This is a genomic window from Alitiscatomonas aceti (genome assembly GCF_025567195.1).
GTDB lineage: Bacteria > Bacillota > Clostridia > Lachnospirales > Lachnospiraceae > Alitiscatomonas > Alitiscatomonas aceti.
The window spans coordinates 115343-173013 of record NZ_JAOQJF010000002.1 but is presented as its reverse complement, the minus strand read 5'-3'; the positions used below and the strand labels follow the sequence as shown (position 1 = coordinate 173013).

Below are 57671 nucleotides of genomic sequence, written 5' to 3'. Positions count from 1 at the left end.
GCGTAAAGGGCCGCCGTTTCCATTTCCGCAGCCAGGACTCCCACATCCTCATAGCCCACGCCTTCTTTCTTTGCCTTTTCCGGTGCATAGAAGACGTCAGAGGTCAGTACGTTGCCCACATGGTAGGAGAGGCCCCGCTGTTCAGCCTCCAGGGCTGCCTTGATGAGAAGTCCGAAGTCAGCGATGCAGGAATAGCCGTCTGGAAGCCCCAGCTCCTTTACATAACCGGTGCCTGTGCATGCGCCCATGGCCAGCACCAGATCCCGGATATGGGTGGTCTTCTGCATGGCTCCGGCAGTGCCCACACGCACCAGCTTCTTTACGCCATAGAAATTCATCAGCTCGTGGGAATAGATGCCCATGGACGCGCAGCCCATGCCGGTTCCCATGACGGAAATGGGCTTATCCCGGTAAAAGCCGGTGTACCCGAACATGTTTCTGGTAGAATTGAACTGCTTTGCTCCTGCCAGGAAGTTTTCTGCAATGTATTTTGCCCGCAGCGGATCTCCCGGAAGCAGGATGGATGGTGCGATCTCGCCTTCTTTTGCTGAAATGTGAGGGGTTGGAATGTTGTTTGCCATATCAATGGTCCTCCTTTGATGATTATACCCTTGTTTTTGTTCCTTTGCCGTCCCGTTTCGCCATTTTAAGGCGGTTTAAATGGACTTCTTTTTCTTTATAGACTGCCAGCGGCTCATTTTCCGGGAAATAAACGTGTTCAAGGCTGTCGCCGCCTTCCAGCTTCATGCCCCGGACGCCGCGGCTGTTCTTTTTAAGCTCCGGGATCTCGTTTATCATGAACCGGAGGAACATGCCCTCCTTTGTCTGTAATACGATCTCTGTTTCCCCGGAAAGGATCCGGATCTCTGCCGCCTGGTCGCCCTCAGAAAGCTTTGTGGCGGCCACCATGCGGTTGGCCGTGAGGAACTCCCCGCCCGGAACGATCTTCAGCATAGCTGCCCTTGTGGCAAACAGAAGCTTCTTTCCAGGAAGCTCTGACGCGGGCATGGTCAGAAGGATCCGCTCCTTCGCGCCCTCGAATCTGCTGATATTATCCAGGGGCACTCCCTTATCCTTCAGTTTTCCCGCCGGTACGTCGGCGGCCTTCACCTGATACATGGATCCGGTGTCTGTAAAGAAGCAGATCCTGTCGTCGGTCATAACAGGAACCGTTTCCACATGCTCCGCCTGGACGGTCTCCGGATTCCTCTCATAAACGGTCTTTTCCAGAAGCTTGCAGTAGCCGAACCGGTCCATGGCAAAGATCATTTCCCGGGCCGCCTCCTTTTCCTCCTGGAATACGATCTCTTCCCCGTCCTCGATCGCGGTCCTCCGCTCCACAGAGAACTCCTCCCGGATCCGGTCCAGATCCTCTTTGATGACCGCATCCATGTTTTTCTGGCTGGACAGGATATGGCGGTATTCCCGGATCCTTTTTAAGGTTTCCTTATACGCCTTCTGTAAAGCCAGGATCTCCAGGCCGATGAGCTTATATAGCCGCATTTCCAGGATCGCGGACGCCTGGCGCTCTGTGAAGCAGAGCTTTTTCGCGTCCTCCTCAAAGCCCGGGGAGCGGAATTTAATATTGGCGGTATTCCCTGTCATCAGGCATTCTTTGGCATCCTTTAAGTTCCTGGAACCCCGGAGGATGGCGATGATCACATCGATCACGTCGCAGGCCCCGATGAGGCCCTCCTGGACCTCCTTTTTATCCAGCTCCTTCTCCAGAAGAACGTTATATTTTTTCGTCATGTTCTTATACTGGAATTCCAGGAACGTGTTCAGGATCTGCTTTAGGTTCATGGTCTCCGGCCGGCCGTCATCGATGGCCAGCATGTTGACGCCGTAAGTATCCTCCAGCTTCGTCTTCTTATATAAGATATTCCGTATCTTATTGACATCCGCGTCTTTTTTAAGCTCCAGGACGATGCGGATCCCTTCCTTGCTGGACTGGTTGGAGATATCCACCACATCCGGCAGCTTCCGGCTCTCCACCAGCTCCGCCACATCCGACAGGAACTTATTGATCCCTGCGCCGATCATGGTATAAGGAATCTCGGTGATCACCAGCTTATCCCGGTCCGCCTTCCTGCGGCCCAGCTCCACCTCCACCTTTCCGCGGAGGCGGATCTTTCCCGTGCCTGTCTCGTAAATGGACAGGAGATCCTTTTTGTTGGCGATGATGCCGCCGGTGGGGAAGTCTGGTCCGGGAAGATACTCCATCAGATCCTCCACCGTCATCAGCCGGTTGTCAATGTAGGCCTTCACCGCATCGGCCACTTCTCCCAGGTTGTGGGGCGGGATGCTGGTGCTCATGCCCACGGCGATGCCCTCGGCTCCGTTGATCAGAAGGTTGGGGACCCGTACCGGCAGCACCTCCGGCTCCTTTTCCGTCTCGTCATAGTTGGAGACGAAGTCCACGGTTTTGTCCAGATCCTTTAAATAAACTTCCTCTGCAAATTTTTTCAGCCGGGCTTCCGTATAACGCATGGCGGCGGCCCCGTCTCCCTCGATGGAGCCAAAATTTCCATGGCCGTCCACCAGGGCCATTCCCTTTTTAAAATCCTGGGACATGACCACCAGGGTCTCATAGATGGAGCTGTCGCCGTGGGGGTGGTATTTACCCATGGTGTCTCCCACGATACGCGCCGATTTCCGGTGGGGCTTATCGTGATCCAGATGGAGCTCGCTCATGTCGTAAAGCACGCGCCGCTGCACCGGTTTTAAGCCGTCCCTGGCATCGGGGATGGCTCTGGCAGTGATGACGCTCATGGAATAATCCAGGTAGCTTTTCTGCATCTCCTCGGAATATTCAGTCCTTAATATTTTTTCAGCCATTGTCAGGCTCTCCTTCTTTCCTGTTTTCCATTTCTCCGCATGGGACCACCTGTTCCTTCCGGTCCCTCATGCCGTTCTGCCCTGCCCTTTAGGCGTCGATCTCCGCCTCATCGGCGTGGTCGTAGATGAATTTTTTCCTGGGAGGAACGTCGCTTCCCATTAAAAGCTCTGTCACCTCGCTGGCCATCCGGGCATCCTCGATCTCTACCCGTTTAAGCACCCGGTTTTCCGGGTTTAAAGTCGTTTCCCAGAGCTGGTCCGCATCCATTTCACCGAGGCCCTTGTACCGCTGGAGGGTAAAATCCCCGGAATGGGTCCTTTTATATTCCTCCAGGGCCTTGTCGTCATAGAGGTACCGCTCCTCTCCCCGTTTGGGGACCACTTTATAAAGAGGCGGCATGGCGATATAAACGTGGCCGTCGTAGATCAGCTCCGGCATGAACCGGTACAGGAAGGTGAGCAGAAGCGTGTCGATATGGCTTCCGTCCACGTCCGCATCGGTCATCAGGACGATCTTATCATATTTTAATTTGGTGATGTCAAAATCGTTGCCGTAGCCCTCGGAAAAACCGCAGCCAAAAGCGTTGATCATGGTCTTGATCTCCGCATTGGCAAGAACTTTATCCATAGAGGCCTTTTCCACGTTTAAGATCTTTCCCCGGATGGGCAGGATCGCCTGGTACTGGCGGTTCCGGCCCATTTTTGCCGATCCTCCGGCAGAATCTCCCTCGACGATGAAGATCTCGCATCTGGACGGATCCCGGCTCTCGCAGTTGGCCAGCTTTCCGTTGCTGTCAAAGGAAAACCTGGATTTTGACAGCATATTGGTCCTGGCCTTTTCCTCTGCCTTCCGGATCTTTGCCGATTTTTCCGCGCAGGCAATGATGGATTTCAGAACCTCCAGATTCCGGTCGAAGAAAAGCTGCAGTTCCTCGCCGCAGATGGAAAATACGGCCTTTGTAGCGTCTGCGCTGGCCAGCTTCGTCTTTGTCTGGCCCTCGAAGATGGGATCCGGGTGCTTCACTGCCACCACTGCCGTCATTCCATTCCTGGTATCGGCCCCGGTGAAGTTTGTGTCCTTTTCCTTAAGGATCCCCAGCTCCCTTGCGTATGTATTGATCAGGTTCGTAAACCGGGTCTTAAAGCCCACCAGGTGGGTGCCGCCTTCCTGGGTGAAGATGTTGTTGCAGAAGCCCAGAACGTTCTCTTCAAAGGCGTCCACGAACTGGAAGGCCGCCTCCACCTCGATATTTTCAACGGTTCCCTTAAAATATACTGGCTCATGGACCGCTTCTTTCCCGCCGTTCAGCTCCCTTACATAGGCCACGATGCCGTCGGGCTCAGAAAATACCAGGCTTTCCTCCTCGCCTGGGCGGCGGTTTTCGTAGCGGATCGTCAGACGGGGATTTAAATAGGCAGATTCATGGAGACGGCTTTTGAGCCAGTCGGCCTTGAAGCGCGTTTTTTCAAAGATCACGGGATCCGGGAGAAAGTTGATCTCCGTTCCCGTTTCCTTTGTGCGGCCCAGGACAGGCAGAAGTCCGTCCTTTAACTCCACTGTGGGGATCCCCTTTTCGTATGCGTCAAAATGGATATATCCGTCCCTGTATACCTTAATGGACAGCCGCTCCGACAGCGCGTTCACCACCGATGAGCCCACCCCGTGGAGACCGCCGCTGGTCTTATAGGAATCATTATCAAATTTACCTCCCGCATGGAGCGTGGAAAGCACCACACGCTCGGCGGAAACGCCTTTTTTATGTAAGCCCACCGGGATTCCGCGGCCGTTGTCCCTTACGGTACAGGAGCCGTCGGCCTCCAGAGCCACCAGGACCTCCGTACAGTATCCCGCCAGGTGTTCGTCCACTGCGTTGTCTACGATCTCATATATTAAATGGTTTAAGCCTTTTGTGCCAACGCTTCCAATATACATGCCTGGCCGCTTCCTGACGGCTTCCAGGCCCTCTAAAACTGTGATACTGTCAGCATTATACTGTACTTTCGCCATGAAATACCTCCAAAATTCTTATGGCACGGCCGTCATATCCCGCGCCGTTTCCTGTGATCCATAAAACATAGTCCCACCCATTATACACTCACCCGGAGAGATTTTGCAAGGCTTTTAGCGAATCCATGTTCGATTTATTGTATCCGCCCAGCCGCGCATCTTTTTGCCTGCCCGCAGCGGACAAGAAGCGCCGGGCGTCTGCATGGATGGTTTTCTTTATGGAATGGATAAGGATTTGTATATTGATTTTTTCCCTTTTTCTGTTATATTAATACTTGGTCTTATTTTTAACAAAAAAGGAGAGTTACTATGAACAAACTTCTTGACCTCTTCCTTACCTTTGCCCGCATCGGCGGCCTGACCTTTGGCGGAGGCTACGCCATGCTCCCGATGCTCCAGAGAGAAGTCGTGGAAAAGCGCGGCTGGGCTTCGGAGGAGGAGCTGATGGACTACTACGCCATCGGACAGTGTACTCCGGGTATCATCGCCGTGAATACGGCCACCTTCGTGGGCCAGAGGACCGCCGGTATCGCCGGAGGCATCATCGCCACCCTGGGCGTGGTATTCCCGTCCCTGATCATCATTACGGTCATTGCCGCCTTCATCCAGAACTTTTCTGATCTGGCTATCGTCCAGAACGCCTTCGCCGGCATCCGTGTCTGCGTCTGTGTCCTGATCTTCAATGCGGTGGTAAAGCTCTGGAAAAAATCGGTCATCGACAAGCCGACCCTGGCAGTCTTTCTTGCCGTTTTTGCCGGCTCTGCATTCTTAAACCTGTCTCCGATCCTTTTCGTGATCCTGGCCGCTGTGGCTGGCATCCTTTTAAAGAATAAGGAGGTACAGGCAAAATGATGATCTATTTACAGCTTTTCTTTGAATTTTTCAAAGCCGGGCTTTTTGCCATCGGCGGAGGAATGGCGACGCTTCCCTTCCTCTACGATATTTCCGACAAGACCGGCTGGTTTACATACGGACAGCTTGCCGACATGGTGGCCATCTCCGAGTCCACCCCTGGCCCCATCGGCGTCAATATGGCCACCTATGTGGGCTTTACCACAGCTGGTATTCCTGGTTCTGTGATCGCCACTTTGGGACTCATCACTCCGTCCATCATCATTATCCTGATTATCGCAGGCTTTTTAAAGGCCTTCAAGGATAATAAATACGTCCAGCACGCCTTTTACGGTCTGCGCCCGGCATCCACCGGCCTCATTGCCGCCGCCGGATTTTCCGTATTCGCGCTGATCATGTTCCATAAAGACGCTTATGCGGCGTCTGGAAATATCCTGGATCTGGTGAGCATTCCCAACCTGGTCCTTCTGGCAGTGCTTTACTATTTTACCGCTGTCTGCAAAAAGACCAAGGGACTTCATCCGGTGGTTTTCATCGCCGCATCCGCTGTCATTGGTATTATCTTCCAGTTTGGCGGCGTGTAAGCCTGCTTCCGGCTCCTAAAGCCGTTCTGCCGCAGGCAGGTACTCATAAAAGCCGCAGGCAGGTACTCATAAAAGCCGCAGGCCTGGCCCGGAGATATCTTCTCCGCCAGAGCCTGCGGCTCTTTTTTCTTTCGCTTTTTATTTCGTATTCTGTATGGAGTTCTGCTCCTCAGTCAGGTTCAGAAGATCTCCGATGACAGCGGCGTCCACAATGGCGATCATACTGGAGCCTTCCATCTGGAGATACCGTTTTTCACCCATAACATCCACGAAATTCCCCACATAGACCGTCAGGGACTCTGTGTTCCCGCCGTTGGAAAATTCCACATCCAGCGTCATCCTCTGATCCTCTGTAAGACCCGCGGAGGTCAGCTCCGGTCCGGTTGCATGGAAGGAGGCGAACTCCTGGGGCTTTAAGGCTGTCATTCCAGCTGCGATCCGGGTCATGGCCTCTGTATCCGCCGTCTTATAGGAAACGGTCTTTCCATCTACAACAGTCACGGCCTTTATAAGATCTCCGGCCGAAGCCGTAAGATCCAGGCTGTCCCGGACCACCAGGCTGTCATAATCAAAGACCAGGGCATCCAGAGCCTCTGGCTTTATGGTGTATATATTTTCACTTCCCTCAATGGTCATATAATAGTTTCCGTCCGGATCTGCATCGCCAATGAAAAGATATTTTTCTCCCTTTTCTCCGTCTGTGATATAAACGGAGTGATCCGCGTCATCCAGACCGTACTGGTCCAGATCCCCTGCGTTCTCCACCTCTGATACGGCACGAAGATTTAAAAATACATCCGCCATGGCCTGGAACCGCTCCTGGTCAATGGGGATCTCCTTATCTGTGGCGTCCTGCCAGACACCGTCCTCCATCTTAAACAGCATTTCCGCCTCCGGGCTGCTGTAACAGAAGTCAATGGGCTTTTCCAGAGCCAGGACCGGGATCTCCGCTCCGGTCATATCCGCTACGAAAGACTCGTCCCGCAGTTCCTTAAATTCCGTCTGGGGAGCCTCCGAAAAAGAAGCCTTTCCTCCGGAACAGCCTGCCAACATCAGTCCCAGAGCCATCACCACGGCTCCCGATACGATCTTTTTCTGTCTCATATTTTTTTCATCCTTCCATATTTAAAATTCGATCATGCCTGACCAGTATATCACAGCTTTGTGTCATCTCTGTGAATCCTCCAGACATTGTACCCCTCCGGGGGAAATATGTGAACCCCCATTGTCTAAAGCCAATGGGCCTCCTGTTTCATCGACCTCGTGACCTGCCATCTCCACAGGCGTAAATTCGGACAATTCCTGCCCTATATTGCACGTCTCCCCTCAAAAAGAGCCCGACGCCTACTCGGCGTCAGACTCCATATCTCTCATACAAAAGCATCCAATTACCGCCAGCCCGAATCCCAGGGCTCCGCATATATACGATATGTGGGAAACCGACGGCACTGTCATTCCCAGAAGAATGATCCCCAGTCCAAGGATCTGGTATTTTACTCCTCGCATGAAAGCCCTCCTCTCCATCTATCTCAACTGTGGATTTCTTTCTGCTTAAAGTATACTACAATCCGCTGTCTGATAATATAGATATTTTCGAAATAATTTCTTACGATTCTATTGCTTCGGATCCAGCTTAAGGCCAGCCAGGGCTTTGGCAAAGGCGTTGTTCACCGGCTCCTCCGCTTCCTTCCTCTGCTGATTCATGTACCGGGCCACATCTCTTTTGGACACGCCTGCCCCCTCCTTCTTCCTCCGTTCCTGGAAGGCGGAAAGCTTCTCCTTATGACCGCAGGAGCAGACGAAGATCTGTCCGTCGCCCTTTCCCCGCAGTTCCATCCGTTTATGGCACACGGGGCATCTGGCGTTGGAGGTCCTGGAGACCGTTTCCCGGTATCCGCACTCCCGGTCCTGGCAGACCAGCATCTCGCTGTTCTTTCCTTTCACCAGCAGCAGGTTTTTTCCGCACCTGGGGCATTTTTTACTTGTCATGTTGTCATGGCGGAATTTCCCCTCTCCCCGGCGGATCTCTCCGGTCAGCTCCTCCGAATAGCTGCGGATCTCAGACATGAACGCGGTCCTGGAAAGCTCTCCCCTGGCGATCCGGGAGAGCTTCATTTCCCAGTCTGCCGTCAGCTCCGGCTTTTTTAAGTCCTCCGGCACCAGCTCCAGAAGCTGCCGGGCCTTGGAGGTCAGAAGGATGTCCTTCCCCTTCTTCTCCAGAAGGAAGCTGGAAAACAGCTTTTCGATGATATCCGCCCGGGTCGCCACAGTACCCAGGCCTCCGGTCTCCCCCAGAGTCCTTGCCATGGCCTTATCCTGGGACTCCATATACGCCACCGGATTTTCCATGGCAGAAAGCAGGGTGGCCTCGTTGAAGTGAGCCGGGGGCTTGGTTTTTCCTTCGGTCATGGCAAAGGAAATTCCCTGGAGCACGTCTCCCTCCTTAAGGTCCGGAAGGATCTGGCCTGCTGCAGAGCTTCCATCTCCTCCGGCATCCTCTGAATCCGCCTCTATGCCTCCATCCAGATTTTCATAAACAGCCTTCCATCCGGCTGTCTTTATGACGTTTCCGTGGGCCGTGAACAGCTCCTCACCGGCTCTTACGGTGATCTCCGTCTGCTCATATTCACAGGGCGGGTACAGGACTGCCAGGAAGCGGCGTACCACCAGGTCATAGATCCGCCGCTCGTCGATGGTCATATGGGTCAGATCCACAAACTGCTCTGTGGGGATGATGGCGTGATGGTCCGATACCTTCTTATCGTCCACAAAGGAGGGCTTTGCAGGCAGCGGCTGGTTTATGAGCCGTCCCGCCAGGACCCGGTACGGGCCCACGGAGCATGCCTTTAACCGTTCCTTTAAGGTGGGGACGATGTCCGAGCTCAGATACCTGGAGTCTGTCCTGGGGTACGTTAAGACCTTATGGTTTTCATAAAGCCTCTGCATGATGTTTAAGGTCTCCTTGGCAGAGTAATCGAACCGGCGGCTGGCCTCCCGCTGGAGCTCCGTCAGGTCGTAAAGCAGGGGCGCCATGGTCTTTTTCGGCGTTTTCTTCACCCGCTCCACCACAGCCTGCTTCCCGGAGAGCTCCTTAAGGATATTCTCGATCCTCTCCTTCTGGAAGGAGCTTCCGCTGCCGCTCTTTTTGTCCTTCCAGGCCAGGGTGAGGCTGCCTGCCCGGCCGCGGATCCCGTAATAGGGCTTTGGCACAAAGCGGCGGATCTCCTCCTCCCGGCTGGCGATCATGGCCAGCGTCGGCGTCTGGACGCGGCCGCAGGAAAGCTGGGCATTGTATTTGCATGTCAGCGCCCGGGTGGCGTTGATCCCCACCAGCCAGTCGGCTTCCGCCCGGCACATGGCGGCATCATAAAGGGGCTCATACTCCCTTCCGTCCTTCAGATGGGCAAAGCCCTCCCGGATGGCCTTATCGGTGACCGAGGAGATCCAGAGACGTTTTAAAGGCTTTCTGGCCCCGGCCTTCTTAAGGATCAGCCTGGCCACCAGCTCCCCCTCCCGGCCTGCGTCGGTGGCGATGATGATCCCGCCCACATCCTTCCTGTGGATCTGCTCCTTTACGGCATTATACTGCTTTGCCGTCTGCCGGATCACCTCCAGTCTGAAGGTCTCAGGCATCATGGGAAGATCCTCCAGCTTCCATTCCTTATATTTTTTGTCGTAGTCCTCCGGGTCTGCCAGGGTCACCAGATGGCCCAGGCCCCAGGTGACGATATATTTTTCGCCCTCCATGGCCCCGTTTAGCTGCTTCTGGCATTTTAAGACCCTGGCGATATCCCTGGCCACGGACGGCTTTTCTGCGATCACAAGTTCTTTCATTCTGCGGCTCCCTTACTCTGTCTTCTGGGAAAAGATCTGCCGGAACAGATATTTTCCGCTTTCCGTCCGGAAGATCCTCCGGAACACGTCCTCCCGTGTCTCCGGGAGGGCTCCCTCTTCAAAAAGGTTCACTAAAAAGTCAGCCTCCACCAGGAGCTGGTAATCCATTCCGTCGATGTCCGTATACGTGTGGTGATGGCCCACCAGATAGGATACTCTTTGTATGACGGTTTCCGGCCATCCCTGAGAGGCCAGCAGCTTTTCTGCCTCCGGGGGACCTTCGATCTCCTGGTATTTTCCTGTGTTGCGGCCATATTTTTCTTCCGATCTATGGATCCCGATGTCGTGGACGATGGCCGCGGCCTCCAGGATCTCCTGATCCTCCTTCTTAAGCCGTTCCATCCGGCCCATGAGCCCAGCGTATTCATACACCTTGGTGAGATGCTGGATCCGTCTGGCATCTCCGGCGTCGTACCGGATCATGGCCAGCAGGAGACGGTCTGTTTTTCCCGGCCCATCCGCCGGACATTCCAGCTGCCGGTCGTAAGGCTCCTGCCTTACATGCTCTTCCATGACCTCCTCTGCGTCTACACAGCCCATGGATTCATAAAACCTCTGGGTCTCCACCGCCGAATGGGAGGAGATATAGAGCTTTTCCGCCCCATGGTCCCGGGCCCAGTCCTTTGCCAGTAAAAAAAGCTGCCGTCCGGCCCCATGTCCCCTGAGATCCTCAGATACATGGAGGCTGGTCATATCCCTGTACTGGCCCTGGCTTCCCATGTGTCCGCCTTCCACGGACACAAACCCTTTGAGGATCCCCGGAAGTCCCAGGGCCTCTGCCTGGAACGCCCCGTATACGGCCCCGTTTCCATCTATGGTATCCTTTAGGCACTGCACCAGAAAATCGTATTCCTCCCGGCTCCAGTCATCAATAAAAGGGGCCGGTTCGATCACCCACCGGCCCTCTCTTTTACGGTAACAGTCCTGTACCGTCTGATGTCTTATGAAGTCCTGGAACAGCTCCGGCGTCAGCTCATGCTTTTCAAGTCTCCGATACTGGATCATCCCAAAACACTCCTTTTATTTATCCCAGATATGCTTTAATAAGACGGAAGGTATTCTCCACCCCGTCCACATGGCTTCTCTCATAGCCGTGGGAGGCGAACACGCCCGGTCCGATGAGTCCGTGGCGGATATCGTTTCCGGCCTTTAAGGTAGCCTCCACATCGGAGCCGTAGTGGGGATAAATATCCACGGCAAAATCAATGCCATTTTCCTTTGCCAGACGGATCTGGGTCTTTACCACGTCATAGTTATACGGTCCGCCGCTGTCCTTGGCGCAGATGGATACCTGATGCTCTGTGCAGGAAAGTCCCTGGCCTACACAGCCCATGTCCACAGACCATGCCTCGGTCACGCCCTGGGGCACCGGAGCACAGCCGCCGTGGCCCACCTCTTCATAGATGGTAAAGTGCAGGTAGATCCGGCGCTTTGTGGCCACCTTCTCGTCCTTCAGATATCTGGCATAGCCCATGAGGATGGCGGAGGACAGCTTATCATCCAGGAAACGGCTCTTGATGTAGCCCTTTTCCGTCACACGGAACCGGGGCTCGAAGCAGACATAGTCGCCGGCCATGATCCCCAGGGCCTCGGCGTCGGCCTTCGTCTTTACATCCTCGTCCAGGATCACCTCCATCACATCCCAGGTCCTGGGTGTGGTCCCATAGCTTCCGTTCACATGGACCGACGGGTTGGCAAGCTGGCAGGTTCCCTCATAAATGCCGTTGAATTTTGTGATCACGCGGACGTTCTCCGCCTCAGCGTTGTTGGCCTGCATCCCGCCGATGTTGGTAAGCTTTAAATGGCCGTCTGCCTTGATCTCATGGACCATGGCTCCCAGGGTATCGCAGTGCCCCTCCAGTAAGATGGCGTCATTCTCATCCTCCCCGCCCAGGTCTGCGATGACGCTGCCCTTTCCGGTGCGGTATGCGTGATAGCCCATTTTTCCGAATTCGTCTAACAGATACTGGGTCACGCCCTCTCCATAGCCCGAGGGGCTGTCGATATTGATGAGGTTTTCTGCCTGTTCCAGGATGTAATCCACGTATTTTTTATTGTCCATAGTACCTTCTCCTTTTTTATTTTCTATGTCCCATCATAGCATAAGATCGCTGTTTATGCAATGAAGGTCCAGCCGCTTTTTCAGCTCCGCATGCTCTGGGGCGGAAAGCTCCGGATCAGTCTTAAGGAGCTGTTCCACATCCTCGGAGACCTTCTGTAAGGTCACAGCGTCCGTATAAATATCTGCCAGCTTAAATTCCAGGTCCCCGCTCTGGCGGATCCCGAAAATATCTCCCGGCCCCCTGAGCCTCAGATCCTCAGATGCGATGAAAAAGCCGTCGTTGGATTTATTTAAGACCTCCAGCCTCTGGTTTTTTCCCTTGTCCCCGGAGGCGTTGACCATGATGCAGTAGGACTGGTCCCCGCCCCGGCCCACACGGCCCCTCAGCTGGTGAAGCTGGGCCAGGCCGAACCGCTCGGCGTTTTCGATCATCATGACCGTGGCGTTGGGAACGTTGACCCCCACCTCCACCACCGTTGTGGACACCAGGACCTGGATCTCTCCCCGGGCGAAGGCCTCCATGATCCCGTTTTTTTCCTTTCCCTTCATCCGGCCGTGGAGGTACTCCACCCGGATCCCGGGAAGATTTTCCCGCAGAACCTTTGTATAATCCAGGACATTTTCTGCCTGGATCATCTCGCTTTCCTCCACCATGGGACAGATCACATAGGCCTGACGGCCCTTTTCCACCTCTCCGGCGATGAACTTATACGCCCGGCCCCGGTAGCTGGTATCCACCACACAGTTTTTAATGGGAAGCCGGTTGGCCGGAACCTGGTCGATGACCGAAATGTCCAGATCCCCGTACAGGATGATGGCCAGGGTCCTGGGAATGGGCGTGGCGCTCATGACCATCATATGGGGGAAGCTGCCCTTGCTTCCAAGAAGCTCCCTCTGGGCCACGCCGAACCGGTGCTGTTCGTCAGTGATCACCAGGGCCAACCGGTCATAGACCACCTTTTCCTGGATCAGGGCATGGGTTCCGATGATGATGTCCGCCTCGTGGGAGGCGATCTTTTCATAGGCCAGCCGCTTTTCCTTTGCCGTCATGGAGCCGGTCACCAGCACGGCGCAAAAGGGAACGTCATATTTCCGGAACATAGCCTCCACAGTCTCATAATGCTGCTTGGCCAGCACCTCTGTGGGAGCCATAAGGGCCCCCTGGAAGCCGTTTTCTGCGGCAGAGACCAGCGCCAGGACGGCGATGATGGTCTTTCCGGAGCCCACGTCTCCCTGGATCAGCCGGTTCATGACCTTTCCGCTTTTAAGATCCGCGTAAACCTGCGAAAGAGTCCGCTTCTGGGCCTCTGTGAGCGCGTAAGGAAGGGCAGCCTCCAGGCGGCGGCTTTCTGTATCCTTTTCAAATATAAAGCTGCTCTTTAAGTCCTCCCGGCTCTCCTTAAGGCGGCGGACTGCCAGTAAGAATAAGAAAAATTCATCGTATACCAGCCGCTTTCTGGCAGCCATAAGGTCTGCCTGATCCTCGGGGAAATGGATGTGCTCGATGGCAAAATTATATTCCGCCAGCTCATTGGAAACCCTGAGCCCTGCCGGAAGATAGTCCTTTTCCATGACCCGGAGGCTTAAGGCCTGCTCCATGGCCGAGGTGATGGTCTTATTGCCCAGTCCCCTGGTCTGGCCGTAGACCGGCTGCATCCGCTTTAGAAGTGTTTCATAGACCTCTGGCCGGTACATCTGGGGCTGCTCCATCACCAGGCCGTTTTTTTTCCGGCTCACCTTTCCCCGGAAGATATAGCGGTTTCCAGGCTTTAAGGTGTTTTTCAGATAGGGCATGTGGTACCACACCAGCCGCAGCTTTCCGGTCATGTCGCTGATGGATGCCGTCACCATGGATGCAGAGCCGAAATGATGGCCCGAAGCGCCGTTTTTTAAGCAGCCGTCCACAGCCATGACCGCTCCGTCCTCAAGGGCTCCCATGGGCTTTGGCTCCTCAAAGGTATCGTAGCCCCTGGGATAGTAATGGAGCAGATCGTCCACAGTCCTTACGCCCACCTTTTCAAACAGCTTTGCCGTTTTTTCTCCGATGCCCTTTAAGGTATCCACCGGCTGCATATTATCTGTATTCATATTCCCAACCCTTTAAAAAACGCCGCGTACCGGCCCGTATCCCGGGCCTCCGCGGCGCATATCCATTGGTTCTGTTCCTTTTTATTCCACAGACAGCAGATAGTAGTAGATGGGCTGTCCGCCGTCGTTTAACTCCACTTCACAGTCCGGGAACTGTGCCCGCACCTGCTCTGCCAGCGTTTCCGCCTCGTCCTCCGTCACGTCTGCGCCGTAGTAGATGCTGATCAGCTCCGCATCCTGGTCCGCCATGCGCCGGATGGTCTCCACGGTGGTCTCTGCCACGGATTCTCCCACAGCCAGCATACCGGAATCCCCGATGCCCATGATGTTGCCCTCCCGGATCTCCATGCCGTCAATGGTGGTATTCCGGACCGCATAGGTGATCTGTCCGGTGCGGATCCGTCCCATCTCTTCCGTCATGCTCTCCATATTTTCCTCCGGAGAGGCGTCCGGCATAAAGTTGATCAGGGCTGCGATCCCCTGGGGTACGGTTTTTGAGGGGACCACCAGGATCTTCTTATCCTCCACCAGGCTCTTTGCCTGCTCTGCCGCCAGGATGATATTCTTGTTGTTGGGAAGGATATAGATCACGTCGGCATTGACCTTATCAATGGCGTTTAACATATCCTCGGTGCTGGGATTCATGGTCTGGCCGCCTTCGATCAGATAGTCGGCGCCGATGCCCTTGAAGATCTCTCCTAGGCCCTCGCCGATGGAGACCGCAATAAAGCCGTAGGGCTTTCTGGGCTCCTCTTTCTTCTTCTGTTCTTCCCGTTCAGCCGCAGCCGCCTTTTCTGCGTTCTGGATCAGCCGCTCGTGGTGCTCCTCCCGCATATTGTCGATCTTCATCCGGGAAAGGGAGCCGTAGGTCAGAGCCCTTTCAATGGCAAGGCCCGGGTTATTGGTGTGGACATGGACCTTGACCACATCCTCGTCGGAGACTACTACCACACAGTCCCCCAGGGATTCCAGATAGCCCTTGAAGCTGTTCTCCTCTTTTTCCCCATATTCTTTTTCTACATTAATGATAAACTCCGTACAGTAGCCGAATTTAATATCCGCAGTATCGATCTCTTCCCGTCCGGCTGCCGCAGAACCGGTGTAGCCGCCGGTCTCCACCTGGGCGTCAAAGGGGATCCCCCTTCCTAAAAGGCCGTCCAGGCCGCCCTTCATCACCTGCATAAGGCCCTGGCCGCCGGAGTCCACCACGCCTGCCTGCTTTAACACAGGAAGCATTTCCGGCGTCTGGCTTAAGACGTAATCGCCGTGCTCGATGACCTTCTCAAGGAATTCCACGATATCGTCGGTCTCTGCCGCCAGCTCCACAGCCTTTTCCGCCATGCCCCTGGCAACGGTCAGGATCGTACCCTCTTTGGGCTTCATGACCGCCTTATAGGCCGTCTCCGCAGCTCTTGTGAAGGCGTTGGCAAGGACGGTCACTGTGATCGTATCCTCGCCGGCGATCTCCTTTGTAAAGCCTCTGAAAAGCTGGGATAAGATCACGCCGGAGTTACCGCGGGCCCCGCGCAGGGAGCCGGAAGATAACGCCTTGGCGATGGAGCCCATAGAAGGCTCTGCGATGGCAGCCACTTCCCTGGCAGCGGCCATGATGGTCATTGTCATATTGGTGCCCGTATCCCCGTCCGGGACAGGAAATACATTTAACTCATTAATCCATTCCTTTTTCGCTTCCAGGTTCTTGGCAGCAGAAAGAACTGCTGTCTGGAACAGAGAAGCGTCTGCGGATTTAATTCCCATGGATTACTTCCTCCTTAATCTATCACTCTCACGCCTTCAACGTAAATATTGATCTTTTCCACCGGCATCCCGGTAAATTCTTCTACTTTATATTTGACATTTTCGATCAGGTTGTCAGCAACCGTGGAGATGCTGACGCCATAGGATACGATCACATGGAAATCAATACTGATTGCATTGTCGTTGACTGTGACGTTGATGCCATGGGTCAGGCTTTCCCGCTTTAAAAGCTTCACAAGACCGTCTTTCATGCTGACCGCAGCCATTCCCACGATTCCGAAGCATTCCACAGCAGTCGTTCCGGCATAAAGCGCGATCACGTCCGTATCGATCAGGATCCGGCCCATTTTATTATTAATACATCCCTTCATAGTCCTGCCTCCATTTCCATTAAAATAAACGCCGGCGCCTGGATCCCCTGTAAAAAAACGTAAATCCGTATGCGCAGTCCCGTCGTTATGCGGCTAGTATACCATAACATACTACCACTGTCCATCTCTAAGAAAAATTTTTTCATAAAAATGAAGTATTTTTTTATTTTTCTCTTGCAAATTTCTACACTTTCTGCTATCATACATGTGTTATGGATTTTTGTATAAATCCCAAGAAGTGTTAAGGAGGTGCAATCATGGCAAAATGCGCTATTTGTGAAAAAGCTGCTCACTTTGGTAATGGAGTAAGCCATTCCCATAGAAGATCCAATAAAATTTGGAAAGCTAACGTTAAGTCTGTAAAGGTGAAAGTTAATGGCGGAGCTCAGAAGATGTATGTATGTACTTCTTGCTTAAGATCCGGTCTCGTAGAGAGAGCTTAATACCTCCGAACCAGATAACGACAAAACCAAGGCATGTGAACCGGAATCCGGTCCATATGCCTTTTTTGTTTTGTTCAGAAAGCTTCCCCCCCATGCCAGAAACAGGAATGTAAAAAGCGGCCCGCCGTGTCTCCACAGCTGACCGCTCCTGTTCCTTATCCGCATGCCTCTTTACGGTTCCTGATCCTCCTCGATCAGACGCATGCCCGCCGTCTCGGTCACAGGAAGGGAGAATACGATGGCCCTGGCCTTGGTCTCCAGCCCGGCTTTTTCCATGATGCTCGTCATGATGGCATTTTTTCCTTCCTTCCTGGTCACCATAAAGATCACCTCTTTTTCCTTTGCCAGGGAGACTCCGAAAAACTTCTCAACCTTTTCCGCCCCGGTCCCCTTGGCGTGGATCACGGTCCCGCCCGGCGCATGGGCCGTTCTGGCAGCATCCATTACAAGCTCCGTGTAGCCCTGGTTGGCGATCACCACCAAAAGCTCATACTTTGTATCCTTCAACGTGCTCTCCTCCCCCTTTACGAACCCACGGCCGTCCGTGAGAAACTCAAACTGCTTCTTTCCTCCGATGCTGCTGACGGGAACGATGAACGCGATCCCGCTTCCCGGTATATCGATCTTGATCTGGCGTTCCAGCCCGGTCTTTAACCGCTTCCACCCTTCCCCTGTGACAACAGAAAAGATCACCGCCTTCTCCGCCGCCTCCAGGCCAAAGGCATCCAGGATCTCCGAAGCCGCCGTTCCCCGGCCGTATGTAAGGAGAGTCACCGAAAGACCATACTCCCGGTAAAAATCCAGGAAACGCCGGGCCTGGTTCCGGTCACTGATGGTCGCCATCATATATAATCCGCTCATATAAACCTCATATTCTTTAAAATCCAGACTTTATCCTGCATGGACCTCCAAAGCCCTCTGTTTCCCAGTTACAGCTCGATGACCGCATTGTCATCGATGCCGTCAAAAGCCAGGACGCCAGTTCCGGCAGAAGCCTTCCTCTGCTTCCGTTCTGTGATCCTTGCATAGAGCCCCATGATCTGAATGGTGATCAGGGGCGTCATGGCAACCATGGCCACAACGCCGAAGGCATCCGTTACGATATTTCCTCCCAACGCCGTACAGGCTCCCTGGGCCAGGGGCAGCAGGAAGGCCGCCGTCATGGGTCCCGATGCCACGCCGCCGGAGTCAAAGGCAATGGCCGTGTAGATTTTTGGAACAAAGAAGGAAATTCCAAGGGCCACCGCATAGCCCGGGATCAAAAACCAGAGAATGGAGATTCCTGTGATCACGCGGATCATGGCCAGTCCCAGGGACACGGCCACGCCCACAGAAAGCCCGGCGCCCATGGCTCCGGCCGAGATGGCCCCGTCGGTGATCTCCTCCACCTGCTTATTTAAAACGTATACGGCCGGCTCTGCCTTGACGATGAAATATCCGATGACCATGGCGATGGGCACCAGGATCCATGTAAAACGGAAACCGGCCAGAACCTGGCCCAGATAATTTCCCGCCGGCATGAAGCCCGCGTTGGCACCGGTAAGGAACAGTACCAATCCCAGGTAGGTATAAACAAAGCCCACCAGGATCTTTTTCACCTTCCGTTTCGCCAGTTTTAACAGGAATATCTGAAAAATCATGAAAAACAGGAAGATGGGGAGAAGGGCCATGGCGATCTCCTTCATATATAAAGGGAAGTTCAGAAGGAACATGAGTCCCATTTCCCTGGAATCGCCAAACTCCTGGATCACCGGCGCTGTGTAGGCGGCATTCTGGGGATTGTAGATCATGCCCAGGATCATCACGGCCAGGATCGGCCCCACCGAGCACAGGGCCACCAGGCCGAAGCTGTCGTCGGCCGCATGGCGGTCGCTTCGGATGGCCGATACGCCCACGCCCAGGGCCATGATGAACGGCACGGTCATGGGACCGGTGGTAACGCCGCCGGAATCAAAGGCCACGCTTAAAAAATCCTTTGGCACAAAGGCCGCCAGGACAAATACCACGGCGTAGCAGACCACCAGGAGCGGCGGAAGGGCCATGGAAAACAGCATACGCAGGAGGGCGATCACCAGAAAGGCCCCAACCCCGCAGGCCACCGACAGGATCAGCGTCATATTGGGCACCGCCCGGCACCTGGCCCGCCAGAACCTGGAGATCCGGTTCTGAAATGGTGACGATAAACCCCAGAAGGAATGCCACTGCCACGATCACCGGCAGGTTCCGGCTCCTGGTCAGGCAGGTGCCAATGCGCTCGCCCATGGGCGTCATAGACATTTCCGCGCCCAGGGTAAAGAACATCATGCCCACCAGGATCAGCACTGCTCCCATGAGAAAGCACAGGAGGACGCTGGGAGAAATGGGCGCAATGGTAAAGCAGAGGAGCAGGACGATGCCGATGATGGGAAACACCGCCTGGGCCGCCTCTTTCCACTTTTCTTTTAATTTTTTTCTGATTCCAGACTGTTCACTCAACGTTTTCTTTCCTTTCTTACAGATCCGTTCCGTCTTATGAACAACAGAACAGATTATAACCCAGGATCAGAAGCGAAATGGCAATGACCACCATCACAAAGGATTTGGGGAGGATCAGTACCCAGGTCATGCCGACGCCGGTGCAGAAGATCATAAGGCCGCACAATCGTTTCATACCAGCCTCCATTGGAAAAGACGTTCTGGTACATCATATGCAGCCGGACTTCCTATTTTTCTTCTTTTGCCTCCGCTTCATAACCCGCTTTCATATCCTCCGCCTTTTCCATGGCCTCCGGGGAAATATCCTTTCCGCCCACAAAGCGGTTTACCAGATCCGGCACCATATCCAGAGCCTTTGTCATGGCGTCCTGGTGCCGGATGTTCACAAGCCGGGTCATTCCGTTCTGGATCACCAGGATGGCGCTGGGGGACATCCTGGCTCCCATGCCGCCGCCGGTATTGGCTTTGGAATTCTGGACATAGGAGCCGGCTCCCATGCCGCAGGACACGTCCATCAAGGGTATGATGACGGCATCCTCCACCTTTAACGGCTCTCCCACCACGGTCTTTGTCGTAATAAAATTATCCATACCCTTCAAAAGCGCGTCCACCGTTGAAGGAAACTGATTTTCTGCCATTTCTTACTCCTTTCTCCTGCCTCTTCCCCGCAGCAGCCTGCGGAAATTTTTGTTTAAGAATACACGGCCGGCGGTCCACAGGACTGTGGCTGCGCGGATCCGCCCCCGGATATGGACTTCTCCCTCCAGGATCTTTTCCTCAAATTCCGGGATCAGCGTGAAGCTTCTGGCGTAAACGCCGTAAAAGGGACTGACCGCCGCCAGTACCTGGCCCGTATAGCTGGGATCCTCAAACCCGAACCGCAGGGTTCCCTTAAGGGTCTGTGGAAGCAGATGGCGGATCAGCCGGACGATCTGCCGCCGTACCAGCCGGAAGGTCTTTTTGTTTTCCTCATCCGCGAGGGTCCTCTTAAGCTTCCGGTATTTCATCTTTGCAGAGTGGAACCGCTCTCTCATACGCGCTGCCGCGTTTTTTAACCGTTCCAGGCGGGACGGGCGTTTTTCTGCTTCCTCCATCCCGGTCTGCTGCGGCAGACGATCGGGACTCTCCTCCCCTGCTCCCAGAAGCTCGGCCATATGGACCATTTCCGGCTCCTGGTCCACAGGTATGCCGGCTTCCTCCTGTCCGGCCCCCGGACCGATGACCGGATCCTCCTGGGAACCGCCGGCCCCAGACATCTCCCCCTCCGGCCCGTATGGCGGAAAGCAGTCGTCCATCCCTGCCCAGGGATCCTCATTTCCCGTATCCTCCGTCTCCGGCTCCCTTTCCCAGAGGGTCTCCTGGAACGGCTGGAGCCATAAGATCTTCACCGTCACCACCAGCTTCTCCTCCCAGGAGGCCGTGACCCGGAAGGTACGGAACAGCCAGGAAATACAGGCCTCGCCTCTGGAGATCTTATAAAAGCTTCCATCCGCCCGGTACCGCACCGGAACAAAGAGGGCCAGGAGGACACCCGCCAGGATCAGCCCCAGGACTGCAAGCAGGATGATCCCCAGGATCTTCAGTATGAACAATAACACATGGAGCATTCCAGACTCCCCTACTCTTTCAGATTTCCCAGGAGAAAACCGGCAACGTCAAAGCCTCCGGTCTTCTGGTATACCTGGTTGACGATCCTGGCAGAAAGCCGGACCGCATCGTCGTGGTCGGCGGCGATCCCCAGGATCAGCATATCTTTTTCCTTATAATATGGCTGTGCCAGGGCCATGGCGGGATAAAGGTCCAGAAGGTTTTTCCCATTGGAGGGAAGGGTCAGGATCCAGTATCCTGTTTTTTTCCCTTCTCTCACTGCCTGGATGATGGAATACCGCCGTTTCTTCGCCTCATCCCCCACATACAGCCGTTCATAAAACCGCATCCTAGCCGCAGTATTTCAGGATACAGCGCCGCAGAAGATCCAGGGCCTCCATGGCTGACTGTTCCCGTATTTCTGTTCTGGAGCCGTGGAAATGGCACTCCTCCACCGTCACGTCGCCGTTCAGACAGCAGGCAATATAGACCAGGCCCACGGGCTTTTCATCGGTGCCGCCGTCTGGGCCTGCGATCCCGGTCACTGCCACAGCGGCCTCCGCATCGGCCTCCTCTGCTCCTCCGGCCGCCATTTCCCTGGCCGTGGGCTCACTTACAGCCCCGTATTTTTTCAGCGTATTTTTTCCCACTCCCACCATTTTCCGCTTGGCCTTATTGGAGTAGGTGACGAAGCCCTGGTTAAAGACCTCGGAGGCTCCGGCCACATTGACGATCTTCGACGCAATCATACCGCCGGTGCAGGATTCCACCGTGGTCACTGTCAGCTTGTTTTTCACCAGGAGACGGACCACGGCTTCCTCCATGGTCTCGTTTTCCCTGGTGGTATAGTACATATCTCCCAGGGCTTTTTTTATGGAACGGGATACGGGCCTTAGAAGCTCCTTTGCCCGTTCTTCATCAGTCTCCGCCGTTTCTGCCAGCACATGGACCTCCTTGCCCCGCCGTCTTGTATAGACCGGGACGGTGCTTCCCTGGTTCAGGATCTCCTTTAAGGCGTCTTTTACTTCGGTCTCGCTGACTCCATAGATCTTAAAGATCTGTCCATAGCCCTTTTCTGTTCTGATCATTACATTTTCCCTTCTTTCAGAACATTCACGTTTTTCGCAATATAATCCACCAGAGAGATCACAGTCAGGATCAGGGCGATCCATACCACAGCCGTTGTCACCATGGACAGGGCCGGGATCCCAACGATCAGAAGGACCACTGCGATCATCTGGAAGGTGGTCTTAAACTTTCCCCAGTAGCTGGCGGCAATGACCACCCCGTTGTCGGAGGCCACCAGACGGAAGCCGCTGATGATGAATTCCCGGCTGATGATCACAATGACCATCCAGGCCGGGAGCTCCTTAAGCTCCACCAGGCAGATCAAGGCCGAGCATACCAGCAGCTTATCGGCCAGAGGGTCCATAAATTTTCCAAAGTTGGTCACCAGATTGTATTTCCTTGCGATCTTTCCGTCCAGCATATCGGTTAAGCTGGCAATGATGAAGATCGCCGCGGCCACGTACCGCAGGGTCTGGTTTTCGCCGCCGTTATATAAAAGGGCCAGCACAAAGAACGGGATCATGATCACCCGCAGGATCGTCAGTTTATTCGGTAAATTCATCTTCAACCTCCCCAATCAGATCGTATTCCAGAGCGCCTGTGACCCGGACCCGTACAAAGTCCCCGGACATCAGGGAAAGCCCTGTGTTCACAAAGATCAGCCCGTCCACGCCTGGGCTGTCCATATAGGTGCGGCCCACATAGGCGTTTTCGTCGGCCACCTTTCCCTCGATCATCACTTCCAGAACGTTTCCCTTCATGGACTCGGACTTTTCAAAAGCAATGTCCTGCTGAAGCTCCATGATCTCCGCCCTCCGGTCCTCCTTCACCTCATCGGGTACCTGGTCCTTAAAGGAATAGGCCGGGGTATCCTCCTCCGGAGAGTAAGCGAAGACGCCCAGGCGGTCAAACTCCATATCGTCCACAAACTCCATGAGGGTCTCATGGTCCTCCTCCGTCTCCCCCGGGAAGCCGGAAATAAAGGTGGTTCGCAGAGCGATATCCGGGATCTCCCGGCGGAGCTTTGCCACCAGCTCCCGGATCTCCTTATTGCTGGTCCGCCGTCCCATGCGCTTAAGAATGGCGTCACTGGCGTGCTGGATAGGAATATCCAGATAGTGGCAGACCTTCTCTTCATTCTTTATGGTCTCGATCAGCTCGTCGGTGATCTCCTCGGGATAACAGTACTGGAGACGGATCCACTGGATCCCCGGAATCGAAGAAAGCCGCCTTAAAAGCTCCGGAAGCTTCTTTTCCCCGTACAGGTCCTTTCCGTAAAGGGTGGTCTCCTGGGCCACCAGGATCAGTTCCTTTACCCCCTGGTCCGCCAGCTCCCTGGCCTCCTTTTCCAGCTGCTCTATGGGAACGCTCCTGTATCTTCCCCTTAAATAAGGAATGATGCAGTAGGTGCACCGCTTATCGCAGCCCTCAGCGATCTTTAAAAATGCGTAGTGGCCGCCGGTGGTCACCAGCCGCTTCGTTTCCTTGCCCACCGGTGCGTCGATGTCCTTAAATACCAGTGTTTTTTCACCCTTTAAAGCCTCTCTTATGGCTCCGGCGATCTCCTCATAGGATGTGGTGCCTAAAACGGCATCCACCTCCGGGATCTCCTCGGTAATCTCGTTTTTATACCGCTCCGCCAGGCATCCGGTGACGATCAGGGCCTTCAGACGGCCGCTCTTTTTAAGCTCTGCCATCTCCAGGATGGTGTTGACGCTCTCTTCCTTGGCATCCCCGATGAAGCAGCATGTGTTGACGACGATCACATCGGCATCCGATTCATCGTCCACAAAGCTGTATCCCTCTCCGCCCAGGATCCCGAGCATTTTTTCCGTATCCACCAGGTTTTTATCACAGCCCAGTGATATGAAAAGCAGATTCATTCCAGTTTTTCCTTTCTTTTGAAAAAAAGGGGAAGCCAGCAGTAAATCCCTAGAGCTGTTCTCCCCCCTTTGTTCCTCTTATTCTTCCTTTTCAGCCTCTTCTGCGGCGTCTTTGGCACCGCACTCTGCTTCATCGTTCTCTGTCAGAGAAGCCTCCTCCGGCAGCTCCTCCTCTTCGGGAAGGATCGTCACCTTCTGCTCGTATAATTCCTGTACGGCTGTGGAAAGCGGCTTCTTTCTCGCTGCTCCGGCCACTAAGGGATCGGCTCCGGCGATCAGCTGTCTGGCGCGCTTGGCTGCCGCGATCACGATGGAATAACGGCTCTGGACCACCGGCTGCTCACCCGGCTCCACGCCGCTGTTTACTGCCTCGATCAGGTCTGTATAAGATGGATGTAACATAAAAGGTCTCCTTTCGCGTTCTGCGTTCTTTAACAGCCGCCTTTTCCTCCGGCAGCTGCTCCCTGCTTCTATATATTACCGGCTGAGGCCCGGATCCGCCATGGATCAGAGGCTTTCCGCCAGTTCATGCAGCTCTGTTTTTATCCGGTCCATCAGCGTTCTGCTGTTTCCGGCCTTTAAGTGCTGGGACTGGATCAGATGGTGGAGCTCCTCCACGCACTGGTCCACGGTGTCGTTCACCAGGATGTAATCATAGGACTCCATTTCCTCGGATTCCTCCAGAGCCCGTTTTAAACGGCTGGCGATCACTTCCTCCGTCTCTGTTCCGCGGCTCACCAGCCTCCGCTTCAGCTCTGCGGCTGTGGGCGGCACCACGAAGATCAGGATGGCGTCCGGGTACTGCCTTTTCACATTCAGCGCACCCTGGATCTCGATCTCAAGGATCACGTCCTTCCCCTCGGCCATTTTGGATTCCACATAGGATCTGGGAGTCCCGTAATAATGGTTCACATACCGGGCGTGCTCGATGAGGCGGTCGTTCTGGATCAGCTCCTCAAACTGCCCGTCGGTCATAAAGAAATATTCCCGTCCGTCCTGCTCTCCGGGACGGGGAGCTCTCGTGGTGGCAGAAATGGAAAGCGCATAATTATCGTATTTCTCCAACAGCGCCTTCATGACCGTTCCCTTGCCTGCCCCGGAAAAGCCCGAGACAACGGCCAGCATCCCTTGTCGTTTCATAGTCATCACTCCAGTATTATTCAATGTTCTGAATCTGCTCTCTTACTTTTTCGATCTCTGTCTTTAAAAGGATCCCCTGGTCTGAGATCTCCAGATCATTGGATTTGGACAGGATCGTATTGGATTCCCGGTTCATCTCCTGGGCAATAAAATCCAGCTTCCTCCCCACGCTGCCGCCGGCCAGAAGCTCCTTCTTCATTCCCTCGATATGGCTCCTTAAGCGGACCGTCTCCTCGTCCACACAGATCTTATCGGCAAAGACCGTCACCTCTGTGAGGATCCTGGACTCGTCGATGGTGGAGTTCTGGAGAAGCTCCCGTACCTTGTCTCCCAGCCGCTGCCGGTATTCCTCCAGGATCTTCGGGGAACGCTCCTCGATAAAGTCCACCATAGACAGCATATGGTCCAGCTTTCCGATCAGGTCGTTCTTCAGGTTCTCTCCCTCTCTGAGCCTTGTCTCCACAAAGTTTTCAGCGGCTCCCTTCAGGACCTCCTGAAGCATGGCCCACATGTGCTCCTCGTCCTCCGGCACCTGCTCCATGGTAAGGACCTCCGGGCACCGGGAGAGCATGGAAACGGTCACATCGTCCTCCAGACCGAACTGCTCTGCCATCTTTTCAAAGTTTTTCATATATTCGGCGGCCAGTGTGCTGTTATATTTTAAGGAAACCTGGTCCTCCGTATAATCCTCGTAGGTAATAAACACATCGACCTTGCCCCTCTGGATATAATCCTTTAAGAGGGTCCGCATCGCCGCCTCGAAATAGTTGAATTTCTTGGGCATTTTGATGCTCAGGTCCAGATAGCGGTGGTTCACTGCCTTGATCTCAACAGATATCTTACATTCATCCGTCACAGCCTCGCACCGGCCGAAACCGGTCATGCTTTTTATCATTTTCAACCATGCCTCGCTTTCACATAGATAAAATCATTATAAGGCAAATGGAAAAGGTAGTCAACCAGTTTTGCCCATGAGATACCGCTTCCTATATTTTAACTGCACATAGGTCATGACCTGCTTCCAGCAGACCGGATTGGAAAGGCCGCCGAAGGCTCCCACCACCGGAAGGCCCTGGATAAATTTGGCGGCCAGCATGTCTATGGCAAAGGCGTTTCCCGCCGCCTGGATCTGTGCCTCCAGATCCTCTTCGGATACGGTCAGTTCTTTCTTCTGAACCAGCGTATAGATCAGCCTGTCCACCCGTGCGTTGTTCTCGGCCCACTGCTCCCCCCGGCTGACAGAAGCCTCCAGGAGACATAAGATAAAAAACCGTTCCTCCGGCGTATCATAGGAAAATCCAAAATACAGCGCCGTCTCATAAACACCCCTTAAAAGCATGGCCGTAAATATGGCGATGTCCGGCAGGCCCACGCCTAAAAGCCCCAGCCCCAGGCCCTCCGCCGCGCTGACAGCCTGGTTTTTCAAATTCCTTCTGGCAGCCTCGGTCCGGAGCTTTTTGTACTCCTTCCGGCTTTCCTTTAAATCCAGGGAAAAATCCCGGACCTTAAAATCCTTTTCCAGTTCGTCCCTCCGGTAGGTCTTTTCGATCAGAGGATTCCCCTTTTCAAAAATCGTCCGGAAGGCCATGCAGAACGCCTTCTGAAGGTTTTCCGACATCTTTGGAGGGATCCTGGCCGTCAGCGCCTCCTTCCAGCCGGGCTCTGTACGGGACAAAGCCCTTTGCTCCAGCCGTTTCTCTTCCTTTTCGATTTTCTCCAGCTCCAGGGTCACTGGAGATTTTTTTATGAATTTCATGCTCTCTTCCACCTCCTGCGGCTGTTTTCTACGGATTATAGCAGAAACAGAAGAAAATTAAAACAGGTGTAAGAAAAATGTCAGACTTTTCTTTTGCCCTTCTGGTATAATGAAATCAAAGAAATCCTTGAAAAACCGCTCTGAGGTCCGCTTGATCTCACTGGAAACAAGAAGATACCAGACACGAAACGAAAACAGAAAAGGAGGGGCCTATGAAGCTTAAAAAACGTATATTCCATATCATGACCATTTCTCTCCTCATACTGTCGGCGGTCCTTCTTTCCGCCTGCGGGAAACAGGAGACGGCAGGATCCATGAAACTCACAAAAGCCGAGCTTTCCCACAAGGAAAAAGCGCTGGCAGACCTGCTGGCTCCCGTAGGTTCGTCCCGTTTATTTGACTTCACCGTGAATGAGACCATCCGGCAGGTTACGGTCACCACGTATGAGCTGAAAAACGGACAATGGGACCGGTTCACATCCAACAGCACTCCCCTGTCCGGCAGCCAGGGGCTCTTGTTTCTCGGATTTGAAAATATCCCCGATGGGATCCGGACCGGCATACAGATTAATGAAAAAAACAGCGTGAGCCAATGGGAGCCGTTTGAAAGCGCCGAAGAGTCCTCCGCCCCGTCCGCCTGTGTTACCAGACAGCTGGAGCAGCCTGCGGATATTATCCCGGAAGAAGAGATTCCTGTGATCCTCCAGATCCTGGATTCCGGAGGCACCATAGAGACCCTGGACCTGGACTTTTTCCACGACCCGTCCAGGGCAGAAGGCTATGGATATGACCGGGTCTTTTGTATTACCGTTTCTTTTAGCCAGACGCCTTTAAGATAAACAGGAGGTGGAACTCTATGAAAGGAAGAAATGACCGATTTACGATCTCAATATACCTGCTGCCGCTTTTCCTGGCTGTTTTTCTCACCGCCTGCGAGGTCAGGGACTCTTATATGAACGCTGAGGTGATTTCCGCAGATGAAACGTCCATCACGGTCCGGTCCATAAAGGCCGGAGACTCCCATGCCCCCAGGGGCGTGCTGGAGGCAGAGACCCTGATCCTTGACCTGACCGGCTATGACAGCGTATCCATCCCCGAAGGTCTGGCTCCCGGCGATGGGATCCGTGTCCTCTTTAATCCGGATTCCTTTAAAAAAGGAGAAGTTCCGGAAATCGGGATCGTGTTCCAGATCTACCGTCTGGATGAGGACGGGGAGGTGGTGATAAGCCATGAAGAAATATCCGCATCTGAAAGCAGCAAAGCTCCAGAGCCGGGCCGGCCAGTCAAATGGTTTGACTGTCTCCATGGAGACGAAATGGTCTGGGATGATGTCAGAGAGTATGATCTGGAGGAATTTCCAGAAACCACCTTTCGCTGGAGCGCAGAGCAGCTGGAAGCTGTGAAGGGAAGCGAAATTACCCCTCTCTATAATGGAATGCCCATCTGGAGCGTTTATTTCTGTGATCTCACCGGAGACGGCAAACCAGAGCTTTGCTCCACCTTGAGTATTGGCTCAGGAATCGTCAACGACCAGATCCTGGTCTATGACTATGCGGAAGGCACCGGTTATGATCTTTCGGACCGGGGGAATTTTGATTATGTCCTTACTGTACAGGAGGATTCTCTTATTGCTGAAAAAAGGGCTTATCAGGAGGATGCGCTCATTGAGTCCGGCGAGCTGGTGCTCTCGGATGGTATTCTTCAGATAAAACCCCAATGATCGCTTCACCTTTATAAGACCATCGCCTAAGCAAAACCGGAATATGAAGTTATGAGGAGGTGCTTCCATGAAATTAGTCAGTCCGAAAAACCTGCTTGTATCTCTGCTTGGCTGTGCGTTTGTCGTTCTGAAAATAGTGACCTTTGATGGGGTCGCGGATCTGTTCTGGATCCTGTTCATTGGATACCTGTCCGTCAAGTGTCTGGCCGCGGGATTGTCCCAGGAAGCCTATGACAAAGATATAAAACAGGCACAGCAGGCAAAGGTCCTGTACCGCGACCTGTTTGGGAAATTTGCATACGTTGCGGCAGATATCCCGATCCTTCTTCTCCTTTTCACCGGCCTCCTGGCTGTGATCTGCCCCATAACAGCGTTTCTCAGAGCTGTCCTGATCACCCTTTTGATGGCAGCGGCCGGGTATGCGGTCTGGTTATGCTGGTATGTTTCAAGGCATAAGCGGCAGCGTATGTTTAAAGGCGAATGGGGAACCGGGGTCTTAAGCCCAGAGGAGGAGAAAGCATGGAAACGGTCCGGCCTGTGGCACGGCATTCTCCTGGGGATCTCTGCGGTATTTTGTGCTTTTTATTTCATTTTTGGGAATTCGTGGATTTCATGAATCGATCGGATATAAGACTGAAAAACGCTATCTGCGCCTGGGGAGGAACGTTTCCTTCTTTAAATTAATGCAGGATTTGCCAGACCGCAGGTCCCACACTCAGATTTTCTGAAGAACATCAGACCTGAGCAGGAGAATATCATAAAATAAAGACCGCAACGCATCCGTTTGTCCGAGTGCTTTGCAGCCTTTTGCATTGTATGGTGAAAAGTGCGATCCATTTCGTATAAATTTTCAGAAAAAATCATGTGATACTGTTCATATTGCCATTTATCAGAATCGCCGACTTTCACCGATTTCTGCGTTCATACCGTTCCTTAGATGAGATTGCTGGGGATAAAGCAGTTATCTGTATCAATCGGGATCGGCTCCTCGCACATACAAATAATTCCGCCATTTCCACGGTTCAAAGATGCCTTGTCGATTACGCTGTATTTTTTGACTTCACGGCGGTCAGGTGAGGCACTCTTTTTAATCTCCAACGGATGAATGACATTATTTTCTTCCACAAACACATCGATCTCTTTGGCATTGGAGTCCCGAAAATAGGTGAGGTTCACTTTAGATTTTGCATAAGCATAATTCTTAACAAGCTCCATCACAACATAGTTCTCGTAGTAATGACCGCTTGCAGCACCATTACGCAGCGTATCCGGCGTCAGCCACATAGAGAGATACGCACACAATCCGGTATCGCAGAAATACAGCTTCGGGGTTTTGCTGAGCCGCTTCAATTCATTGTTGAAATACGGTGCAAGCAGATAGACGATGTGAAGCCCTACCAGCACTTTCAGCCATTCCTTTGCGGTACTCGGTGCAATATCGGCAGATTCAGCCAGCGTTGCGTAATTGACCTGTTCCGATACAAGGGAAGCACACCCCACAAGGAACTTATGGAACCGCACAGTATCTGTAATACCTCCAGCCTCAGCCACGTCCCGCATCAGATAAGTGTCAATATACGAGTTGAAATATTCCTGCCGCAGCTCGTTATCCACGCCCTGCACCTGCGGCATACCGCCCTCCCAAATGTGATTGAACACTTGAAGCACGTCATTTTTGGGAAGTTTACGCTGTCTTGCCTGCAGGGTAGCAAGTGAAAAATCCAAATCGGTATCAAAGACCATTCCGGCTTTTTCTCTTGCGGAAAGGCTATACAGCTCCAGTATCCCGATTCTTCCGGCAAGTGTTTCACGCACTCGCTCCATCATTTTGTACTGTTGGGAACCGGTCAGCCAAATAAGGCCTTTTTCATCGCTTTCATCGCAAATCACCTTGATCTGCTCAAAAAGCTCCGGGGCTTTCTGTACTTCATCAATGAGAATCGGCGGCTTATAGGTCTGGAAGAACAGCACCGGGTCGCTCTCCGCCAATTCTCTTGCCATCGCATTGTCCATCGTAACATAGGTTCTGCCGCTGTCGGCTAAGTGCTTCAGCATGGTGGTTTTTCCCACCTGTCTTGCACCGGTCACAAGGATCACCTTGAAAAAATCATTGAGTTTTAGAAACTTCCGTTCCAGTTCTCGTGTAATATATTCCATCATGCACCTCCTATTTTACGATAATCTATGATAAATCATATTTTATCATAATATATCCGTATAATCAAGAGAATATACACATTATGGTTTTTACCTTTTTTGTGAACGCTGAAAAAGCCGATGACTGGCGGAATATTTTTCCCACGGTTGACTGAAAGCACCCCCGTCGATTGGAAAACAATTTTCTGCTTATCCAAAGAGAAATACCCGTCTGAGCTGTCACGGATAGGGGATGATCTCAATGGGAACCGGTGCAGAACGCCGCAGAGCCTCCATAAAGACCTCATAATTCTGTGCATTGCCCGACAGGTCGGAGGCGAGCTGCGGCAGGTTCGTATCGGTGTCACGCTTTTCCTCTTCGATTTTCTTTTTGAAGGGCGTGGGAGCAATAATTTTGATGCCTTTTCCGCCTTCCATTACGTTGTGTCCAAACCGATCTCTCCACCTGTTGATGCCAGCCATCAAAGCAGCATTTGGCTTCTGCATATAGATTAGCATGGTATTGTTTACGCTGTACTTTTCAATCCCTCGTTCTATGCTGCCGGTAATGTCTTTCATCCGTTCTTTATTGGTCAAAGACAAACTCAATGTGAGTGCTGTCCAGTTTCATCAGCCTAGATTTCACCAGCTCCGCGGGGTAATCGTCCCCGGCAATGCGGATGGTCTTCCGGACGCTGCATACGGTTTCTGTCAGCAAGGTCACGATCTCGTCCAGCATATTCCAGTCAATCCCCTTGGCGTACTGGCAAAGGTGTTCATACTCGATGAATTGCGTTGGTTTTTCCTGCGCAGGCTTTTCTCCACGGTTCTGTTCCGGCTTTCTTAGGCGTCAACCTTTCCCAAATCTATAATTTCTTCTAAGATATGGATCTGCGCCATACTTACCTTCAAGATACTGTTTATCAAATTTGAAATCTTCACAATCATTTCTCAAACGGAATTTATACAAAAGTAAGGGTGAAAAGCCTGCTTCAGGCCTTTCACCCTTCATGGATCATTGAAGAACTTTATTATAATATAGGATATCCCATATAAACAGACCAATAAGCGCCGCTCCGAGGACTGCGTACCAGATGGTCACAAGATTGGCCTTCCGTTCCCTGCGTAAATAGGAGCCCAGATGTACGATCCAGAGGATCAGCGCAGCGTATTCAAAAAGTTTCCATCGTGTAACCATAAATAACAGCAGCAGTACGCTTACTCCGCCGATCATCTTCTCTGTCCTGTCTCTCATACCGTTCTCCTTTCCGTGTGTCTGATCTTCCGCCTCCAGTCTCCACTAAAAGCCATCCATTTCCATCGCTGTTCCTTTATTAACCCTATTTTATCAGATAAGAATGCGTTCCTTCTGCTGTCTATGGATCTGCCAGCAGCTCCAGGCTGTTTTTCAGATTTTCCGGGAATGGATAAAATTCAAACCTGTTACGCTCATCCCGCCCCTTCCATATTATGATCTTGTAAGAAAGACTGGAATAGGTGACCATCCTCTCCTCTTCGTAAATTTTCTTATTCCACGGAAAAAACAGGAAAAAAGAAAAAACAAACGTCAAAATGAATGTATAAAGATAAATGCGCAAGTCTATGTCCCCCTCCCTTACAGGTGCACTTTCTTTTCTTTCTGTCCCTACACCACATGGTTTTTCAGGTTTTCAGGGAATAGATAAAACTCAATATCATCTTTCCCGCCGATGGTTCTCCATATGATCAGTTCATATGTAAGGCTGGAATATATGGTCGTTCCTCCATCCTCATAAACCTTCTCACTCCATGGATAAAACAGAAAAAAGCCAAAAAACATCGTAACAGCAATAATACATAAGCATGCGGTTATTTTTTTCATTTCTGTTTCCTCGCTTTTGTTCAAATTAATAGCTTTCCAAAATCTTACTGTACGGAATACTTTCTCCTGTCTGTAAGTCTGTAACAAAAGCTTCAAGTGTAACAATATCATTATTAATTGTTTCTGAATAAACAATTCTTAAGAGCCTTGTCTCTCCATCAATTTTTTCATACACATCAAATCCATCTTCGAAGTCTTTATTTATAGAATATTTCTTTATGTTTTCCATTGAATTTATACTGCTGACAATAGAATCCACGGAATCTTTCATAATTTTATTTCTTGAAAAAATAACATCCCCCCTTGCATTAGTAACATAATAATCGGATGTCATTATTCCATCAATTACTTTTACAAAGCTATCATAGCCATACTTAGAATCATACAGCATATACATATCTTCATCTAAAAATTCCATACTAGTATTTGTTTTTTGATCCTCATTTGAAATAATAAATTTAGTATCTCCACCAAGGATTCTGTAATTCCGACAAGCATCATATAATGGCACTGACTCTTGTGCAACCACAGCAGCCTCCGTTAAAGTCGCGCCTCTTCCCAGTTCTCTAACCAATGCCGGTCCAAATACATTATCTGAATCATGGAGAACAGGATTTGTAAAGCCAAACACTCCAAGAACGCCCGCATCCTGGCAAATAGATAACAAATCACCTTTTCCTGGATTGCCATTTTCATCTGTCCCTGGAACCCCCGTAGAGCAACTGAAAAATAAAGCAATCTTACAATTATTCATATCATTCCCTTCAATTTTGGTGCAAGAATAATCATTCGCATCTACTCCAGTCAACCGTCCAGAAAGTGCTGTATGGGAACGGAAAATGGCACATCCCTGTCCACCATGACCGTTATGGACAAACAATCCAGTATTTAAATACGTTTTTCCATCTGGAATATTGCCATCTATATTAAATACATCAGATGCAACTTTATTAGTTCGCAAATCACCCTTAAGTCCATATAAATTTGTTAATATATCAGCAACTTCTTCTGCTCTAGCCATAGTATTAATTTCCTTAACATCTCCGTCCAATGTATAGTCATGTCCATAGGAAATAAAACGTTCAGATGGACTATCAAGGAGATTCCCATCTGGCCCTAAATAATAATCAAAACTTTTTCCATAATTGGCACTATGAATACTTTGCCATCCTGTCGCCATTGCACCAAAAGGAAGTTCACTAATATCACCAGGATTCAAATAATACCAATTGTTATTGATATATCTCCATCCTACATACATATATCCATCATGATTAAAATAATACCAATGATTTTCAATGTACTCCCAGGTGTTTTTTGCAAAAGTCCCGTCTGGGTACTCCCACCACCATCCAATCTCGTCTTTTTTCCATGTACCTTCTGCATTTGCTGCTTTGATTAATGCCTGTGGTGTAGATGATGTAACTATTTCATTAATTTCTATATCTGTGTTAGGGATACGAATTGCCCCCATCGCGCTTATCGTGCAACTCGCTGCAATACAAACAATAGCTATTCTTATAACTCTTTTCATACTTTACCTCCTCGTATAATAAGTTTGTAAGCAAGAAAGACAGCTTACAGATGTATTCTTTTTTGTGTATAAATGGTAAAGACATCTAAGAGGAATTCCCCTCATCCCAATTCCCATTTATACAGTTGATAAGTTACATTTCAATATAGGTAGATCCTGTGGTATGATATCAGGTAAAGTCTGATGTCCGAAGGCACTGCTGTCCCTCCTTTCAGCTGACTTAGTCCGAGACTGCTTTTCAAGCATTCAGCCTGGCACATGTGGCACATTCCGATGACACAGAATTTTCATCCCCAGCCGTTAGCCCCAGCAAGAAAGGCTGACTATGCTCATTGCGCGAGGTTTCGGTCACCGTATGCAGCACAGGATAAACCTTTTGCTTCAGGCTTCAAAAATCTACATCGGAATGGAGGTGATATCATGTTAAAGATCAACTATATGTCCACCTTGTTTGTTGGTATTGATGTAAGTTCAAAGACCAACGCTGTCTATGCCATGGACTTTGAGGAAAACAAATACCTCTCTTCGTCATTTGGCAATAATCAGCCGGGCGCCGACAAGCTTGTGAATATGATTGCGGAGTGTATGCACAAGCATAAAAATCTGGATACGCTTCTTATCGTGCTGGAATCTACTTCTGTATACAGCGTGCATATTTCAAACTTCCTGTCGACCAGCGAGGTTCTCATGCCCTAAAAGCCTTATGTCTTCTGTGTCAACCCAAAGACTACTGCGAATTACCGCAAGTCCTATATCGGAATGGAAAAGACCGATCCTGCAGATGCATACCTCATTGCGGACTTTGCCAGGGTAGGCCATACCAAAAAGCTGGAGCCTGGCGCGGCGGGCAATTTGTAGCCATGAAACGCCTTACAAGGCACCGTACGCACCTTTCTGAGTGTATCGCCAGGGAGAGGGGGAAGCCTATATGGTCTCTAATCTTTATCTGAAGCTCAGTGAGTTTCAGATCCTTAAAGGGGATGACAGGCCCTTTGGCAATCTCTACGGTACTGCGTCCTCAACAGTCCTGACGGAGTTCCTGTCCCCACAGGAGATCATCGATATGCCGGAGGATGAGCTGCTTACCTTCCTTGCATAAAAGAGCAGGAACCGTATCTCTGACATATCCAAAACTTCCGAACTTCTGCGGAAGGCAGCCAGGGATTCCTACCGCTTAGACAAGTGCATGTACGAACCGCCGAACGTTTCACTGGCAAGCTCGTTTAACTGCATCCATGCCTATCAGAAAGAAATTAAGCTGATTGAACAGGCCATTCATCAATGGGATGAACCCTAACGCCTTGATTATCCTTCAATCCATACCTGGAATAGGTCCGGTATGGGCATCCGGGATACTATCAGAAATAGGCGATATAACAGCGTTTCATTCGTCCGATGCCCTTGCCAAATATGCCGGGCTTTACTGGCCCAAGGGGGACTCCGGGGATTTCGTTTCTGAAGACAACCAAATGTCGAAAGCCGGAAATCCCTATCTTCGCTACTATCTTGGCGAAGCGGCGAACAGCGTCAGGAAGCACATCCCTAAATACGCTGATTTTTATGCCAGAAAGTATGCTGAGGTAACCAAACATCAGCACAAAAGAGCACTCGCGCTTACATCTCGTAAATTTGTACGACTTGTTTTTGGATTGCTGGTCAAGAACCAACTGTACACCGGCGAAAAGCTGGACGCCGAATTAAATACGGAATCTTAATAACGCTCATTTTTCAAGAACTGATTTTTAAGCGATGGTGAAGTGCGCCCTTTTTTAGGAAAAACCCATCAAAATCTTTTTAAATATCTCTTGACATATCACCAGAATGCCCCAAAATTAAAATCAGTTTATTTTTAATAATTTTATTATTTATTTGTGATTTTGTCAATTTCTTTTTTTGTTTTTAATAATAAAATGTGATACAGTAAAAGTATCAGTTTTTTGTTTTCTGCATCTATACGCATCTTCTGGCATGATAATAGAAAAACGGTATTTACTGCGGGAGAAATGCTCAAAGCTGACGTAGCACTTTTACAGCGCAAAAAACGCCGTCCCCCACGGGGCTGTGATCAGCCCGCAGGGAAACGGCGTTTTTCTTTCTAAGATTTTCAATTATAAGGGCATGATCCCGAACAGGACGGCAACGATCATGCAGATAAAGCTGAAGCCCCATACCCATAAAAAGCTGTTCTTGATATGGTCCTTGATGTCCACGTCTGCCAGGCCAACGCCCAGAAGGGTGGCGGGAACCATGGGGCTGATGAAGGTGGCGCAGTTTCTGCACACCACCATGGCAACGGCAATGGGAGTGGCGGCGATGCCGAAACCCTCTCCGATCCCGATCATTACCGGAAGCATTCCGTAGAAATAGCTGTCCGTATCGAAGGCCAGGGCCAGAGGCACGCTTAAAATACCGATCACCAGCGGCAGGTGGCGTCCCAGCACAGCCGGTAAAAAGCCGCTGATCAGGCCGGACATACAGGTGATGACGCTTTCTGTGCCCTCCACGTTCTTTACAAGAACGCCCATGAGAACGGCTGCTCCCATGAGGGTGGAGCACATCATAAGGGCCGGACCGGCGTGGAGATTGATGATCTTCTTCTGCATTTTCGCCCCCGGATAATTTACCAGGATCGCCAGGGCCACGCCCATCATAAAGGGAACGTAGCTGGGGAAGATGTCCAGGATCAGAAGGGCAATGACCGCAATGGTAAGGAACACGTTAAAAAAGAACAATCTGGGACGGGCCAGCTCGCTGGCGGCTTCCGCTGCCGCTGCTTCTGCCGGGCTCACTGCTGCCTGGCCCTCAGTCTGGGCCAGGAGCCCGTTTAATCCGGCTCCCCGCTTCTTTTCAATGATGCCGTTGACAACGGCCACGGCCAGAGCCAGGATGATCCCGCAGGCCTGGATCGGCATGATGGTGCGCCATAAGGCTCCGGCCTCGATGCCCAGGACTGTGGCCGCCCGCATGGTGGGACCAGCCCAGGGCATCAGGTTCAGTACGCCCATGGAAAGCACCGCGATCCGCAGCATGGTAGTGGGACGCATATGCATCCTTTTATAGACTGGCAGCATGGCCGGGACCACGATACAGAAGGTGGAAGCGCCGCCGCCGTCCAGATGGCCGATGAGTGCGATGATGCAGGTCATGATACAGACGCCCACCACGCTGTCCTTCACCAGAAGCATCAGCTTCCCGATGATCACGTCGAACATCCCGGCGTCGGTCATGATACCGAAATACAGGACACTGAACACGAACAGGGCCGCTGTGGGACCGGTGCTGGAAAAGCCGCTCTTAATGAGGGATGCAATGTCCTCCCAGGTATAATATTTTCCCAGGACCAGCACAAGAGCCAGGATCATCGGAAAAACGATGAAGGCAATGCTGGGCAGGGTCTTACTTTTGAACAGTGTCACCACGATGGCGACGATACAGGCGAATCCAAGGATTCCTACAAGGGTACCCGACATACTTTTTCTCTCCTTTGAAGCTTATTTTGCGTTTTCTTTGTATATTTCCATGAAAGTTTCACACTTTCTTAGCATTTCAGGCGGCAAAACGGCCCGGAAACTGACAGTGCCTCCGGACCGTCTGCCTTTCCCGGCCTGGCCGGGATCTGTATTTATGAAAAGGGGTTATGAGAACTCGTATTCCTTGATCTGGCGGACCACGTCGATGATGGTGCCGTCCCGGGCCTCGATGACGCCCACGATCCGGTCATCAAACTGCACCGGATCCGGTTCTCCCACCATGGCGTAGGCCTTATCCCGCAGCTCTTCAATGGTGCAGAATGGAAGGTCCACGTCCTTCATACATTCGATCAGGTCCTGCCGTCTGGGGTTGATGGCAATGCCGTAATCGGTGATGACCACGTCCACGGTCTCGCCGGGAGTCGTCACCGTAGTCACACGGGTGCAGATGGCCGGGATCCGTCCCTGCAGGAGCGGCGCGATGACGATGGTGCATTTTGCGCCGGCCGCCGTATCCGGATGACCGCCCTGGGCCCCTGTGATCATGCCGTCGGAGCCCACCACCACGTTGCAGTTAAAGTCCACGTCCACCTCCAGGGAAGCCAGGATCACGAAATCCAGCTTGTTGACGAAGGCTCCCTTATTGAACGGGTTGGCATACTCCGAGGCGGAGATCTCAATGTGGTCCGGGTTCCTCTTAATGGACTCGATGGCTCCCAGATCGAAATCCTGGGTATCCACGATCTTTTTGATCAGGCCCTTTTCCAGAAGCTCACACATGGGGGTGGTGATGCCTCCCAGGCCCAGGCCCATGTGGATCCCCCGCTCCTCCATGATCTTTCCCAGGGAAATGGTGGAGGCGATGGAGGCTCCGCCCACGCCGGTCTGGTAGGAAAAGCCCTCTTTAAAATACGGTGTGTGGATCACAAACTGGGTGCAGTAGTCCGCCATCATGATCTTTCTCACATCGGTGGTGGGCTTTGCCGCTCCAGTGGCGATCTTTGCTGGATTTCCGATCTCGTCCACCACGCACACATAGTCCACATGGACCATGGAGATGCTGGCGGGAACGTTGGGGAAGGGGACCAGGCAGTCGGTGAGGGCCACCACCTTGTCGGCATATTCCGCATCCACCATGGCGTAGGATAATACGCCGCAGTCACTCTTTCCGCCGTTGGCCCGCATGTTTCCGTATTCATCGCAGGTGGGGGCCCCGATGAAGGCGATGTCGATATGGACCTCGCCGGATTCCACCGCGCGGACCCTTCCGCCGTGGGAGCGCATGATGGCCAGGTCCCTTAAACGCCCGGTGGAGATGGCCTCTCCGATCTTTCCGCGGACGCCGGAGGACTGGATCCCGGTGATGGTGCCGTCCTCGATGTAGGGCACGATGGGGTCGTTGGCCTTGCCCAGAGAGCTGGCGCAGATGGTCAGGTCCCTGATCCCCATTTTGTGGATCTCCTCCATGACCATGTTGACCACATAATCTCCCTCACGGAAATGGTGATGGAAGGAAAGGGTCATCCCGTCCCGGATGCCGCATTTTACCAGAGCCTCACGGATATTTTCCACCATTTTGCTCCGGCCCGGGTCGCAGAGCGCGCGGACGGTGGGAGCCGCTTTTTTATATTCATGATTGTCATAGGCATAGGCTCCCTGAAAGGGTTCCTTGCCGGTCTTTTTTAAGATCTCCCCGGGGATCTCTCTTCCAACAGCATTGATCATATTACAGCTCCCCCTTATACACGCCGGCCGCCTTGGCCATGGCCAGCGTTCTCTTTGCTCCGTCGTAGAAGGCGATGTCGATCATCTTTCCATCCACGGTAAATACACCGATGCCCTTTGCCTTCTTGTCGTCGATCTCCCGCACCACCTTTTCGGCAAACACGATCTCCTTTTCAGCAGGGGTGAACACCTTATGTACCACGGCGATCTGACGGGGGTTCACCAGGGATTTTCCATCGAAGCCCATGAGCTTGATCATACGGGTCTCCTTTTCAAAGCCCTCCATGTCGTCCAGGTTGGTGAACACCGTATCCCAGCACTGGACGCCTGCCGCCCGGGCCGCCATGATCATATGCTGTCTGGCTCCCATGAGCTCCACGCCGGTGCCGGTGATGGTGGTCTGAAGGTCCTTTGTGTAGTCGCCGCCGGAAAGGGCGATGCCGATGAGCCGGTCTGAGGACTGGCACACCTCCAGGGCATTTAAAACGCCCTTGCAGGATTCCAGGGCCGCCATTAAAAGAGTGCTGCCCTCGGGCCGTCCAAACTCCCGCTCAGCCGCCAGCACATGCTCCTCCACGGTCCTCACATCCTGGGCCGTCTCGGTCTTTGCGATCCGGATGGTGTCAGCCCCTCCGGCCACGCAGACCCGGATATCCTCCTTCCAGTGAGGCGTGTCCAGGCCGTTGATCCGCACCACCCGTTCTACGCCATGGTAGTCGATCTCCTGCAAGGCGTGGAACAGGGAATACCTGGCCGCATCCTTCTGGTTCTCCGCCACCGCGTCCTCCAGATCCAGCATGATGGAATCCGGCTTATAAATATAGGGGTCCTTGATAAGGCCCGGCTTCTGGCAGTTCAAAAACATCATGGAACGTCTTAATCGTTTTTTATTTGGATGCATTACCGGATCACACCTCCCCACGGAAGATTTTCACTGACGCCGTTGCTGCGGTAAACGGCGCATTCCACTCTGGCCTTTAAGGTACAGTCCAGGGCACCCTTGTCAAAGATCGTCACCCTGGCGTTTTTCACATCCAGCCGTTCTAAGGTCTCCAGAGCCACCGCGCGGATCTGTCTCCCATACTGATGGATCACGCTGCTCTCGATCATCAGCTCGATGCCGTTGTCTCCCGGCTCCACGGTCACCTGGGCATCGCTGGACTCCAGGGTCCCGGCCATGGCTGTTTTTAAGATCTCCATCTGATCCCCTCCTTCTCATTCGGTCATTTTTTCTATACTCACTATACCATTTCCGGTATTTTTTATCCAATATATATATCTTTATGTGATATATAGGGCGTTTCTTATGCCCTTCTGCCAGAACAGGACGCCGCAGACCGCAGCGTCCCGTTAAGGAAAGGTATTATAAAACCGGAAGATATCCCAGGGCCAGCCCCATGGCCATGAAGATCACAAAGATCCCCACGCACCATCTGAAGATATAGCCCTGGTACTGGGCCAGGGTGATCTCGGTCTGGTCCATGAGCAGGTAGATAAAGGGTACCAGCGGACTTAAGAAATGGAAGGCCTGTCCCATGAGGGCCGCAAAGCCGATCTGGAGGCTGGTGAACCCGTAGGCCTCTGCCGTTGCCGCCAGGGGCGGAAGAACGCCGTAGTAGAAGGCGTCGTTGTTTAAAAGGTAGGTGCCCGGCGCGCTGATGGCGGCGATGATCACCGCAAAATACCGACCCAGGGATTCGGGGATCACGGACACTAAGAACTGGGCGATGGCGTTTGACATGCCCGCGTCCTCGGGACCGTTTAAGATGCCCATGAGCACGCCTGCGCCCAGGACCATCATGACCACGTTGATCATATCAGGAGCCAGGGAGCTGATAACCTTTCTCTGGACCTTCTGGTCGGGATAGTTCACCACCAGGGCGATGGCCGTTCCCACGCCGAAGAGGATGGCAGAGGAAGCCAGGCCCATGATAAGGGATACGATGACAGCGGCGGTCAGAGCCAGGTTAAAAAGGATCAGCTTCGGACGCTTCCACTCCTGCTCCTCCGGGGATACCTCCACCTTATGTACCTCTGAGGCCGCGGCGTTTGCAACGCCCAGCCGCTTTCTCTCCTTAAGGCCCAGGTAATAGGATACGCCCACCACATAAATGGCTGAAAGCACCATTCCCGGTACCAGCGGGGCCAGGATCTCTCCGGCATCCAGCTTCATGACCGACATGACCCGGGCTGTGGGACCGCCCCAGGGGATCAGGTTCATGATACAGTTCTGTAAGATGATGAGGGTAGCCAGGTAGATCTTTTTGATCTTTAACCGGTTATAAATGGGGATCATAGCCGTACAGCAGATCATGACCGTGGTGGTGCCGTCGCCGTCTAAGGAAACGAAGGCCGCCAGGACGGCCGTTCCCACCAGTACCTTCAAAGGATCCCCCTTGCACCAGGCGACCACATGGTCCACCATGGGATCGAACATCCCGGCTGTCAGCATGACGCCGAAGTATAAGATCGCGAAGGTCATCATTGCGAAGGTAGAGGCCACGCTCTTGATGCCGTCCATGGCGTAGCCCAGGGTATCCCAGCCGTATCCGGCCAGCAGTCCGAATGCCACCGGCACCAGGATCAGGGATGTGAACGGACTCAGTTTCTTTGCCATGATCAGCGCCATGAACACAATGATCATTGCAAAACCTAAAAATGCGAGATTCATAGGATTTCCCCCTTTAGCTTCTTTGTATTTTTATGGAAACATCATACCATCCCCTAAGCATTCCGTCTAATATATATACAATTATACCAATTATAAGGTTTATCTTATGGGATAATTTATGAATTATGCTAACTTCTTAACACAACGGAGGCTCTTCTGTTCAGATTTTGTTAAATTTCCCGTATACAAAAGACAGTATACGTACCCAAATGGGATCCAGGCCAGGGGGGTCCTTCCATAAAGGCAATCCACAGTGGAATTTCCCCTTCTGTTATGGTATGATAAGGGAATCAAACGAGGATGGAGGTCTGCCATGAACGAAAAACATATGCAGTACGTACTGACGGTTTTAAAAGAGGGGAGCTTTACAGGGGCAGCCAGAAAGCTGTATGTGTCCCAGCCCTCCTTAAGCCAGATCATAAAGGCCGCCGAGGCCAACCTGGGAGCGCCGATCTTCAACCGGAGCACGGACCCCATCACCCTGACCCCCGCCGGAGCCCTTTACGTGAAGGCGGCCAAGCAGATCAGCACCATCTCCACCAACCTGGCCAAGCAGGTCGAGGAACTGAGCAATGAGGAGTTTGGAAAGATCCGCCTGGGGATTTCGGTCCAGAGGGGCATGGAGCTGCTCCCCTACCTCTATCCCCGGTTCAAGAGCCGCTTCCCCCATGTGGAGCTGGAGCTTCACGAACAGGGCTCGGCCACCATGGAGGAAAGCGTCCTGGAGGGCTCTGTGGGCATCGCTCTTCTGACCACCTTTCCAAAATACGACGAGCTGGTCTACGATCTGATCCAGAAGGAAAATATGGTGCTGCTGGTCAATAAAGCCTGCGCCCTGGCGGAACGGATCCGGCCGGGAACTCCCATCGACATCCGGGAGGCGGCGGATGAGGTATTCATATGCAGCCGTCAGGGCCATTCGGCCCGGACCATTCTGGATGCCCTCTGTGCCGCCAGGAATATGAAGCCGGAGATCGGCCTGGAGACCATCAGCATTGAGGTGGGAAAGTACGTGGTTGCCACCAGTCCTGTGGTCATGGCCTGTCCCGACGCCTACGCGGATACGGAAAATTCCCTCCAGTCCCCCTATTATACCTACCCCATCCTGGGAGTGGAAAATCCCCGGCATTTTTTTGCCTGCTACCGGAAGGACCTGTATCTCACAAAATATATGCGGTATCTTCTGGAGCTGCTCCACGAGGTCCGGAACCTCCCCGCCGGCCGTCACGGCCAGACGCCGGGAGCAGAGGCCCAGTCCCTCATAGGGATCCCCGCAGAGCTGCCCCAGATGCTAAACGCCAGGGAGCAGCGGGCGGCCCTCCAGAACAGTCTCCTTGTCTCCTGCCGCTGTCCCCTGGTCTCCTTTACCTTAAATATCCCCGGACCTGTGAAGGTCCTGCCCCTGGTCCCCGAGGCCTTTGACGCCGGGATCTCCAAGATCGAAGACGCCCTGGCGGATCAGGGACTTCCTGTGGTCCGCAGGGAGCAGGTGATCCAGGCCACGGGACTGGAGGCCATGTGGGCCGTGGAGACGGCCGGTGCGGTACGGCTGAAAACGCTCATGGCGGCCATTGAGGACGGCGGCGGCCTGGGACGGCTGTTTGACATCGACGTTCTGGACGCCGGAGGAAAAAAGCTGTCCCGGGAGGATCTGGGACTGCCTCCAAGGAAATGCCTCCTCTGTGAACAGCCGGCCCACGCCTGTGCCAGGAGCCGTACCCATACGGTCATGGAACTGACGGAACAGATCGAATCTATATTAAGAAAGGAATTTTCACACCATGGCATTTGACGGAATCACCATTGCAAATCTGGTATATGATCTAAACCAGAAGATCGTCTCCGGCCGGATCGCAAAGATCGCCCAGCCGGAAAAGGACGAGCTTCTGCTGACCATAAAGGGGAACCGGGAGAATTTCCGGCTGCTCATCTCAGCCAACGCCAGCCTCCCTCTCCTCTACTTCACTGAAACCAATAAGCCCAGCCCCATGACGGCCCCCAATTTCTGTATGCTCTTACGCAAGCACATCGCCAACGGGCGGATCCTTTCCGTGACCCAGCCTGGCTTTGAGCGGATCGTGCGGTTTGAGATCGAGCATCTGGATGAAATGGGGGATCTGCGGCGGAAATATCTGATCGTGGAGCTCATGGGAAAGCACAGCAATATCATCTTCTGCGATGAAAACGACATGATCCTGGACAGCATCAAGCATATCTCCGCCCAGGTAAGCTCTGTCCGGGAGGTGCTGCCGGGACGCACCTATTTCATCCCACACTCCGGGGAAAAGAAAAATCCCCTGGAGATCACGGAGGAGGAATTTATCCCTCTGATCCAGGGAACGCCCCAGCCTCTGTCCAAGGCCCTCTATATGGATCTTACCGGCTTAAGCCCCGTGGCGGCGTCAGAGATCTGCCATCTGGCCTCCCTGGACGGGGACGTTTCCGCCAAGGAATTTTCCGAAGGTGAGCTGACCCACCTGTACCATGCCCTTAACTGGGTCATGGACGATGTGAGAAAAGGGAATTTTTCGCCCAGCATCTTTTATAAGGGTGAAAAGCCCGTGGAATTTTCTTCCATCCCTCTGACCATGATGGACGGCGGCCAGTACCAGAAAACGGCCTTTGATTCCGTAAGCCAGGTGCTGGAACGGTATTACGCCGAGAAAAACGCAGTATCCAGGATCCACCAGAAATCCACGGATCTGAGAAAGATCATCTCCAACGCCTTAGAGCGCAGCTACCGGAAGCTGGATCTTCAGACGAAGCAGTTAAAGGATACGGAAAAGCGGGAAAAATTCCGGATCTACGGCGAGCTTTTGAATACCTACGGCTACGGCCTGGCAGGGGGCGAAAAAAGTTTTAAATGTTTAAATTATTACGATAATACAGAGATCACCATTCCCCTGGATCCCACCCTGACGGCCCGGGAAAACGCACAGAAATTTTTTGATAAGTACAACAAGCAGAAACGGACCTTCGAGGCCGTGACGGAGCAGCTTTCCCAGACCCGGGCGGAGATCGACCACCTGGAGTCCATCAGCACCTCCATGGACATTGCCCGGCTGGAGGAGGACCTGGTGCAGATCAAGGAGGAGCTGACGGAATACGGCTACATCCGGCGGCACTATTCCGGCGGCAAAAAGGTGAAGATCACCAGCCGCCCCTACCACTACCTGTCCTCGGACGGCTTCCACATCTATGTGGGAAAGAACAATTACCAGAACGAGGAGCTGACCTTTAAGACGGCAAACGGCGGCGACTGGTGGTTCCACGCCAAGGGAATGCCAGGCTCCCATGTGATCGTAAAAACAGAGGGAAAGGAGCTGCCGGACCGGGTGTTCGAGGAGGCCGGAGCCCTGGCGGCCTACTATTCCAGAGGCCGGGAAAACGATAAGGTGGAGATCGACTACATCCAGAGAAAAAATCTGAAAAAAGTCCCCGGCGCGGCTCCGGGCTTCGTGGTATACCATACCAACTATTCCCTTCTGGCCACGCCGGGGATCCCGGTGAGCGAGGTGAAATAAACCGTCTCCTCTATTCTACTTTGATGGCGTTGGGGTAGATCCGGGCCAGACGCTCATCGCCGAAGCGCTCGTCCATCACCTGCTGCCAGGAGGCCTCTGCCACCACGCCCCGGCTCCTCTCATCGCTTCTCCACAGGGCCATAAAGGAAACGGCCATGTTGACGGTCATGAAAACGATCAGGAGCCAGACCAGAGGCTTCCCGGCCTTTGCCGGGATCCTCTCGATCCATCTGGAAAATACGGGATACAGTCCCTTAAACCACACCACGGCCGCAATGCCCCAGAAAAAGCAGTACAGAAGGTTGATCCGGCCCCCCAGGTTAAAGGGGATCTTACTGTAATCCCAGAACACCGTACCGAACATCATTTCCGTAAATACACTGCACAGATACTCGTAAGCGCCTCCCAGGACCGTACCCATGAGGAACAGGAACCGGTCGGAGCAGTCCTTGTACCGGTAAAGGAGCACCGTCACCAGGGCGATGGCCAGGCCCCAGACGATGCTGAAGGGTCCCCAGACCAGACTGCTGCGGCTCATCCAGACACCGGCCGTGATCCGGCAGAATACGGTCTCCGTCAGATCTCCCAGGACACAGCCGATGATAAACAGAAGAAAGATCTTATAAAAGCTGCACCCGGCGGCAAAGCCTTCTGCACGGGCTGTTTTAAGCTCCTTCTCCTCTCCAGCTGTCCGCTCCCTGGGATACGCCCGCTCCAGACGCCGGTTCACCAGAGAGGACAGCCGAAGCTCCAGCCTTACGCTTAAGGACGCGAACAGAGAATCCACCGACTGCCACTGTTCGATCCTTCTGGTCTTTCCCGTAAGGATCAGCACCGTCGCCAGCATATCCGCCGCCAGGGCCAGCAAAAGGATCCATAAAAGGATCTTTCCAAGGCTTCCGGGCAGCAGGGCGAACAGCCGCGTCAACAGGGGATTCCCCCATCTGAACGCCAGAACGCCCAGAACGCCCCAGACTGCGGAGGCAGGAACACAGATATAGCCGTCCAGGTTCCACGGGAGTCCGGAATAGTCCCACCATTTTTCGTGGTACAGCCACTCCAGCACATGACCGGCGATCCACTGGGTCAGGGTCGCCAGGATCACGATCCCCGCAAAAAGCCAGAAGCCCGAAAGCTCATGGCAGGAAAGGGTCATGGCCGCTGCCGCCGCGCCATAGGTCACGCATAAGGGGCCGTTTACCAGTCCCCGGTTCACAAAGGTTCTTTTCTTCACTGCCGCTGCCACAGTTTCCAGGATCCATCCTGCGAAGGAATACGCGAAGAACAGCCACAGCAGCTCATAAAATGTATACGTCATACGCACACCTCCCTGACAGAGATTGTACCAGATTTTTCCCCTCCTATTTATAAAACTTTCATGAACTCTTTTCATTCCTCCCGTTTCTGACGGCTATCCGACGCCAGGGCCGTTTTCTGCTCCTTGCGCCCCTTCCTCCTTCCATGTATAATGATCACAAGATTCCTGCTCCATAGAAACATGTCAACATTCCATCGGAAAAGCGAGGTTGTTATGAATCCAATCTTTTTAAACAGTCCCTCCGGCCAGATCCATATGAAGCCCATGGACGAGATCTCCGGCTTCCAGGTCCGGCCCGGATTCTATGAACTCAACGGGGCCATGGCGATCCCCGGCGGCGTCAATTTCACTGTCCACTCCACCGGAGCCGTTTCCTGTGAGCTTCTCCTGTTCCACCGGGCAGAAAACACGCCCTATGCGGCCATCCCCTTTCCGGAGCGCTACCGCATCGGCGACGTGTATTCCATGATCGTATTCGGCCTGGATATCAAGGATTTTGAATACGCATACCGGCTGGACGGCCCCTATGACAAGGAAAAGGGCCTTCTTTTCGATAAAAAGAACATCCTTCTGGACATTTACGCAAAGGCAGTCACCGGGCAGAGCGTCTGGGGAGTGCCGAAGAAAAAAGACGTGTTTTATAAGGCCCGGGTGGTCCAGGACAACTTCGACTGGGGCGCGGAGCCCTTTCCGCAGATCCCCATGGAGGATCTGGTGATCTATGAGATGCATGTGCGCGGGTTCACAAAACATGAAAGCTCCGGTGTTTCCTGTCCCGGCACCTTTTCAGGGATCATGGAAAAGATCCCCTATCTGAAAGACCTGGGGATCACCGCTGTGGAGCTGATGCCGATCTTTGAGTTTGACGAGATGAAGGACAGCCGCATGGTGGATGGGAAGCAGGTGGTGGATTACTGGGGCTATAACCCGGTCAGCTTCTTTGCTCCCAACACCAGCTACGCCGGGAAACCGGAATACAACCGGGAGGGCAATGAGCTGAAAACGCTGGTCCGGGCCCTCCACGACAACGGCATCGAGTGCTTCCTGGATGTGGTCTTTAACCATACGGCCGAGGGAAATGAATACGGTCCCTGCTTTTCCTTCAAGGGCTTTGACAACAACGTATACTATATGCTGACGCCGGACGGATATTACTATAATTTCAGCGGCTGCGGGAATACCATGAACTGCAACCATCCGGTGGTGCAGCAGCTGATCGTAAGCGCCCTCCGGTACTGGGCTTCTGCCTATCATGTGGACGGCTTCCGCTTTGATCTGGCCAGTATCCTGGGAAGGAACCAGGACGGCTCTCCCATGAGCAGCCCGCCGCTTTTACAGCAGCTCGCCTTTGATCCGGTACTAAAAAATGTCAAGCTCATTGCCGAAGCCTGGGACGCCGGGGGACTTTACCAGGTGGGAAGCTTCCCCTCCTGGAACCGGTGGGCCGAATGGAACGGCCGGTACCGGGACGATATGCGGGATTACTTAAAAGGCGGTCTGGAGCTTTCTCAGACGGCTGCCTGCCGCATCACCGGCTCTGCCGACCTTTACGATCCGGCCTCCAGAGGCAGCCACGCCTCGGTGAATTTTTTAAACTGTCACGACGGCTTCACCCTCTGGGACATGTATTCTTACAGCCAGAAGCACAACGAGGCCAACGGCTGGTGCAATCTGGACGGCAGCGACGACAACCGGAGCTGGAACTGCGGAGCTGAAGGCGATACCAGCGACGAGGCTGTTCTGGGGCTGAGAAAAAAACTGGCCAGGAACGCGGTGACCGTGCTCCTTATGAGCCGCGGTACTCCCATGTTCCTGGCCGGTGATGAATTTTTAAATACCCAGTATGGAAATAATAACGCCTATTGCCAGGACAACGAGATCTCCTGGCTGGACTGGAGCTTTCTGGAAAAGAACCGGGACCACTTTTCCTATACAAAGCATATGATCGCGTTCCGAAAGGCCCACGACGTGATCCGGAAGCCCTCCGGCGTCTGCTCCCTGGGCCTTCCGAATATAAAGGTGATCCCTCCCGACGGCTCCACCCATGTGCTGGCGGTGCTGTATTCCGGCAGGAACCGGACGGATACGGCAGACGATCTGGTCTGTCTGGCAGTGAACGTATACTGGGAGCCCCAGGCTTTTCTCCTTCCCATGGTATCTAAATCTCTGAAATGGAAGCTGGAGGCCGATACAGCAGGAACGTATCTCAAAGACCATATGCCGTCCTCCCATGAGCCGCCCTGTCTCATCTCTTCTCCACAGATCACCCTGGAGTCCCGGTCCGTTCTGGTATTCACGGCAGTCCCGGCTTAAGCCGGGACCTGGCCGCCTACTCCAGGTTCAGATGATGCTTCAGAAGATACTCCGTTCCCAGGGCCTCAGTCAAGATCTGGAATACCTGCCAGAGCAGGAATGCACAGCCGGTCACATGGACCCCCGCCGTCATGTCCAGGCTCTCCAGCACCGGCTCCCACAGCGGATACATCTGGAGCAGCGCTGTCATTAAAATAGAAAAGACAGAGCTGATGCCCACATAGGCCAGCACGGAAAAGGCCACCTTGTGGTTTCCTGCCAGCTGGCCCAGGGCCATGGCCAGGTAAAAATGGTACACCGTGGCAAACCAGGCTGCGATCATGGCCAGGAGAACCTCCAGGAAGAACAGGATCACATGGACCGTCATCCCGGCATCCTCTTTAAAGCCGGCCCCGATGAGCTTAAAGCATTCCGCCAGGAATTTGGGCACTGCTTTCAGGAAGGTCAGTTCACCTGCCAGGATCCCGATGGAAAAAATCCCTACTATCAGGGAGATATGGATCAACAGCACCGCGGCCAGAGCCTTGGCCAGGACGATCTTCCAGGACTCCACCGGCAGGGTGAACATCAGATATCCCTCCTCCTTTAAAAGCCCCTTATAAAACCGCTGGATCACCGGAAGCACGGTCATCACTCCCAGGGCCGCCAGCACGGCGGCGTACAAGGCGCCGGTAAACCAGGGGATCAGCTCCAGGAACGGAGAATCCAGGAGCTCTGTCCGTCCGGCTTCCGGAACGATCACATGAAACATCAGCGCATTGAGGACCGTGACCGCCAGCACCGCCCCATACACAGGGAACAGGCTGCGCATCATGGCCGTCCATTCATATTTAAAAAGCTTCCGGAACATTTTATCTCTCTCCTTCCCTTCCATGGGTATCCCAGTCCATTGCTCCCATGGGCACTGCAAAGATCTCTCTGAACAGGGCGTCCACGGATTTTTTCTCCTGCTCCCGGATACGGTCCACCGGATCCTGGCGCACCACCTGTCCTTCCTTTAAAAAGATCACCTCGTCCAGGACCTTCTCGATATCGGCGATCAGATGGGTAGACAGGATCACCGACGCATCCTCAGAATAATTGGTAAGAATGGTCCTCAGGATAAAATCCCTGGCCGCCGGATCCACGCCGCCGATGGGCTCGTCTAAAAGATACAGCTTCGCCTTCCGGCTCATGACCAGGGCCAGCTGGACCTTTTCCTTGGTTCCCTTGGACAGGCTCTTCATCCGCTCTGAGCCGGAGATCTCCAGACGCTCCAGCATATCCTCCGCCGTCTCCAGGCGGAAATCCGTGTAAAAATCCCGGAACATGCGGACCATATCGGAGACCCGCATCCAGTCAGCAAAGTACATCCGGTCCGGCAGATAAGATACGATGGATTTTGTATACACTCCCGGCTCCTGCCCGTCGATCCGTATAGAGCCCCCGTCGGGCCTCAAAAGCCCGTTGGCCAGCTTAATAAGAGTGGTCTTTCCGGAGCCGTTGGGGCCCAGAAGACCAACGATCTTCCCGCTTTCCACCGAAAGATCCACCTGTTTTAAGGCCTCGCGTTTTCCAAAACGCTTTGTGAGGCCGCTGCATTCCAGCAAAACGCCCATTACGCCTCTCCCTCCTTTAACGCATCCTCCAGCACGGCCCGGATCTCATCTCCGGTGTATCCCAGATCCCGCATTTTTTCCAGGAACCATGCCACCTGCTCCTTTACAAGTCCTGTCCGCAGGGCTTTGATCGTCTCCATATCGTTTGTCACACACCTTCCCGCTGTTCTGTTGGCCACAGCCAGCCCCCGGCTCTCCAGGTCTGCCATGGCCCTCTGCATGGTATTGGGGTTCACCCCCGCCTCTGCCGCCAGCTCCCGCACCGAGGGGAGCCGCTCTCCCGGCCCGTACACCCCGGCAGCGATCTGCGACGCCACCAGGTCCGACAGCTGAGACCATATGGGCCTGTCGTCTGTCAGCTTCCATTCCATTTCCTCACTCCTTATCTTCTTTTCTGGCTGCTGTCTTTTTGTATTATTGTATTGTTGTATTATTCACTTAATACAGTTATACAAGAAAAGATCCTGCATGTCAAGAGGTTTTTTCATTCCTCCCGGATACAGGATCCTGTCTGTTCTTTCTGGAACCTTTATGAATTTTTCATGACCACGCTCTCCACCACGTCGGCGGCATGCTCGCAGGCATCGGCGCATTTTTCCAGATAGCTGTAAATCTCCCTCCATGCGATGACGGCCAGCACATCCTTTTCCTCTGAATGAAGGCTGTGCATGCTGGCAATATACAGCCGGTCTGCCTCCTCCTCCAGGGAATTGATCTGGATGATCCGGTCCTTTAACTCTTTAGAACGGCGGAAGTTGGCGAACTCCCGCATGAGGCCGCAGACCTCCTCGCAGCACTGGATCACCAGCTCCAGCATCTTTAAGGCCTCCGGCCGGATGGCCTTTACATTGTTGATATAAATGCGGATGAACACCTCCTCGATCTTATCGGTGAGATCGTCGATCTGCTCGCTTAAGGCCGCGATGTCCTCCCGCTCGATGGGAGTAATAAAGGCTTTGGTGAGCCGGTCACTGAGTTCATGCTTTTTCATGTCGGCCTCATGCTCGATCTTATGAAGCTCGTCCAGCCGCATCTTGGTGTCCTCCGGCCTAAAATCGGACAGGATCTCCTTTAAAAGATGGGCGGCCTGACAGGAATATCCGGCGCATTCAATAAAGTTCTGAAAATAAAAATCGTCCTGTTTTTTCGACATATGCTTTCTCCTTTAAAAGATGTACATGAATATTTTTGCCATAATAAAGCTGATGAGGCCGCAGCCTGGGAAGGTGAAGATCCAGGTGAGCACCATATCCTTTACGACGCCAAAGTTGATGGCCGAGATCCGCTTCACCGCTCCCACGCCCATGATGGCGCTGGTCTTTGTGTGGGTGGTGGACACCGGGATCCCGAACAGGCTGGAATAAAGAAGGCAGAGAGCGCCGGATACGTCGGCGGCAAAGCCCTGGTACCGCTCCAGCTTTACCATGTCCATGCCCACGGATTTAATGATCTTTTCTCCGCCCACGCTGGTTCCCAGGGCCATGACCACGCTGCATAGGAGCATGAGCCACACCGGGATCTCCATGCCGCTTACGGAATTCTGGCCATGGGCAAAGGCGGCCCCTAAAAACAGGACGCCGATGAATTTCTGGCCGTCCTGGGCCCCATGCATGAAGCTCATGGCCGCGGCTCCGGCGATCTGGGCAAAGCCGAAGAACCGGTTGGTCCTGCGCCGGTCCATGTCCCGGCAGATGAAGGAGATGATCTTACATACCACCCAGCCGGTGCCAAAGCCCAGCACCAGGCTCAGCACAAGGCCGTAAAGGACCTTGACCCACTCGGCCCCGTTGATGCCTCCGGTGCCGTGCTGGATGGCGATGGCCGCTCCCGAAAGACCGGCGATGAGGCTGTGGCTCTCGCTGGTGGGGATCCCGAAAATGGACGCCCCCACGCTGTATACGACAATGGAGAGCAGGGCCGCGCAGAGGGCGACCAGCGCATTCTGGGTGCTGTCTCCGAAGTCCACCATATTGCTGATGGTGGAGGCCACGGAGCTGTTGATCTGGGTCATGATGAACACGCCCAGGAAATTAAAGAAGGCGCTCATGATGATGGCGTTTCTGGCGCTTAGGCACCGGGTGGTCACGCAGGTGGCGATGGCGTTGGGCGCATCGGTCCACCCGTTTACGAAGATCACCCCCAGGGTGAACAGGGTCGTTACAAGAAGCGCCGGGTTTTCCAGAAGCTCTCCCAGAAAACCAGTAAATGACAGATCCATACCGTTTATTCCTTTCCTGTTTTATCCTGGGAAACGGCAGGGCCGTCCCCCGGCGTCCCGGGCTCCGCAGGGAGCTTTTCCGCCACGGCCCAGTCCACCATATGGTTTTTTACATTTTTTATCTGTATTTTCAATCCGGGGACCTGGACCTCAAAATGTTCACCGTCGGCCGGGATCCGGTCAATCAGCCCCCAGACATACCCGTTGAAGGTATCGTAATCCTCCCGGGGAAGGACGAGCTTAAGGGCGTCCTCTACCTCGTCCAGGGGAGCCGAGCCCTGGATCCGCCAGCAGTTTTCTGAGATCTGCCGGATCTCCTCAGGCCGTTCCTCTTCGTCCTCTGTTTCCAGGTCGCCCACCAGCTCCTCCACCAGGTCGTGAAGGGTCACGATGCCGGTGACGCTGCCGTATTCGTCCAGAAGCACGGCGAAATACTTCCGCTCCTTTTTCATGGCAGAGAGCAGGGAATGGGCCCGCATGGTCTCCGGCACCAGAAACGGCCGGTCCACGGCGTGCTCCATTAAGGACTCTCTGGAGCGGTCCTTCAGACGGAAATAATCCCTGGTGTCCAGGATCCCGATGACGTTGTCCCGGTTCTCCCGGCATACAGGGAAGTATGTAAACCGGGATTCCAGGATGGTCTGGTCCCAGACCGCATCCTCGTCCTCCATATGGAGGAACACCACGTCCTTTCTGTGGGTCCCGGCCTGCTCTGCCGGAGTATCGTCAAACTCGAACACGTTCTGGATCATCTGGCTTTCCTCCGGCCGGATGGTCCCCTGCTCCCGGCCCTCGGCTAACATCATGCGGATCTCCTCCTCGGTCACCACCTCGTCCTCTTCCTCCGGATCGACGCCCAGGAGCCTTAAGATCTGGTTGGTGGAAAAGGTTAAGAGCCACACCACCGGCTTGCAGAGCTTCCAGACGCCGAACAGCATGCCGGACATGCCCAGGGCCATGGAATCCGGCTTTTTCATGGCGATCCGCTTGGGTACCAGTTCACCGAACACAAGGCTGAAATAGGTCAGCGCCAGGGTGATGAGTACCACGGATACCGAATGAAGGACGTTTTCCGGCACCGGAACGCCAAGGCTCATGAGAAGGCCCACCAGGGGCCCGGCAAAGTTTTCTGCCGCAAAGGCGCCGCCCATGAGTCCCGCCAGGGTGATGGCCACCTGGATCGTGGCCAGGAACCGGGCCGGCTGCTCCGTCAGGGCCGTGAGCTTCTTTGCCCGCTTATCTCCGTCGTGGGTCATGCGCTTTAATTTCGCGTCGTTCATGGAGATCACAGCGATCTCCGCACTGGCAAACACTGCGTTTCCAAAAATTAAAAGAATCTGTAATAGGATTGCTCCGATCATGGTTTTATGTAATTTTTCTCCTTTCATGGGGACGTAAATTTTTCCCGCTGTCACATCCGCCGCCGCGGAATGGGAACATGGCCTGCTTAAACGCAAAAAGGTACAGCCTGCAAGCATGTTCATCTCCCAGACTATACCTCTTTATTCCATAAAACGCATGGAGCCTATTCTGTTTTTCCTGTGTCCGTCTCCGTTTGAACCGCCGTCCATGCAGCCGATCACTCCTTTTTTATAAAATCTAAAATGTCTGTAAAATCTGTGTAAAAAAGACGCAGATCTCTTTCAAAAATATCATAACCCGGGAAAGAAGTCAATGGAACGCCGCCAGTCTTAACGGCTTCTTTGCCTCTTTCCCGTTTGTTTTCATCAGCCCTCGATGCTGATGAATTTCCGTTCCTCTTCCTCCGGCTTCTTTGCTTCCTTTTTGGGAACCAGAAGCTTTAAGACGCCGTTCTCAAACCTGGCCCGGATATCCTCTCTTGTGATCTCCTCGCCCACATAAAACTTTCTGCTGCAAGAGCCGGCAAACCGTTCCCTGCGGATATATCTGCCTGCCGCCTCTTCCGTATTTTTATTGGATACGGCGGTGATGGTCAGGGTGCCGTCCTTTAATTCTGCCTGGATATCCTCCTTTTTGCATCCCGGCAGGTTGATATCCAGCTCAAAGCCGCCCTCGTACTCCCGGATATCCGTTTTCATCAGATCGCAGGACACTTCCTTTTCGTACTGCTTCTGGGGCCGTTCAAGGGTGAAAAAGTCATCAAATAAGTTTTCTCCAAAAATGCTGGGCATTAACATAGATCATCGCTCCTTATCTTAAATGGTATTTATATCTGGATCCCTGGTTCCCTTTGGAACTGGTTCTGTTATACCGCTTCTATTAGCACTCGTCAATATTGAGTGCTAATATTTTTTGTGAAAACTTTATGAACTTTTTCTGTCCCGGCTCTTTTGTCTCAGACCTTCCGGTCGTATAGAAGGGCGTTGCAGATGGCGGCAGCCACGTTGCTGCCGCCCTTTCTTCCTCTTGCCACGATACAGGGCACTCCTGCGGAGAGGATCAGCTCCTTGGCCTCCACCACGTTTACAAAGCCCACCGGCACCCCCACCACCAGACGAGGGCGGATCTCTCCGGTGCGGATCTTTTCATACAGCCGCATCAGGGCCGTGGGGGCGTTCCCTACGGCGTAGATGCAGTCCGGGTACAGCCTGGCGGCCTTGTCCACGCTGACCGCCGACCGGGTGATCCCGGACTCCCTGGCGGCCTCCTTCACGTCCTCGTCCCCGATGAAACAGCGGACCTGGACGCCGTGGTCAGCGGCAGCCGTTTTATTGATCCCAGAGGCGGCCATGGTGGTGTCGGTGATGATGGGGATGCCGGAGGCCAGGGCCTCCCGGCCCTTTGATACGGCGTCCTCTGAAAAATACAGGCTTTCCTTATAGGAAAAATCCGCCGTGGTGTGGATCACCCGGCAGAGCACCGGAAGCTGGTCTTTGGGGCAGGTTTTTAAAAACTCCTCCCCCAGCTCTTCTTTTATGATGGCAAAGCTGGCCGCCTCGATCTCCGACGGCCGGGTCGTAAGGAACCGGATCCCGGTCTCCCTGCAGAGCGTTTCTGTCCATTCCATAAGCTTTCTCCTTTTTTCTCACTCACAGCCTGCGGTCCAGGATCCCGTAGATCCGGTCCATATCCAGATTTTCCCTTAGGATCCCCGCCAGCTTTTTATACTGCTCTTCCTTATGGGCAGCCATGGAAAACTCTCCGGCTTCCGGGAGCTGATCCATGGAAATGCCATATTTTCCAGCCAGTAGCTCCCACACGGCCCTCTGGATCTCCTGGGAATCAAAAAAGCCATGGACGTAGGTTCCGGCCGCGCGGCCCTGGATGCAGCCGTCCTCCTTTATGGCAGCTCCGGCCGGGTCCGATTCTTTCCGGATGCCAGTACACGGCCTTCCTCCGGCCCTTTTTGTCTCTCCCATATGGATCTCATATCCCGTGAAGCCAGAGGCTTTGGCTCCTCCCCACTCCTCAAACACCCAGGCGTTCCCCGTCACCCGGGTCCTGGTCTTCTCCCTGGAAAACACCGTTTCCACTGGAAGGAGCCCAAGCCCCCGGAGCGTTCCGCCCTCCTCGATGCCGAAGGGATCCGAAAGCCGCATCCCCAGCATCTGGAAGCCGCCGCAGACGCCGAACACGAAGCAGCCTTCTCCGTATTTTCTTAAAATGGCCGCCTCCATCCCCGTTTCCCTAAGCCACTTCAGATCGCCCATGGTATTTTTCGTGCCTGGAAGGATCACCAGGTCTGCGGCTGAAAGCTCCTCCGGCCGGTCTGCATAATAAAGGGCCACGCCGGGAAGATGCTCCAGGGCATTGAAGTCCGTAAAATTGGAGATCCTGGGAAGCCGCACCACGGCGATCCTGGCAAAAGCCTTTCTTCCATTCCGGTCCATGGCCGTATCCTTTGCCCAGAGCCGGTCTGCCAGGCTGTCCTCGTCATCCAGATCCACGTCCATATAAGGGACCACGCCCGCCACCGGGATGGGACACCGCTCATACAGCATGGAAAGGCCTGGCTTTAAGATTTCCTTATCCCCCCGGAATTTATTAATGATAAAGGCACGGATCCTGGCCCGCTCCCGGTCGGACAGCAGAGCCGCCGTGCCGTAGAGCTGGGCGAATACGCCGCCCCGGTCAATGTCTCCCGCCAGCAGCACCGGCGCGTCGATGAGCTCCGCCAGGCCCATGTTGACAATGTCGTTTTCCCGGAGGTTGATCTCCGCCGGGCTTCCGGCTCCCTCCACCACGATCACGTCAAACCGCTCTGCCAGGCTGTCATAGGCCTTTTTGATCTCCGGGATCAGGCTTTTTTTCATCTTAAAATATTCTGCCGCCGAATAATTTCCCAGTACCTCCCCGTTGACGATCACCTGGGAGCCCATATGGGAGGTGGGCTTTAAAAGCACCGGGTTCATGGCCGCCTCGGGACGGATCCCGGCCGCCTCTGCCTGCATCACCTGGGCCCTCCCCATTTCCAGGCCTTCTTCTGTAATATACGAATTGAGGGCCATGTTCTGGGACTTAAAGGGGGCCACCGATAAGCCGTCCTCCTTAAATATCCTGCAAAGTCCCGCCGCCAGGAAGCTCTTTCCCGCGCTGGACATGGTTCCCTGTATCATGATCACCCGGCTCATACGTTCCTCCTCGTCTGTTTTTATGATCGGATCCCCGCCAGGACCAGGACCGCCGCCAGGGCTGCCGCCCAGGCAGCTCCGTACATGAGACGGCAGGCCCTGGGGATATCCTCCGCCTCCACCGGCCTTTTATCATCCCCGATGGTCTTTTTCTTATAAAGGGTCCCAAAATACCAGGCGTCTCCTGCCAGCTGTACATGGAGGACGCCGGCGCACACGGCCT

The 57671-nt window shown here is 53.3% G+C and carries 54 protein-coding genes and 4 pseudogenes (2 of these 58 running past the window's edge); 12 read left to right on the top strand and 46 right to left on the bottom strand.

Annotated features, from left to right (window positions below; translation table 11 throughout):
• The 3 genes from deoD to OCV69_RS01685 all read right to left on the bottom strand — a co-directional run.
• Nucleotides 1–581, bottom strand: partial view of a purine-nucleoside phosphorylase gene (gene deoD, locus OCV69_RS01695; protein ID WP_022272647.1) — the 5' portion only. Its footprint begins 139 nt before the window's first position; 581 of the gene's 720 nt are visible here — the first part of the coding sequence; it begins with the start codon at nt 579–581; the stop codon falls past the left edge of the window.
• Between the two features lie 22 nt (nt 582–603).
• Nucleotides 604–2838: a DNA gyrase/topoisomerase IV subunit A gene (locus tag OCV69_RS01690; RefSeq protein ID WP_158357107.1), complete on the bottom strand. Its 2235-nt coding sequence runs from the start codon at nt 2836–2838 to the stop codon at nt 604–606.
• An 88-nt stretch (nt 2839–2926) separates the two neighbouring features.
• A complete protein-coding gene (locus OCV69_RS01685) occupies nt 2927–4846 on the bottom strand; it encodes a DNA gyrase/topoisomerase IV subunit B (RefSeq protein ID WP_158357106.1) in 1920 nt (639 codons plus the stop codon).
• A 309-nt stretch (nt 4847–5155) separates the two neighbouring features.
• Between OCV69_RS01685 and OCV69_RS01680 the strand changes: the two genes are divergently transcribed.
• Together OCV69_RS01680 and OCV69_RS01675 are read left to right on the top strand one after the other, a co-directional pair.
• On the top strand, nt 5156–5698 hold the full coding sequence (locus tag OCV69_RS01680) for a chromate transporter (RefSeq protein WP_158357105.1): 543 nt from the start codon (nt 5156–5158) through the stop codon (nt 5696–5698).
• Nucleotides 5698–6282 (top strand): chromate transporter, encoded by a 585-nt coding sequence (locus tag OCV69_RS01675; protein WP_262426681.1) that lies wholly within the window; start codon nt 5698–5700, stop codon nt 6280–6282. The genes OCV69_RS01680 and OCV69_RS01675 overlap by 1 nt, the downstream gene beginning before the upstream one ends.
• A gap of 138 nt (nt 6283–6420) precedes the next feature.
• Here OCV69_RS01675 and OCV69_RS01670 read toward each other — a convergent pair whose 3' ends face one another.
• The 8 genes from OCV69_RS01670 to OCV69_RS01630 all read right to left on the bottom strand — a co-directional run bounded on the left by OCV69_RS01670 (nt 6421) and on the right by OCV69_RS01630 (nt 16455).
• A complete protein-coding gene (locus OCV69_RS01670; protein WP_158357103.1) occupies nt 6421–7386 on the bottom strand; it encodes a DUF4340 domain-containing protein in 966 nt (321 codons plus the stop codon).
• A gap of 240 nt (nt 7387–7626) precedes the next feature.
• Nucleotides 7627–7788: a hypothetical protein gene (locus OCV69_RS01665; RefSeq protein ID WP_262426655.1), complete on the bottom strand. Its 162-nt coding sequence runs from the start codon at nt 7786–7788 to the stop codon at nt 7627–7629.
• A 108-nt stretch (nt 7789–7896) separates the two neighbouring features.
• Nucleotides 7897–10116, bottom strand: coding sequence for a DNA topoisomerase III (locus OCV69_RS01660; protein ID WP_158357102.1), 2220 nt, complete (start codon nt 10114–10116; stop codon nt 7897–7899).
• 12 nt (nt 10117–10128) lie between these two features.
• Entirely contained in the window at nt 10129–11181 is a 1053-nt protein-coding gene (locus OCV69_RS16695; protein WP_317258413.1) for a GNAT family N-acetyltransferase, read from the bottom strand.
• A 19-nt stretch (nt 11182–11200) separates the two neighbouring features.
• Nucleotides 11201–12238 (bottom strand): M42 family metallopeptidase, encoded by a 1038-nt coding sequence (locus OCV69_RS01645; RefSeq protein WP_022272638.1) that lies wholly within the window; start codon nt 12236–12238, stop codon nt 11201–11203.
• Nucleotides 12239–12271: 33 nt separating this feature from the next.
• Nucleotides 12272–14326, bottom strand: a complete 2055-nt coding sequence (gene recG / locus OCV69_RS01640) for an ATP-dependent DNA helicase RecG (protein WP_158357101.1) — start codon at nt 14324–14326, stop codon at nt 12272–12274.
• An 81-nt stretch (nt 14327–14407) separates the two neighbouring features.
• Nucleotides 14408–16084 (bottom strand): DAK2 domain-containing protein, encoded by a 1677-nt coding sequence (locus OCV69_RS01635; protein WP_158357100.1) that lies wholly within the window; start codon nt 16082–16084, stop codon nt 14408–14410.
• A 14-nt stretch (nt 16085–16098) separates the two neighbouring features.
• Nucleotides 16099–16455: an Asp23/Gls24 family envelope stress response protein gene (locus OCV69_RS01630; protein ID WP_022272634.1), complete on the bottom strand. Its 357-nt coding sequence runs from the start codon at nt 16453–16455 to the stop codon at nt 16099–16101.
• 257 nt (nt 16456–16712) lie between these two features.
• Here OCV69_RS01630 and rpmB point away from each other — a divergent pair, with 257 nt between their 5' ends.
• Nucleotides 16713–16898, top strand: a complete 186-nt coding sequence (gene rpmB / locus OCV69_RS01625) for a 50S ribosomal protein L28 (protein ID WP_158357099.1) — start codon at nt 16713–16715, stop codon at nt 16896–16898.
• Nucleotides 16899–17069: 171 nt separating this feature from the next.
• Here the strand turns inward: rpmB and OCV69_RS01620 are convergent, their stop codons facing one another.
• The 13 genes and pseudogenes from OCV69_RS01620 to OCV69_RS01560 all read right to left on the bottom strand — a co-directional run bounded on the left by OCV69_RS01620 (nt 17070) and on the right by OCV69_RS01560 (nt 26807).
• On the bottom strand, nt 17070–17759 hold the full coding sequence (locus tag OCV69_RS01620) for a P-II family nitrogen regulator (RefSeq protein ID WP_158357098.1): 690 nt from the start codon (nt 17757–17759) through the stop codon (nt 17070–17072).
• A gap of 68 nt (nt 17760–17827) precedes the next feature.
• Nucleotides 17828–19355 (bottom strand): annotated as a pseudogene (locus OCV69_RS16930) (DUF1538 domain-containing protein).
• A gap of 52 nt (nt 19356–19407) precedes the next feature.
• The gene (locus OCV69_RS01610; protein WP_022272630.1) at nt 19408–19548 is read right to left on the bottom strand and encodes a hypothetical protein; all 141 of its coding nucleotides are present in this window, start codon (nt 19546–19548) and stop codon (nt 19408–19410) included.
• A 52-nt stretch (nt 19549–19600) separates the two neighbouring features.
• Nucleotides 19601–20011 (bottom strand): GerW family sporulation protein, encoded by a 411-nt coding sequence (locus OCV69_RS01605; RefSeq protein ID WP_158357097.1) that lies wholly within the window; start codon nt 20009–20011, stop codon nt 19601–19603.
• 3 nt (nt 20012–20014) lie between these two features.
• Nucleotides 20015–20980, bottom strand: a complete 966-nt coding sequence (locus tag OCV69_RS01600) for a DUF2953 domain-containing protein (RefSeq protein ID WP_158357096.1) — start codon at nt 20978–20980, stop codon at nt 20015–20017.
• A gap of 11 nt (nt 20981–20991) precedes the next feature.
• Complete coding sequence (locus OCV69_RS01595) at nt 20992–21309, bottom strand: hypothetical protein (RefSeq protein WP_158357095.1); 318 nt, start codon at nt 21307–21309, stop codon at nt 20992–20994.
• 1 nt (nt 21310) lies between these two features.
• Nucleotides 21311–22048 (bottom strand): nicotinamide-nucleotide amidohydrolase family protein, encoded by a 738-nt coding sequence (locus OCV69_RS01590; RefSeq protein WP_158357094.1) that lies wholly within the window; start codon nt 22046–22048, stop codon nt 21311–21313.
• Nucleotides 22048–22590 carry a CDP-diacylglycerol--glycerol-3-phosphate 3-phosphatidyltransferase gene (pgsA, locus tag OCV69_RS01585; RefSeq protein ID WP_158357093.1) on the bottom strand — a complete coding sequence of 181 codons (543 nt, stop codon included), beginning with the start codon at nt 22588–22590 and terminating at the stop codon, nt 22048–22050. Before pgsA ends, OCV69_RS01590 begins: the two co-directional genes overlap by 1 nt.
• Entirely contained in the window at nt 22574–23911 is a 1338-nt protein-coding gene (rimO, locus tag OCV69_RS01580; RefSeq protein WP_158357092.1) for a 30S ribosomal protein S12 methylthiotransferase RimO, read from the bottom strand. Before rimO ends, pgsA begins: the two co-directional genes overlap by 17 nt.
• Nucleotides 23912–23989: 78 nt before the next feature.
• Complete coding sequence (gene rpoZ / locus OCV69_RS01575; RefSeq protein WP_022272622.1) at nt 23990–24313, bottom strand: DNA-directed RNA polymerase subunit omega; 324 nt, start codon at nt 24311–24313, stop codon at nt 23990–23992.
• A gap of 105 nt (nt 24314–24418) precedes the next feature.
• Nucleotides 24419–25051, bottom strand: a complete 633-nt coding sequence (gene gmk / locus OCV69_RS01570) for a guanylate kinase (protein ID WP_022272621.1) — start codon at nt 25049–25051, stop codon at nt 24419–24421.
• A 16-nt stretch (nt 25052–25067) separates the two neighbouring features.
• Nucleotides 25068–25946: a YicC/YloC family endoribonuclease gene (locus tag OCV69_RS01565; RefSeq protein ID WP_022272620.1), complete on the bottom strand. Its 879-nt coding sequence runs from the start codon at nt 25944–25946 to the stop codon at nt 25068–25070.
• Nucleotides 25947–26006: 60 nt separating this feature from the next.
• Nucleotides 26007–26807 (bottom strand): EcsC family protein, encoded by an 801-nt coding sequence (locus OCV69_RS01560; protein ID WP_158357091.1) that lies wholly within the window; start codon nt 26805–26807, stop codon nt 26007–26009.
• A 212-nt stretch (nt 26808–27019) separates the two neighbouring features.
• Between OCV69_RS01560 and OCV69_RS01555 the strand changes: the two genes are divergently transcribed.
• The 3 genes from OCV69_RS01555 to OCV69_RS01545 all read left to right on the top strand — a co-directional run bounded on the left by OCV69_RS01555 (nt 27020) and on the right by OCV69_RS01545 (nt 29143).
• Nucleotides 27020–27646: a hypothetical protein gene (locus tag OCV69_RS01555; protein ID WP_158357090.1), complete on the top strand. Its 627-nt coding sequence runs from the start codon at nt 27020–27022 to the stop codon at nt 27644–27646.
• Nucleotides 27647–27663: 17 nt separating this feature from the next.
• The gene (locus OCV69_RS01550) at nt 27664–28527 is read left to right on the top strand and encodes a hypothetical protein (RefSeq protein WP_158357089.1); all 864 of its coding nucleotides are present in this window, start codon (nt 27664–27666) and stop codon (nt 28525–28527) included.
• 67 nt (nt 28528–28594) lie between these two features.
• Complete coding sequence (locus OCV69_RS01545; RefSeq protein ID WP_158357088.1) at nt 28595–29143, top strand: hypothetical protein; 549 nt, start codon at nt 28595–28597, stop codon at nt 29141–29143.
• Nucleotides 29144–29460: 317 nt separating this feature from the next.
• On the opposite strand, the gene OCV69_RS01540 is transcribed toward OCV69_RS01545, so the two are convergent.
• The 6 genes and pseudogenes from OCV69_RS01540 to OCV69_RS01515 form a co-directional block, all read right to left on the bottom strand.
• Complete coding sequence (locus OCV69_RS01540; RefSeq protein WP_262562923.1) at nt 29461–30687, bottom strand: ATP-binding protein; 1227 nt, start codon at nt 30685–30687, stop codon at nt 29461–29463.
• A 167-nt stretch (nt 30688–30854) separates the two neighbouring features.
• Nucleotides 30855–31260, bottom strand: a pseudogene (locus tag OCV69_RS16925) (ArdC-like ssDNA-binding domain-containing protein); the annotation flags it as partial.
• Nucleotides 31256–31450, bottom strand: a pseudogene (locus tag OCV69_RS01530) (DUF6017 domain-containing protein); the annotation flags it as partial. The pseudogenes OCV69_RS01530 and OCV69_RS16925, both read right to left, overlap by 5 nt.
• 228 nt (nt 31451–31678) lie before the next feature.
• Complete coding sequence (locus tag OCV69_RS01525) at nt 31679–31918, bottom strand: hypothetical protein (protein WP_158357087.1); 240 nt, start codon at nt 31916–31918, stop codon at nt 31679–31681.
• A gap of 390 nt (nt 31919–32308) precedes the next feature.
• Entirely contained in the window at nt 32309–32524 is a 216-nt protein-coding gene (locus OCV69_RS01520; protein ID WP_215653004.1) for a hypothetical protein, read from the bottom strand.
• Between the two features lie 25 nt (nt 32525–32549).
• Nucleotides 32550–34058, bottom strand: coding sequence for an N-acetylmuramoyl-L-alanine amidase family protein (locus OCV69_RS01515; RefSeq protein ID WP_158357086.1), 1509 nt, complete (start codon nt 34056–34058; stop codon nt 32550–32552).
• 258 nt (nt 34059–34316) lie between these two features.
• On the opposite strand from OCV69_RS01515, the pseudogene OCV69_RS16770 reads away from it, so the two are divergent.
• From OCV69_RS16770 to OCV69_RS16760, 3 genes and pseudogenes are all read left to right on the top strand, one after another.
• Nucleotides 34317–34916 (top strand): annotated as a pseudogene (locus OCV69_RS16770) (IS110 family transposase).
• A gap of 70 nt (nt 34917–34986) precedes the next feature.
• Nucleotides 34987–35157 (top strand): hypothetical protein, encoded by a 171-nt coding sequence (locus tag OCV69_RS16765; protein WP_262562922.1) that lies wholly within the window; start codon nt 34987–34989, stop codon nt 35155–35157.
• Nucleotides 35158–35320: 163 nt separating this feature from the next.
• Nucleotides 35321–35773: a transposase gene (locus OCV69_RS16760; protein WP_262562921.1), complete on the top strand. Its 453-nt coding sequence runs from the start codon at nt 35321–35323 to the stop codon at nt 35771–35773.
• A 393-nt stretch (nt 35774–36166) separates the two neighbouring features.
• Here OCV69_RS16760 and OCV69_RS01495 read toward each other — a convergent pair whose 3' ends face one another.
• The 5 genes from OCV69_RS01495 to OCV69_RS01475 all read right to left on the bottom strand — a co-directional run bounded on the left by OCV69_RS01495 (nt 36167) and on the right by OCV69_RS01475 (nt 41924).
• Entirely contained in the window at nt 36167–37528 is a 1362-nt protein-coding gene (locus OCV69_RS01495; RefSeq protein WP_158357085.1) for a CitMHS family transporter, read from the bottom strand.
• A gap of 165 nt (nt 37529–37693) precedes the next feature.
• On the bottom strand, nt 37694–39253 hold the full coding sequence (gene citF, locus OCV69_RS01490; RefSeq protein WP_158357084.1) for a citrate lyase subunit alpha: 1560 nt from the start codon (nt 39251–39253) through the stop codon (nt 37694–37696).
• A gap of 1 nt (nt 39254) precedes the next feature.
• Nucleotides 39255–40154: an aldolase/citrate lyase family protein gene (locus OCV69_RS01485; RefSeq protein WP_158357083.1), complete on the bottom strand. Its 900-nt coding sequence runs from the start codon at nt 40152–40154 to the stop codon at nt 39255–39257.
• Entirely contained in the window at nt 40154–40453 is a 300-nt protein-coding gene (gene citD, locus OCV69_RS01480) for a citrate lyase acyl carrier protein (protein ID WP_158357082.1), read from the bottom strand. The genes OCV69_RS01485 and citD overlap by 1 nt, the downstream gene beginning before the upstream one ends.
• A gap of 163 nt (nt 40454–40616) precedes the next feature.
• Nucleotides 40617–41924, bottom strand: a complete 1308-nt coding sequence (locus OCV69_RS01475; RefSeq protein WP_158357081.1) for a CitMHS family transporter — start codon at nt 41922–41924, stop codon at nt 40617–40619.
• A 313-nt stretch (nt 41925–42237) separates the two neighbouring features.
• Between OCV69_RS01475 and citX the strand changes: the two genes are divergently transcribed.
• Nucleotides 42238–43716 carry a citrate lyase holo-[acyl-carrier protein] synthase gene (citX, locus tag OCV69_RS01470; RefSeq protein WP_262562920.1) on the top strand — a complete coding sequence of 493 codons (1479 nt, stop codon included), beginning with the start codon at nt 42238–42240 and terminating at the stop codon, nt 43714–43716.
• Nucleotides 43706–45448 carry an Rqc2 family fibronectin-binding protein gene (locus OCV69_RS01465; protein ID WP_158357080.1) on the top strand — a complete coding sequence of 581 codons (1743 nt, stop codon included), beginning with the start codon at nt 43706–43708 and terminating at the stop codon, nt 45446–45448. Before citX ends, OCV69_RS01465 begins: the two co-directional genes overlap by 11 nt.
• Before the next feature lie 10 nt (nt 45449–45458).
• Here the strand turns inward: OCV69_RS01465 and OCV69_RS01460 are convergent, their stop codons facing one another.
• On the bottom strand, nt 45459–46766 hold the full coding sequence (locus OCV69_RS01460; protein ID WP_158357079.1) for a putative ABC transporter permease: 1308 nt from the start codon (nt 46764–46766) through the stop codon (nt 45459–45461).
• A gap of 213 nt (nt 46767–46979) precedes the next feature.
• Here OCV69_RS01460 and OCV69_RS01455 point away from each other — a divergent pair, with 213 nt between their 5' ends.
• Entirely contained in the window at nt 46980–49079 is a 2100-nt protein-coding gene (locus tag OCV69_RS01455; RefSeq protein ID WP_262562919.1) for a glycogen debranching protein, read from the top strand.
• Nucleotides 49080–49095: 16 nt separating this feature from the next.
• Here OCV69_RS01455 and OCV69_RS01450 read toward each other — a convergent pair whose 3' ends face one another.
• The 10 genes from OCV69_RS01450 to cbiB all read right to left on the bottom strand — a co-directional run.
• Nucleotides 49096–49929 (bottom strand): hypothetical protein, encoded by an 834-nt coding sequence (locus tag OCV69_RS01450; protein WP_158357077.1) that lies wholly within the window; start codon nt 49927–49929, stop codon nt 49096–49098.
• Between the two features lies 1 nt (nt 49930).
• On the bottom strand, nt 49931–50677 hold the full coding sequence (locus OCV69_RS01445) for an ABC transporter ATP-binding protein (RefSeq protein ID WP_158357076.1): 747 nt from the start codon (nt 50675–50677) through the stop codon (nt 49931–49933).
• Nucleotides 50677–51048, bottom strand: a complete 372-nt coding sequence (locus OCV69_RS01440) for a GntR family transcriptional regulator (RefSeq protein WP_022274235.1) — start codon at nt 51046–51048, stop codon at nt 50677–50679. The genes OCV69_RS01445 and OCV69_RS01440 overlap by 1 nt, the downstream gene beginning before the upstream one ends.
• A 158-nt stretch (nt 51049–51206) precedes the next feature.
• A complete protein-coding gene (locus OCV69_RS01435; protein WP_158357075.1) occupies nt 51207–51830 on the bottom strand; it encodes a DUF47 domain-containing protein in 624 nt (207 codons plus the stop codon).
• A 12-nt stretch (nt 51831–51842) separates the two neighbouring features.
• Nucleotides 51843–52895, bottom strand: a complete 1053-nt coding sequence (locus OCV69_RS01430) for an inorganic phosphate transporter (protein WP_158357074.1) — start codon at nt 52893–52895, stop codon at nt 51843–51845.
• Nucleotides 52896–52900: 5 nt separating this feature from the next.
• A complete protein-coding gene (locus OCV69_RS01425; protein ID WP_262562918.1) occupies nt 52901–54379 on the bottom strand; it encodes a hemolysin family protein in 1479 nt (492 codons plus the stop codon).
• A 243-nt stretch (nt 54380–54622) separates the two neighbouring features.
• The gene (locus OCV69_RS01420) at nt 54623–55054 is read right to left on the bottom strand and encodes an Hsp20/alpha crystallin family protein (protein ID WP_158357073.1); all 432 of its coding nucleotides are present in this window, start codon (nt 55052–55054) and stop codon (nt 54623–54625) included.
• A 158-nt stretch (nt 55055–55212) separates the two neighbouring features.
• On the bottom strand, nt 55213–55884 hold the full coding sequence (locus OCV69_RS01415) for a precorrin-8X methylmutase (RefSeq protein ID WP_158357072.1): 672 nt from the start codon (nt 55882–55884) through the stop codon (nt 55213–55215).
• 22 nt (nt 55885–55906) lie between these two features.
• Complete coding sequence (locus tag OCV69_RS01410) at nt 55907–57448, bottom strand: cobyric acid synthase (protein ID WP_158357071.1); 1542 nt, start codon at nt 57446–57448, stop codon at nt 55907–55909.
• 20 nt (nt 57449–57468) lie between these two features.
• On the bottom strand, nt 57469–57671 hold the 3' end of the coding sequence (gene cbiB, locus OCV69_RS01405; RefSeq protein WP_262562917.1) for an adenosylcobinamide-phosphate synthase CbiB. The gene runs 766 nt beyond the window's last position; only the last 203 of its 969 coding nucleotides appear in the window; the start codon falls outside the window, past its right edge — the gene reads right to left on this strand; its stop codon occupies nt 57469–57471.

Coding starts and splice junctions, on each gene's coding strand:
- OCV69_RS01690 (WP_158357107.1), bottom strand. CDS start 2,838: ATGGCTGAAAAAATATTAAGGACTGAATATTCCGAGGAGATGCAGAAA.
- OCV69_RS01685 (WP_158357106.1), bottom strand. CDS start 4,846: ATGGCGAAAGTACAGTATAATGCTGACAGTATCACAGTTTTAGAGGGC.
- OCV69_RS01680 (WP_158357105.1), top strand. CDS start 5,156: ATGAACAAACTTCTTGACCTCTTCCTTACCTTTGCCCGCATCGGCGGC.
- OCV69_RS01675 (WP_262426681.1), top strand. CDS start 5,698: ATGATCTATTTACAGCTTTTCTTTGAATTTTTCAAAGCCGGGCTTTTT.
- OCV69_RS01670 (WP_158357103.1), bottom strand. CDS start 7,386: ATGAGACAGAAAAAGATCGTATCGGGAGCCGTGGTGATGGCTCTGGGA.
- OCV69_RS01665 (WP_262426655.1), bottom strand. CDS start 7,788: ATGCGAGGAGTAAAATACCAGATCCTTGGACTGGGGATCATTCTTCTG.
- OCV69_RS01660 (WP_158357102.1), bottom strand. CDS start 10,116: ATGAAAGAACTTGTGATCGCAGAAAAGCCGTCCGTGGCCAGGGATATC.
- OCV69_RS16695 (WP_317258413.1), bottom strand. CDS start 11,181: ATGATCCAGTATCGGAGACTTGAAAAGCATGAGCTGACGCCGGAGCTG.
- OCV69_RS01645 (WP_022272638.1), bottom strand. CDS start 12,238: ATGGACAATAAAAAATACGTGGATTACATCCTGGAACAGGCAGAAAAC.
- recG (WP_158357101.1), bottom strand. CDS start 14,326: ATGAATACAGATAATATGCAGCCGGTGGATACCTTAAAGGGCATCGGA.
- OCV69_RS01635 (WP_158357100.1), bottom strand. CDS start 16,084: ATGGGAATTAAATCCGCAGACGCTTCTCTGTTCCAGACAGCAGTTCTT.
- OCV69_RS01630 (WP_022272634.1), bottom strand. CDS start 16,455: ATGAAGGGATGTATTAATAATAAAATGGGCCGGATCCTGATCGATACG.
- rpmB (WP_158357099.1), top strand. CDS start 16,713: ATGGCAAAATGCGCTATTTGTGAAAAAGCTGCTCACTTTGGTAATGGA.
- OCV69_RS01620 (WP_158357098.1), bottom strand. CDS start 17,759: ATGAGCGGATTATATATGATGGCGACCATCAGTGACCGGAACCAGGCC.
- OCV69_RS01610 (WP_022272630.1), bottom strand. CDS start 19,548: ATGAAACGATTGTGCGGCCTTATGATCTTCTGCACCGGCGTCGGCATG.
- OCV69_RS01605 (WP_158357097.1), bottom strand. CDS start 20,011: ATGGCAGAAAATCAGTTTCCTTCAACGGTGGACGCGCTTTTGAAGGGT.
- OCV69_RS01600 (WP_158357096.1), bottom strand. CDS start 20,980: ATGCTCCATGTGTTATTGTTCATACTGAAGATCCTGGGGATCATCCTG.
- OCV69_RS01595 (WP_158357095.1), bottom strand. CDS start 21,309: ATGCGGTTTTATGAACGGCTGTATGTGGGGGATGAGGCGAAGAAACGG.
- OCV69_RS01590 (WP_158357094.1), bottom strand. CDS start 22,048: ATGATCAGAACAGAAAAGGGCTATGGACAGATCTTTAAGATCTATGGA.
- pgsA (WP_158357093.1), bottom strand. CDS start 22,590: ATGAATTTACCGAATAAACTGACGATCCTGCGGGTGATCATGATCCCG.
- rimO (WP_158357092.1), bottom strand. CDS start 23,911: ATGAATCTGCTTTTCATATCACTGGGCTGTGATAAAAACCTGGTGGAT.
- rpoZ (WP_022272622.1), bottom strand. CDS start 24,313: ATGTTACATCCATCTTATACAGACCTGATCGAGGCAGTAAACAGCGGC.
- gmk (WP_022272621.1), bottom strand. CDS start 25,051: ATGAAACGACAAGGGATGCTGGCCGTTGTCTCGGGCTTTTCCGGGGCA.
- OCV69_RS01565 (WP_022272620.1), bottom strand. CDS start 25,946: ATGATAAAAAGCATGACCGGTTTCGGCCGGTGCGAGGCTGTGACGGAT.
- OCV69_RS01560 (WP_158357091.1), bottom strand. CDS start 26,807: ATGAAATTCATAAAAAAATCTCCAGTGACCCTGGAGCTGGAGAAAATC.
- OCV69_RS01555 (WP_158357090.1), top strand. CDS start 27,020: ATGAAGCTTAAAAAACGTATATTCCATATCATGACCATTTCTCTCCTC.
- OCV69_RS01550 (WP_158357089.1), top strand. CDS start 27,664: ATGAAAGGAAGAAATGACCGATTTACGATCTCAATATACCTGCTGCCG.
- OCV69_RS01545 (WP_158357088.1), top strand. CDS start 28,595: ATGAAATTAGTCAGTCCGAAAAACCTGCTTGTATCTCTGCTTGGCTGT.
- OCV69_RS01540 (WP_262562923.1), bottom strand. CDS start 30,687: ATGATGGAATATATTACACGAGAACTGGAACGGAAGTTTCTAAAACTC.
- OCV69_RS01525 (WP_158357087.1), bottom strand. CDS start 31,918: ATGAGAGACAGGACAGAGAAGATGATCGGCGGAGTAAGCGTACTGCTG.
- OCV69_RS01520 (WP_215653004.1), bottom strand. CDS start 32,524: ATGAAAAAAATAACCGCATGCTTATGTATTATTGCTGTTACGATGTTT.
- OCV69_RS01515 (WP_158357086.1), bottom strand. CDS start 34,058: ATGAAAAGAGTTATAAGAATAGCTATTGTTTGTATTGCAGCGAGTTGC.
- OCV69_RS16765 (WP_262562922.1), top strand. CDS start 34,987: ATGGTCTCTAATCTTTATCTGAAGCTCAGTGAGTTTCAGATCCTTAAA.
- OCV69_RS01495 (WP_158357085.1), bottom strand. CDS start 37,528: ATGTCGGGTACCCTTGTAGGAATCCTTGGATTCGCCTGTATCGTCGCC.
- citF (WP_158357084.1), bottom strand. CDS start 39,253: ATGATCAATGCTGTTGGAAGAGAGATCCCCGGGGAGATCTTAAAAAAG.
- OCV69_RS01485 (WP_158357083.1), bottom strand. CDS start 40,154: ATGCATCCAAATAAAAAACGATTAAGACGTTCCATGATGTTTTTGAAC.
- citD (WP_158357082.1), bottom strand. CDS start 40,453: ATGGAGATCTTAAAAACAGCCATGGCCGGGACCCTGGAGTCCAGCGAT.
- OCV69_RS01475 (WP_158357081.1), bottom strand. CDS start 41,924: ATGAATCTCGCATTTTTAGGTTTTGCAATGATCATTGTGTTCATGGCG.
- citX (WP_262562920.1), top strand. CDS start 42,238: ATGAACGAAAAACATATGCAGTACGTACTGACGGTTTTAAAAGAGGGG.
- OCV69_RS01465 (WP_158357080.1), top strand. CDS start 43,706: ATGGCATTTGACGGAATCACCATTGCAAATCTGGTATATGATCTAAAC.
- OCV69_RS01460 (WP_158357079.1), bottom strand. CDS start 46,766: ATGACGTATACATTTTATGAGCTGCTGTGGCTGTTCTTCGCGTATTCC.
- OCV69_RS01455 (WP_262562919.1), top strand. CDS start 46,980: ATGAATCCAATCTTTTTAAACAGTCCCTCCGGCCAGATCCATATGAAG.
- OCV69_RS01450 (WP_158357077.1), bottom strand. CDS start 49,929: ATGTTCCGGAAGCTTTTTAAATATGAATGGACGGCCATGATGCGCAGC.
- OCV69_RS01445 (WP_158357076.1), bottom strand. CDS start 50,677: ATGGGCGTTTTGCTGGAATGCAGCGGCCTCACAAAGCGTTTTGGAAAA.
- OCV69_RS01440 (WP_022274235.1), bottom strand. CDS start 51,048: ATGGAATGGAAGCTGACAGACGACAGGCCCATATGGTCTCAGCTGTCG.
- OCV69_RS01435 (WP_158357075.1), bottom strand. CDS start 51,830: ATGTCGAAAAAACAGGACGATTTTTATTTTCAGAACTTTATTGAATGC.
- OCV69_RS01430 (WP_158357074.1), bottom strand. CDS start 52,895: ATGGATCTGTCATTTACTGGTTTTCTGGGAGAGCTTCTGGAAAACCCG.
- OCV69_RS01425 (WP_262562918.1), bottom strand. CDS start 54,379: ATGAACATGCTTGCAGGCTGTACCTTTTTGCGTTTAAGCAGGCCATGT.
- OCV69_RS01420 (WP_158357073.1), bottom strand. CDS start 55,054: ATGTTAATGCCCAGCATTTTTGGAGAAAACTTATTTGATGACTTTTTC.
- OCV69_RS01415 (WP_158357072.1), bottom strand. CDS start 55,884: ATGGAATGGACAGAAACGCTCTGCAGGGAGACCGGGATCCGGTTCCTT.
- OCV69_RS01410 (WP_158357071.1), bottom strand. CDS start 57,448: ATGAGCCGGGTGATCATGATACAGGGAACCATGTCCAGCGCGGGAAAG.